The 55,529-nt window shown below is 42.4% G+C and carries 64 protein-coding genes and 4 tRNA genes (1 of these 68 running past the window's edge); 32 read left to right on the forward strand and 36 right to left on the reverse strand.

From position 1 onward, the window contains the following. The 6 genes from ACERC6_RS08565 to ACERC6_RS08590 form a co-directional block, all read right to left on the reverse strand. Positions 1-125 (reverse strand): GTP-binding protein (locus ACERC6_RS08565; protein ID WP_254596949.1); only part of this gene is annotated, 125 nt, incomplete at its 3' end. A gap of 735 nt (positions 126-860) precedes the next feature. Continuing rightward, a tRNA-Thr gene (locus ACERC6_RS08570) sits at positions 861-935 on the reverse strand. Between the two features lie 4 nt (positions 936-939). Beyond that, positions 940-1,013: transfer RNA gene (locus tag ACERC6_RS08575), tRNA-Gly, on the reverse strand. A 29-nt stretch (positions 1,014-1,042) separates the two neighbouring features. Then, positions 1,043-1,126: transfer RNA gene (locus tag ACERC6_RS08580), tRNA-Tyr, on the reverse strand. 83 nt (positions 1,127-1,209) lie between these two features. Continuing rightward, positions 1,210-1,285 (reverse strand) — tRNA-Thr (locus ACERC6_RS08585). A gap of 288 nt (positions 1,286-1,573) precedes the next feature. After that, complete coding sequence (locus tag ACERC6_RS08590) at positions 1,574-1,813, reverse strand: helix-turn-helix domain-containing protein (RefSeq protein WP_373628772.1); 240 nt, start codon at positions 1,811-1,813, stop codon at positions 1,574-1,576. 113 nt (positions 1,814-1,926) lie between these two features. On the opposite strand from ACERC6_RS08590, the gene ACERC6_RS08595 reads away from it, so the two are divergent. The 6 genes from ACERC6_RS08595 to ACERC6_RS08620 all read left to right on the forward strand — a co-directional run bounded on the left by ACERC6_RS08595 (position 1,927) and on the right by ACERC6_RS08620 (position 5,891). Next, positions 1,927-2,802, forward strand: coding sequence for a helix-turn-helix transcriptional regulator (locus tag ACERC6_RS08595; protein WP_373628713.1), 876 nt, complete (start codon positions 1,927-1,929; stop codon positions 2,800-2,802). A gap of 252 nt (positions 2,803-3,054) precedes the next feature. Then, entirely contained in the window at positions 3,055-3,924 is an 870-nt protein-coding gene (locus ACERC6_RS08600; RefSeq protein ID WP_373628714.1) for a chemotaxis protein, read from the forward strand. Positions 3,925-3,972: 48 nt separating this feature from the next. Beyond that, positions 3,973-4,545: a hypothetical protein gene (locus tag ACERC6_RS08605; protein WP_373628715.1), complete on the forward strand. Its 573-nt coding sequence runs from the start codon at positions 3,973-3,975 to the stop codon at positions 4,543-4,545. Between the two features lie 9 nt (positions 4,546-4,554). Continuing rightward, positions 4,555-4,875, forward strand: a complete 321-nt coding sequence (locus tag ACERC6_RS08610) for a hypothetical protein (protein ID WP_373628716.1) — start codon at positions 4,555-4,557, stop codon at positions 4,873-4,875. A gap of 18 nt (positions 4,876-4,893) precedes the next feature. Next, positions 4,894-5,478, forward strand: a complete 585-nt coding sequence (locus ACERC6_RS08615) for a hypothetical protein (protein ID WP_373628717.1) — start codon at positions 4,894-4,896, stop codon at positions 5,476-5,478. Between the two features lie 155 nt (positions 5,479-5,633). After that, complete coding sequence (locus ACERC6_RS08620) at positions 5,634-5,891, forward strand: YkgJ family cysteine cluster protein (protein WP_373628718.1); 258 nt, start codon at positions 5,634-5,636, stop codon at positions 5,889-5,891. Here ACERC6_RS08620 and ACERC6_RS08625 read toward each other — a convergent pair whose 3' ends face one another. The 3 genes from ACERC6_RS08625 to ACERC6_RS08635 form a co-directional block, all read right to left on the reverse strand. Further along, entirely contained in the window at positions 5,892-7,397 is a 1,506-nt protein-coding gene (locus tag ACERC6_RS08625) for an anthranilate synthase component I family protein (protein WP_373628719.1), read from the reverse strand. A gap of 190 nt (positions 7,398-7,587) precedes the next feature. Further along, positions 7,588-10,485 carry a DNA polymerase I gene (gene polA, locus ACERC6_RS08630; RefSeq protein WP_373628720.1) on the reverse strand — a complete coding sequence of 966 codons (2,898 nt, stop codon included), beginning with the start codon at positions 10,483-10,485 and terminating at the stop codon, positions 7,588-7,590. Positions 10,486-10,580: 95 nt separating this feature from the next. Then, positions 10,581-10,946 (reverse strand): diacylglycerol kinase, encoded by a 366-nt coding sequence (locus ACERC6_RS08635; protein ID WP_373628721.1) that lies wholly within the window; start codon positions 10,944-10,946, stop codon positions 10,581-10,583. A gap of 306 nt (positions 10,947-11,252) precedes the next feature. On the opposite strand from ACERC6_RS08635, the gene ACERC6_RS08640 reads away from it, so the two are divergent. The 9 genes from ACERC6_RS08640 (at position 11,253) to ACERC6_RS08680 (ending at position 21,539) form a co-directional block, all read left to right on the forward strand. Further along, the gene (locus ACERC6_RS08640) at positions 11,253-12,836 is read left to right on the forward strand and encodes a peptide chain release factor 3 (RefSeq protein WP_373628722.1); all 1,584 of its coding nucleotides are present in this window, start codon (positions 11,253-11,255) and stop codon (positions 12,834-12,836) included. A 78-nt stretch (positions 12,837-12,914) separates the two neighbouring features. After that, positions 12,915-13,925, forward strand: coding sequence for a type I restriction endonuclease (locus ACERC6_RS08645; RefSeq protein ID WP_373628724.1), 1,011 nt, complete (start codon positions 12,915-12,917; stop codon positions 13,923-13,925). Continuing rightward, positions 13,913-15,814 carry a DEAD/DEAH box helicase family protein gene (locus ACERC6_RS08650; RefSeq protein ID WP_373628725.1) on the forward strand — a complete coding sequence of 634 codons (1,902 nt, stop codon included), beginning with the start codon at positions 13,913-13,915 and terminating at the stop codon, positions 15,812-15,814. The genes ACERC6_RS08645 and ACERC6_RS08650 overlap by 13 nt, the downstream gene beginning before the upstream one ends. Then, on the forward strand, positions 15,814-17,043 hold the full coding sequence (locus ACERC6_RS08655; RefSeq protein WP_373628726.1) for a restriction endonuclease subunit S: 1,230 nt from the start codon (positions 15,814-15,816) through the stop codon (positions 17,041-17,043). The genes ACERC6_RS08650 and ACERC6_RS08655 overlap by 1 nt, the downstream gene beginning before the upstream one ends. An 80-nt stretch (positions 17,044-17,123) precedes the next feature. Beyond that, on the forward strand, positions 17,124-18,248 hold the full coding sequence (locus ACERC6_RS08660) for an ImmA/IrrE family metallo-endopeptidase (RefSeq protein WP_373628727.1): 1,125 nt from the start codon (positions 17,124-17,126) through the stop codon (positions 18,246-18,248). Next, positions 18,245-18,760 (forward strand): DUF4411 family protein, encoded by a 516-nt coding sequence (locus ACERC6_RS08665; protein ID WP_373628728.1) that lies wholly within the window; start codon positions 18,245-18,247, stop codon positions 18,758-18,760. The genes ACERC6_RS08660 and ACERC6_RS08665 overlap by 4 nt, the downstream gene beginning before the upstream one ends. Before the next feature lie 17 nt (positions 18,761-18,777). After that, complete coding sequence (locus tag ACERC6_RS08670; protein WP_373628729.1) at positions 18,778-20,421, forward strand: class I SAM-dependent DNA methyltransferase; 1,644 nt, start codon at positions 18,778-18,780, stop codon at positions 20,419-20,421. A 47-nt stretch (positions 20,422-20,468) separates the two neighbouring features. Further along, positions 20,469-20,603, forward strand: coding sequence for a hypothetical protein (locus ACERC6_RS08675; protein WP_284673883.1), 135 nt, complete (start codon positions 20,469-20,471; stop codon positions 20,601-20,603). Positions 20,604-20,723: 120 nt separating this feature from the next. After that, positions 20,724-21,539: a methyltransferase domain-containing protein gene (locus tag ACERC6_RS08680; protein ID WP_373628730.1), complete on the forward strand. Its 816-nt coding sequence runs from the start codon at positions 20,724-20,726 to the stop codon at positions 21,537-21,539. Positions 21,540-21,748: 209 nt separating this feature from the next. Here the strand turns inward: ACERC6_RS08680 and topA are convergent, their stop codons facing one another. The 3 genes from topA to ACERC6_RS08695 all read right to left on the reverse strand — a co-directional run bounded on the left by topA (position 21,749) and on the right by ACERC6_RS08695 (position 28,010). After that, positions 21,749-24,385 (reverse strand): type I DNA topoisomerase, encoded by a 2,637-nt coding sequence (gene topA / locus ACERC6_RS08685; protein WP_373628731.1) that lies wholly within the window; start codon positions 24,383-24,385, stop codon positions 21,749-21,751. 208 nt (positions 24,386-24,593) lie between these two features. After that, positions 24,594-25,139, reverse strand: a complete 546-nt coding sequence (locus ACERC6_RS08690; protein WP_373628732.1) for a hypothetical protein — start codon at positions 25,137-25,139, stop codon at positions 24,594-24,596. Positions 25,140-25,256: 117 nt separating this feature from the next. After that, positions 25,257-28,010: a DNA translocase FtsK gene (locus tag ACERC6_RS08695; RefSeq protein WP_373628733.1), complete on the reverse strand. Its 2,754-nt coding sequence runs from the start codon at positions 28,008-28,010 to the stop codon at positions 25,257-25,259. Positions 28,011-28,281: 271 nt separating this feature from the next. On the opposite strand from ACERC6_RS08695, the gene trxB reads away from it, so the two are divergent. Next, on the forward strand, positions 28,282-29,223 hold the full coding sequence (gene trxB, locus ACERC6_RS08700; RefSeq protein WP_373628773.1) for a thioredoxin-disulfide reductase: 942 nt from the start codon (positions 28,282-28,284) through the stop codon (positions 29,221-29,223). A gap of 143 nt (positions 29,224-29,366) precedes the next feature. Next, the gene (gene aat / locus ACERC6_RS08705; RefSeq protein WP_373628734.1) at positions 29,367-30,119 is read left to right on the forward strand and encodes a leucyl/phenylalanyl-tRNA--protein transferase; all 753 of its coding nucleotides are present in this window, start codon (positions 29,367-29,369) and stop codon (positions 30,117-30,119) included. Between the two features lie 63 nt (positions 30,120-30,182). On the opposite strand, the gene ACERC6_RS08710 is transcribed toward aat, so the two are convergent. Both ACERC6_RS08710 and ACERC6_RS08715 read right to left on the reverse strand, forming a co-directional pair. Further along, positions 30,183-31,418 carry an NAD(P)/FAD-dependent oxidoreductase gene (locus tag ACERC6_RS08710; protein ID WP_373628735.1) on the reverse strand — a complete coding sequence of 412 codons (1,236 nt, stop codon included), beginning with the start codon at positions 31,416-31,418 and terminating at the stop codon, positions 30,183-30,185. Next, on the reverse strand, positions 31,411-31,584 hold the full coding sequence (locus tag ACERC6_RS08715) for an oxidoreductase-like domain-containing protein (protein WP_284673878.1): 174 nt from the start codon (positions 31,582-31,584) through the stop codon (positions 31,411-31,413). Before ACERC6_RS08715 ends, ACERC6_RS08710 begins: the two co-directional genes overlap by 8 nt. Positions 31,585-31,733: 149 nt before the next feature. Here ACERC6_RS08715 and ACERC6_RS08720 point away from each other — a divergent pair, with 149 nt between their 5' ends. Next, positions 31,734-32,060: a BolA family protein gene (locus tag ACERC6_RS08720; RefSeq protein ID WP_373628736.1), complete on the forward strand. Its 327-nt coding sequence runs from the start codon at positions 31,734-31,736 to the stop codon at positions 32,058-32,060. Positions 32,061-32,361: 301 nt separating this feature from the next. Here ACERC6_RS08720 and ACERC6_RS08725 read toward each other — a convergent pair whose 3' ends face one another. The 12 genes from ACERC6_RS08725 to ACERC6_RS08780 all read right to left on the reverse strand — a co-directional run bounded on the left by ACERC6_RS08725 (position 32,362) and on the right by ACERC6_RS08780 (position 41,056). After that, positions 32,362-32,808: a hypothetical protein gene (locus ACERC6_RS08725; RefSeq protein ID WP_373628737.1), complete on the reverse strand. Its 447-nt coding sequence runs from the start codon at positions 32,806-32,808 to the stop codon at positions 32,362-32,364. A 90-nt stretch (positions 32,809-32,898) separates the two neighbouring features. Further along, on the reverse strand, positions 32,899-33,696 hold the full coding sequence (locus ACERC6_RS08730; protein WP_373628738.1) for a DNA adenine methylase: 798 nt from the start codon (positions 33,694-33,696) through the stop codon (positions 32,899-32,901). A 141-nt stretch (positions 33,697-33,837) separates the two neighbouring features. Then, positions 33,838-34,740 (reverse strand): DNA cytosine methyltransferase, encoded by a 903-nt coding sequence (locus ACERC6_RS08735; protein WP_373630518.1) that lies wholly within the window; start codon positions 34,738-34,740, stop codon positions 33,838-33,840. Continuing rightward, complete coding sequence (locus ACERC6_RS08740) at positions 34,697-34,891, reverse strand: Com family DNA-binding transcriptional regulator (protein WP_373628740.1); 195 nt, start codon at positions 34,889-34,891, stop codon at positions 34,697-34,699. Before ACERC6_RS08740 ends, ACERC6_RS08735 begins: the two co-directional genes overlap by 44 nt. A gap of 159 nt (positions 34,892-35,050) precedes the next feature. Further along, on the reverse strand, positions 35,051-35,572 hold the full coding sequence (locus ACERC6_RS08745) for a D-Ala-D-Ala carboxypeptidase family metallohydrolase (RefSeq protein WP_373628741.1): 522 nt from the start codon (positions 35,570-35,572) through the stop codon (positions 35,051-35,053). 25 nt (positions 35,573-35,597) lie between these two features. Continuing rightward, positions 35,598-36,053 (reverse strand): enoyl-CoA hydratase, encoded by a 456-nt coding sequence (locus ACERC6_RS08750; RefSeq protein ID WP_373628742.1) that lies wholly within the window; start codon positions 36,051-36,053, stop codon positions 35,598-35,600. Next, positions 36,046-36,636 (reverse strand): DUF4376 domain-containing protein, encoded by a 591-nt coding sequence (locus ACERC6_RS08755; protein WP_373628743.1) that lies wholly within the window; start codon positions 36,634-36,636, stop codon positions 36,046-36,048. Before ACERC6_RS08755 ends, ACERC6_RS08750 begins: the two co-directional genes overlap by 8 nt. 1 nt (position 36,637) lies before the next feature. Next, positions 36,638-38,662, reverse strand: coding sequence for a phage tail protein (locus ACERC6_RS08760; RefSeq protein ID WP_373630519.1), 2,025 nt, complete (start codon positions 38,660-38,662; stop codon positions 36,638-36,640). Then, positions 38,659-39,207: a phage tail protein I gene (locus ACERC6_RS08765; RefSeq protein ID WP_373628746.1), complete on the reverse strand. Its 549-nt coding sequence runs from the start codon at positions 39,205-39,207 to the stop codon at positions 38,659-38,661. The genes ACERC6_RS08760 and ACERC6_RS08765 overlap by 4 nt, the downstream gene beginning before the upstream one ends. Then, positions 39,204-40,097 carry a baseplate J/gp47 family protein gene (locus ACERC6_RS08770; protein WP_373628747.1) on the reverse strand — a complete coding sequence of 298 codons (894 nt, stop codon included), beginning with the start codon at positions 40,095-40,097 and terminating at the stop codon, positions 39,204-39,206. Before ACERC6_RS08770 ends, ACERC6_RS08765 begins: the two co-directional genes overlap by 4 nt. A gap of 12 nt (positions 40,098-40,109) precedes the next feature. Further along, positions 40,110-40,442: a GPW/gp25 family protein gene (locus ACERC6_RS08775; protein WP_284673091.1), complete on the reverse strand. Its 333-nt coding sequence runs from the start codon at positions 40,440-40,442 to the stop codon at positions 40,110-40,112. Continuing rightward, positions 40,439-41,056: a phage baseplate assembly protein V gene (locus tag ACERC6_RS08780; protein WP_373628749.1), complete on the reverse strand. Its 618-nt coding sequence runs from the start codon at positions 41,054-41,056 to the stop codon at positions 40,439-40,441. Before ACERC6_RS08780 ends, ACERC6_RS08775 begins: the two co-directional genes overlap by 4 nt. Before the next feature lie 163 nt (positions 41,057-41,219). Here ACERC6_RS08780 and ACERC6_RS08785 point away from each other — a divergent pair, with 163 nt between their 5' ends. The 8 genes from ACERC6_RS08785 (at position 41,220) to ACERC6_RS08820 (ending at position 49,028) form a co-directional block, all read left to right on the forward strand. Beyond that, on the forward strand, positions 41,220-42,386 hold the full coding sequence (locus ACERC6_RS08785) for a phage tail sheath protein (protein ID WP_373628750.1): 1,167 nt from the start codon (positions 41,220-41,222) through the stop codon (positions 42,384-42,386). Positions 42,387-42,401: 15 nt separating this feature from the next. Continuing rightward, positions 42,402-42,917, forward strand: coding sequence for a phage major tail tube protein (locus ACERC6_RS08790; RefSeq protein WP_284673088.1), 516 nt, complete (start codon positions 42,402-42,404; stop codon positions 42,915-42,917). A 37-nt stretch (positions 42,918-42,954) separates the two neighbouring features. Next, the gene (locus tag ACERC6_RS08795; RefSeq protein WP_284673087.1) at positions 42,955-43,239 is read left to right on the forward strand and encodes a phage tail assembly protein; all 285 of its coding nucleotides are present in this window, start codon (positions 42,955-42,957) and stop codon (positions 43,237-43,239) included. A 23-nt stretch (positions 43,240-43,262) separates the two neighbouring features. Beyond that, the gene (locus tag ACERC6_RS08800) at positions 43,263-43,361 is read left to right on the forward strand and encodes a GpE family phage tail protein (RefSeq protein ID WP_373628774.1); all 99 of its coding nucleotides are present in this window, start codon (positions 43,263-43,265) and stop codon (positions 43,359-43,361) included. A gap of 336 nt (positions 43,362-43,697) precedes the next feature. Further along, positions 43,698-46,931: a phage tail tape measure protein gene (locus tag ACERC6_RS08805; protein WP_373630520.1), complete on the forward strand. Its 3,234-nt coding sequence runs from the start codon at positions 43,698-43,700 to the stop codon at positions 46,929-46,931. Between the two features lie 21 nt (positions 46,932-46,952). Next, on the forward strand, positions 46,953-47,465 hold the full coding sequence (locus ACERC6_RS08810) for a phage tail protein (protein WP_284673083.1): 513 nt from the start codon (positions 46,953-46,955) through the stop codon (positions 47,463-47,465). 14 nt (positions 47,466-47,479) lie between these two features. Continuing rightward, entirely contained in the window at positions 47,480-48,703 is a 1,224-nt protein-coding gene (locus ACERC6_RS08815) for a DNA primase (RefSeq protein ID WP_373628752.1), read from the forward strand. 64 nt (positions 48,704-48,767) lie between these two features. Next, positions 48,768-49,028: an ogr/Delta-like zinc finger family protein gene (locus ACERC6_RS08820; protein ID WP_373628753.1), complete on the forward strand. Its 261-nt coding sequence runs from the start codon at positions 48,768-48,770 to the stop codon at positions 49,026-49,028. A gap of 15 nt (positions 49,029-49,043) precedes the next feature. On the opposite strand, the gene ACERC6_RS08825 is transcribed toward ACERC6_RS08820, so the two are convergent. Continuing rightward, positions 49,044-49,832: a KilA-N domain-containing protein gene (locus tag ACERC6_RS08825; protein WP_373628754.1), complete on the reverse strand. Its 789-nt coding sequence runs from the start codon at positions 49,830-49,832 to the stop codon at positions 49,044-49,046. 276 nt (positions 49,833-50,108) lie between these two features. Then, complete coding sequence (locus ACERC6_RS08830; protein WP_373628755.1) at positions 50,109-50,240, reverse strand: hypothetical protein; 132 nt, start codon at positions 50,238-50,240, stop codon at positions 50,109-50,111. Positions 50,241-50,278: 38 nt separating this feature from the next. Here ACERC6_RS08830 and ACERC6_RS08835 point away from each other — a divergent pair, with 38 nt between their 5' ends. Next, entirely contained in the window at positions 50,279-50,440 is a 162-nt protein-coding gene (locus tag ACERC6_RS08835; protein WP_373628756.1) for a hypothetical protein, read from the forward strand. A gap of 307 nt (positions 50,441-50,747) precedes the next feature. Beyond that, entirely contained in the window at positions 50,748-50,951 is a 204-nt protein-coding gene (locus ACERC6_RS08840) for a hypothetical protein (RefSeq protein ID WP_373628757.1), read from the forward strand. A gap of 128 nt (positions 50,952-51,079) precedes the next feature. Here the strand turns inward: ACERC6_RS08840 and ACERC6_RS08845 are convergent, their stop codons facing one another. Then, positions 51,080-51,343 (reverse strand): hypothetical protein, encoded by a 264-nt coding sequence (locus tag ACERC6_RS08845; RefSeq protein WP_373628758.1) that lies wholly within the window; start codon positions 51,341-51,343, stop codon positions 51,080-51,082. Beyond that, on the reverse strand, positions 51,324-51,578 hold the full coding sequence (locus tag ACERC6_RS08850) for a hypothetical protein (protein WP_284673077.1): 255 nt from the start codon (positions 51,576-51,578) through the stop codon (positions 51,324-51,326). Before ACERC6_RS08850 ends, ACERC6_RS08845 begins: the two co-directional genes overlap by 20 nt. A 196-nt stretch (positions 51,579-51,774) precedes the next feature. Between ACERC6_RS08850 and ACERC6_RS08855 the strand changes: the two genes are divergently transcribed. After that, positions 51,775-51,924 carry a hypothetical protein gene (locus ACERC6_RS08855; protein ID WP_373628759.1) on the forward strand — a complete coding sequence of 50 codons (150 nt, stop codon included), beginning with the start codon at positions 51,775-51,777 and terminating at the stop codon, positions 51,922-51,924. On the opposite strand, the gene ACERC6_RS08860 is transcribed toward ACERC6_RS08855, so the two are convergent. The 6 genes from ACERC6_RS08860 to ACERC6_RS08885 form a co-directional block, all read right to left on the reverse strand. Beyond that, positions 51,921-52,088: a hypothetical protein gene (locus ACERC6_RS08860; RefSeq protein WP_373628760.1), complete on the reverse strand. Its 168-nt coding sequence runs from the start codon at positions 52,086-52,088 to the stop codon at positions 51,921-51,923. The two genes, ACERC6_RS08855 and ACERC6_RS08860, sit on opposite strands and share 4 nt — an antisense overlap. A gap of 224 nt (positions 52,089-52,312) precedes the next feature. Continuing rightward, positions 52,313-52,897 (reverse strand): YdaU family protein, encoded by a 585-nt coding sequence (locus ACERC6_RS08865; protein ID WP_373628761.1) that lies wholly within the window; start codon positions 52,895-52,897, stop codon positions 52,313-52,315. A gap of 2 nt (positions 52,898-52,899) precedes the next feature. Continuing rightward, on the reverse strand, positions 52,900-53,316 hold the full coding sequence (locus ACERC6_RS08870; protein ID WP_373628762.1) for a hypothetical protein: 417 nt from the start codon (positions 53,314-53,316) through the stop codon (positions 52,900-52,902). Continuing rightward, positions 53,303-53,527 carry a helix-turn-helix domain-containing protein gene (locus ACERC6_RS08875; RefSeq protein WP_373628763.1) on the reverse strand — a complete coding sequence of 75 codons (225 nt, stop codon included), beginning with the start codon at positions 53,525-53,527 and terminating at the stop codon, positions 53,303-53,305. Before ACERC6_RS08875 ends, ACERC6_RS08870 begins: the two co-directional genes overlap by 14 nt. Further along, on the reverse strand, positions 53,524-53,772 hold the full coding sequence (locus tag ACERC6_RS08880) for a hypothetical protein (RefSeq protein ID WP_373628764.1): 249 nt from the start codon (positions 53,770-53,772) through the stop codon (positions 53,524-53,526). The genes ACERC6_RS08875 and ACERC6_RS08880 overlap by 4 nt, the downstream gene beginning before the upstream one ends. Then, on the reverse strand, positions 53,769-53,969 hold the full coding sequence (locus ACERC6_RS08885; protein ID WP_373628765.1) for a helix-turn-helix domain-containing protein: 201 nt from the start codon (positions 53,967-53,969) through the stop codon (positions 53,769-53,771). The genes ACERC6_RS08880 and ACERC6_RS08885 overlap by 4 nt, the downstream gene beginning before the upstream one ends. A gap of 108 nt (positions 53,970-54,077) precedes the next feature. Here ACERC6_RS08885 and ACERC6_RS08890 point away from each other — a divergent pair, with 108 nt between their 5' ends. The 3 genes in view from ACERC6_RS08890 to ACERC6_RS08900 are tightly spaced (each overlapping or abutting the next) and all read left to right on the forward strand, a layout consistent with a single transcriptional unit that may run on beyond the window. Then, positions 54,078-54,833: a S24 family peptidase gene (locus ACERC6_RS08890; protein WP_373628766.1), complete on the forward strand. Its 756-nt coding sequence runs from the start codon at positions 54,078-54,080 to the stop codon at positions 54,831-54,833. Further along, positions 54,833-55,270, forward strand: a complete 438-nt coding sequence (locus ACERC6_RS08895; RefSeq protein WP_155400190.1) for a hypothetical protein — start codon at positions 54,833-54,835, stop codon at positions 55,268-55,270. Before ACERC6_RS08890 ends, ACERC6_RS08895 begins: the two co-directional genes overlap by 1 nt. Further along, a protein-coding gene (locus ACERC6_RS08900) for a DUF1829 domain-containing protein (protein WP_373628767.1) crosses the window boundary here: on the forward strand, positions 55,261-55,529 show its 5' end (the start). Its footprint extends 502 nt past the window's final position; the window shows 269 of its 771 coding nt (coding positions 1-269); the start codon lies at positions 55,261-55,263; the stop codon falls past the right edge of the window. Before ACERC6_RS08895 ends, ACERC6_RS08900 begins: the two co-directional genes overlap by 10 nt.

The raw sequence follows: 55,529 nt of genomic DNA on the forward strand, positions 1-55,529 counted from the left end.
CCACCGTGGTGCTTAGCAGCAACAGTAGCGATAGCAGCAGTTAGTGTGGTTTTACCGTGGTCAACGTGACCGATGGTGCCTACGTTTACGTGTGGTTTGTTACGTTCGAACTTGGCTTTGGCCATAAGTATATCCTCATGTTGTTTAAAAAATAAAATAATGATTGCCCATTATTCTATCGAGCCATCTAGCAAATTATTTGCTATATCTCTTCTATTATAACACACAACCAAGTGTTTGCAACCATCAAACAGGTTTTACATGGCTTTTCTTCGCATGGCGTAGCTCACAAAAATCACCATCGCCCAATCTGTATATCAGTCAGCAACAGCAAAGATGCCCCATAAAACCCCCACATCATCATTTCTCACAAGCAATCAGCACACCTACTAAATAAAACATCATCACCAATAAACAGTCAAGCCAAATATCAATTTAACATCCTTTGTGCATTCAGAAGTTAGTCAATATTTGCTGTTTTTGGTTGTCATCATTGCGTGCTTTGATAGCCATTTTGTTGCACATATACACCCATTTGGTGCAAAACTACAGGAGAACTGTTCTAAAGTCATAGAATAAGATGGGCATACAGCCAACATACACTTAGTATAATCGCCATCAAAAGACAAACCCAACACCAATAAGCGGTATTGCTTTATTGTAGGCTTTCATCTGCATGAATGACGGTTCTTGTCTCACCAATAATTACCATCATTTGCCAAAATTTGCCTCTGGCATAAAGTTGGCAATATGGATCTTTTAAATACAAAAAAATCCATATTCTAGCTAAGAATACAGAAAATAAAAATCTAAATGACAAGTAAATCTAACGGACAAACTTATTAAAAAGCTAATAAAAATGGAGCTCTTATCGAGAATTGAACTCGAGACCTCTCCCTTACCAAGGGAGTGCTCTACCGCTGAGCTATAAGAGCAAAATGGAGCGGGTGGCGGGAATCGAACCCGCACCATCAGCTTGGAAGGCTGAGGTTCTACCACTAAACTACACCCGCAGGGCAGTAAATATAAGGTAGGATAAATATGGTGGTGGGGGAAGGATTCGAACCTTCGAAGCTTTCGCGACAGAGTTACAGTCTGTTGGGTTTGACCGCTCCCCAACCCCACCAATTTGGTACAGATATATCTTTTAATGGCCATTTAAAAGATTAAGCCCAACAACAGGGCTATATCTGAAAGATTTCTTAGGAGTGGTGCCGGCTGCCGGAATCGAACTGGCGACCTACTGATTACAAGTCAGTTGCTCTACCAACTGAGCTAAGCCGGCGGTGTTTCCTAAGTGGTGCGTATAATAACATAAATTTCATATTGTGCAAGTTATTTTTTTATTAATTTTAAAATAATTTTATAAACTATTGTTTTTTATTGATTTATTTTATCAAAGATTCTTAATATCCAAATCATGTTTCAATGTCAGGTATTTCACTGCCACCACCATATCTGTATTTTTTATGGGTAATCATCCCATTTTAATGATGATAAGGTTGTCATCAATTAATTTTTAATTTAAAGAACAAATCTTATTATTACGAACACAACCTGTCCATCATATGATTTATTCTATACAAAGAATCAGTTTAAGCCCTACCCTAGGGTCAACATTGAGAGCTTGGCAATATTGAACAAATTCAACCATATCCAGACGACGATCGCCATTCTCTACCCGTTGGACGAAGGAGTGAGGACGACCCAATCGTTGAGCAAGTGTACGCATGGATAGGTTTTGAGCTTTGCGTTCATGATACAACCATGTTCGCAGACTCATCATTTGAGCGGTGTGAATACTTTTAGTCATAGCCGACTTATTTACATCATATTGCATGATTTACTCAAAATGAGTACAATTTTTTCATGCAATTATTGGCGTTTTGCTATATATTAACAAGGCAACAAACGATTATAAAACACATGAGCAATAAACACGAACGATTGGCAGACAGATTTGCCGATATTTTTATCCGTCTAAACAGCAACGAGAAGCTAAGCACTAAAGCGATAGCGAAAAAATACGATGTTTGTGATAAGACCATTCGCCGTGATTTGAATCGCATGGAATGTTACCTACCTCTTGTGCGTGAGCGAGGAGTCGTTTATCTGGATAATACACGACGGTTTAATTTAACTCACAAAGAATTGAGCGAGCTTTTAAAACTCATCGGTGTTCACAACCTGCTACCAAATATGGATATTGGGTTTTTAAGAGAACTGATTCGGCAGAATTCAGACAGCCCATATCACATTCATCATCATTCCTATGAAAACAGTCAAACGCTCAATGAAATGATGAAACAGCTAGATCATGCCATTATCCATCGCCAAATCATCCACTGTCATTATGACAACAAAGAACGCAGTATCCATCCCTATAAACTGATTTTTAAAGAAGGGTATTGGTACTTAGTAGGCATGGAAAATGAAAAATTAAAAAACTATCGATTGGGCAAAATTCACAGTTTAAGTATCAGCACAGACCACTTTGTCAAACATGGCAACATTGAAGCAATTATTAGAAGCGATGCTAGTATTTGGCTTGGGCAACAAGAAATAACCGTTCTGATCAATGTTAGTCAAAAGGTCATATCCTATTTTCAGCAAAGGCAAATTTTACCCAAACAATCCATCATCTCTGAACAAGCCGGTGGCAACTGGCTCGTACAAAGCACCGTTTGGCATTATGACGAATTATCGCCCATTATACGATGTTGGATACCGCATTTGACCATTATCGAGCCAAAAGAATGGCAAGATAGGCTTGAGAGTGAATTAAGGTCATATTTAAATTAAATTTATTTTAAACCCGCTGATTATCAGCATTTTTTAAGGAGACGAACCATGCCATTACCACTTATTCTAGGCGGTCTTGCTGCGGCAAGTACTATTTATGGTGCTAAAAAAGCCTAAGACGGCTATCAAGACAAAAACACCGCCGATGAGATTCTTGAGCGTGCCAAAGATCAATATGAGTCTAAGAAAGCCCAACTAGAAAAAGCCGATAAGCGTGCTAAAAAAAGATTGGACGATCTAGGTGAGCTTTACTTGAAAATTGGGCAGGACATACATCAGTTTCAAGAAATTGCAGATGAGCTATTGGGTAAAATCAACAGCAATAAGAAGCAACCCTTGACTATTGATCTTCCAGAGTTAGAATTACAAAAAATTGAAGCCATCTCTATGAACACCATTGCTTATGCAGGCAAACTTGTTGGCGGTGTAGCAGGTGGTAGTGCAGCAGCTTACGCTGTTTATGGTGGCACCATGGCATTGGCAGCAGCTTCTACAGGCACACCGATAGCCGCTCTATCAGGTGTAGCAGCTTACAATGCAACCATGGCAGCCATTGGTGGTGGTTCATTGGCAGCAGGTGGCTTAGGTATAACTGGAGGCCCTATGATTCTAAGTGGCGTGGTTGCAGCACCTGTGATTGCCATAACAGGTTGGGCTTTTGCCTCCCATGCCGAAGACGCTTTAGAAAAAGCAAGGTCAATCAGACAGGAAGTAAGAGACTACACCGAACAAGTAAATAAATCATGTGCTTATTTAAAAAATTTAACTAGCTATGTCGAAGTTATCACCAAAAATGTTGATGACATTTATGGAGAGTTTATATATTACTTAGATGATTTAAAAGCCGTAGCAGAACTCGTGAAAACCGACAGGCTTGACATCATTGAACAAGACAAGGCTATTCATCGAGAAATTGAAAATGGTTATACCCTTGCTAGCATACTAGCAGATGTCATGACCATACCCATATTTAAAATCAAAACAAGCGATGGCGAGATCATCTATAATGAAAACGGCTCGCCTGTATTACAACAAGAAGATGGGTTCAATGTCCTAAATGATGAGCAAATGCAAGAGGTTATGGATGAAGCAGTCATAGCCAGTAAGCAATACGCATCATAAAAAATACTCAATCTCTATCATCCATCAGTCATTTTGGATACATTTAAAATGACTGATGGCACCTTAATTTGGCAGGTAGCAATGATAACAACAGAAAAGTTTGATTGGACAGGCGAGCTGAACAGGACTGTTACTCATAGCCTTGTAACCACTTTTGGCTTGGATTTTTTACTATTTGAAGATAAAAAAGGCGGTGATGTAGATACCATTCACAATGCCCGTCAAGGCATATGGGCAACTGATGAAGCTCGGTCTACCTATGAAAATCGGGGAGATTATGATGCTCATGCTTATCATTCACATAAAAATTATATCAACAAAGGCAGAGAAGATAAGCAAAAACATCAATCAGGTGAATTGCATGATGCCTATCGCAATACAACAATGAAACAAGGTGAGAAGCGTCATCTTGACCATATTATATCTGCCAAAGAAGTTCATGATGACGCAGGCAGAGTTTTGGCAGGTCTAGATGGTCCAGATCTTGCCAATCAAAATAGCAATTTTCAGTCCACATATGACAAAATTAATATTACCAAAAGCCAACATTCTATTGAAAAATATTTGAATGAAACTTTCCCTAAAACCATCAAGAATTGCGAGCAAAAAAATCCAAGATAACAAAAAAAATTGGCTAGCCTACCACCGGATGCTCATGGTCAGGAGGTCTTAGATTTAAAACAAGAAATACGCAAGAATGAAGAACATCTCAAAGCCCTAAAAAGTGTTGATAAAAACGCAATAATGGAGGCTGATAAACAAGCACGCCGTGTATATAATAAAGATATTAATAAGGCTTATTATACCAGTAGCAAATTTCTTAAAAATGCAGGGCAAACCGCCATTAGCCAAGGATTTCGCATGGGGGCAAGGCAGGCTATAGGACTAATACTGGCAGAAATTTGGTTTGAATTACGAAAAGCTATACCAGATATTTTAAAGAAATGCTAAACAGATTTCAGCCTTGAGATGCTTTGGGGTAAATTAAAGAGTGCCTTGAAGAGTATTTTCAACAGAGTCAAATTAAGATTTCAAGATGTATTGAATGCCTTTAAAGATAATTTTATTGCTGGCATCCTAAATAGCATCACCAAAACTGTTTTAAATATTTTTTCAACCAGTACAAAACTGGCGGGAAAGCTCATTCGTGAATCTTTTAGCAACTTAGTACAGATCGTCAAACTTTTGGTGTTGAACCCTCAACGGTTAACATTTGGCGATTTGGAGAGAGAGATTACCCAACTTATCCTTGCAAGCATTGCTACCATACTAGGCGTTATGCTTCATCAGAAATTGGCAACAATCTTAACCTTCCCTTTTGGCACAGAGGTTGCCGCTTTTATTAGTGCGTTATTCACAGGTCTTTTAATGATGGGTATTCGTTACTTGATTTATCACAGCCCCATCATGCAGAAAGTGTGGCAATATTTAAATGGTTTCAAAAATAAATACGATGCCTTTTTGGATCATATGAAAGAAATCAATGCCAAACTAAACATCTATGTTGCCAATCTTGCTAAAATAGAGTTCAATCTCAACCCTCAGGAACTATAAAGATCTATCCAATGCTCTTAGCTACGCTAGCAATGAAACTGAAAAAGGGCAAATCTTGCAAGCCGAAGTAGATAGGCGTGGCATAGACCTATCCTATAAAATGGGAGATAGTGCCAGTACCATGTCATGGCTACACAACAAAGCTAAAAAATTACATGGATAATCTTACGCCTTTTCCATGCACTTCCTGTGGCAAATGCTGTCGCCATGTCAATTTAAGTGAGCATACCGCTTATTTGGATCGTGGCGATGGTGCTTGTCGGCATTTTGATGATGGCACCAATTTATGTTTAATTTACGACGATCGCCCGCTTATTTGTCAGGTAGAAAATTATTATAAAGAACATTTAGACAAACACATCGCTTGGGACGACTTTGTTCAGCCAAATTTACAAATCTGTGAAAAATTATAATTAAACCGCAAGCCCACCACACGCCATCTCAACCGCTTTGACGATGGCCAAGGCTTTTTTGTTGGTTTCGTCCCACTCAGCCGCAGGGTTGGATTCAGCGACCACCCCTGCCCCTGCTTGAATATGGACTTGACCGTCTTTTAGTACAGCAGTACGAATGGCAATGGCAGTATCCATGTTGCCAGACCAACCCAAATAACCGACCGAACCACCAAATACACTACGGCGAACAGGCTCAACCTCATCTATGATTTGCATGGCACGAATCTTGGGAGCCCCTGAGAGCGTACCGGCAGGAAAGGTAGCACAGAACACATCTAACGCATCTTTATCCGCCGATACCACGCCCTCAACATTGCTGGCGATGTGCATGACTTGCGAATAGCGTTCGATGAACATTTTATCTGTAACTTTTACCGTACCGATGTCGCACACTCGCCCAATGTCATTACGCCCCAAGTCAATGAGCATCAAGTGTTCAGCAATCTCTTTTTGGTCAGCTAAAAGCTCTGCTTCCAACGCCAAATCTTCCGCCAAATCCACGCCACGCCGACGAGTACCCGCAAGCGGTCTTACTGTTACTTTGCGTTCATCACCCACTGTCTCAATGCGAGACAAAATCTCAGGCGATGCACCCACAATGGCAAATGACTCATCACCAGAAGTCTGAGCCTCAATTAAAAATAAATAAGGCGATGGATTTAGATAACGCAAAGCTCGATACACCGCCAATGGGTCGCCATCAAACTCACCTGACAAACGCTGAGCGGGTACAACCTGCATGACATCGCCTGCCTTGATGTATTCTTTGATGCGATCCACATCGGTACAGAATTTATTTTGCCCAGTTTGTGAAATAAAGTGTGGCAACGGTTGTTTTTTTACCGACAAATCAGGTTTATGCGAAAGCAAGTTTTCAATGACATCTAGGTGTCTTAGTGCTTTTTTGTAGCCATCTTTGGCTTTGGCGTCGGCGTAAACAACGATGGATAAAGTATGCTCTAGATTATCAAAAACCACCACCGATGATGATAAAGTCAACCACATATCAGGCAACTGCAAGGGATTTGGGGCGTGAGACGCTCCTACAGACGGCTCAATCACTCGTATCATATCATAACCAAAATAGCCCACAAGCCCTCCGCTGAATGCAGGTAATTCGGGCAGTTCGTTTTGGCTTGGTGTTTGGTAATTTGCCATAAATTGACGAATAAAATCAAAAGGATTTTCATCGTAGGTACTAACAGTATCAGCACGAGTGTCTTTTAATACCACCTTATCATCAAGGTATTCAATGATAATATCTGAGCCCAATCCAATCATCGAATATCTTGCCCAGCGTTCACCACCCACCACCGACTCAAACAAATACGCTGATGTAAAAAATTTACGCAAATTAGCGAAGACTGACACAGGGGTTGCATCATCCATCAGGCGTTTTTTGACAAGGGGAATGTGCGTATAGCCCTGCTCTGCTAAGCAATCAAACTCGTGTTGGCTAATCATGATAAGTCCTTGAATGAATTTTTGTTGTTAATCGTGCATCATGGCGGTGTTTGATGGCTATTTTATCATAAATCTACTAAGGTTGCGATTTGAAAATAAAAAAGCCCTATTGGCAAATAAGGCTTTTTATGGCTATTTCATCAAATCTTTCTCAATGGTCTTGCATTCCACCAACCATCAATCTAGCCCATCAATGAGCCTCGTCCCAATTTTGCCCCACACCAATCTCCACCACAAGTGGTACGGCAAAATCCACCACCCAACCCAACTTTTGGGCGGTGTCGGTTAGCACATTTTGCATGGCAGTTTTAATCAGCTCTCCAATCTCATCTACCTTATCACTATCCACCTCAAAGACAAGCTCATCGTGGACTTGGAGTAGCAGTTTGGCATGGTCTTTGGGTAGAGTCTGATTGACCGCAATCATCGCAAGTTTGATGATTTCGGCAGCGCTGCCTTGCAAGGGGGCGTTAATACTGGCTCTCTGTGCCCCTTGTCTTATCATTGCATTAGATGAGTTGATATCAGGGGTGTAGAGTTTACGACCCAAGATTGTGGTAACATAGCCCATCTCTTTGGCATGATTTTTTGTGTTGTCCATGTAGTCATTAATCGCAGGATATCTGGCAAAGTAGCGTTGGATATAATCTTTAGCCACATCATTGGTTACGCCAAGCTGTTTGGCAAGCCCAAACACACCCATGCCATACAGTAGCCCAAAATTCACCGCCTTAGCCGAACGCCTCTCAATGGATGTAACCTTATCTAGATTTTTACCCATAATCTCAGCAGCGGTGGCAGTGTGAATGTCTAAATTATTATTAAAAGCACTAATCAGACTCTCATCGCCACTAAAATGAGCCATAAGCCTAAGCTCAATTTGTGAATAATCCGCCGCCAGTATCACACGCCCCTTTGGTGCAACAAAGGCCTTACGAATCTGCCGACCTGTCTCCGTACGAATGGGGATATTTTGTAAATTAGGATCTGATGATGACAACCGCCCTGTACTCGTCAAAGCCTGATGATAACTGGTATGCACTCGCCCACTCTCATCGCAAGCCTTGATGAGTGCATCTGTATAGGTGCTTTTGAGTTTGGACAAGCTTCTATGTTCTAGCACAATCTCTACAAGTGGATGATCTATCTTGGCAAGGGTCGCCTCTGAAGTAGAATATTGCCCTGTTTTGGTTTTTTTACCACCTGATATGCCCAATTTACCAAACAAAATTTCTCCAAGCTGTTTTGGACTGGCAAGGTTAAAAGCCTCCCCTGCCAACTCATGGGCTTTTTGCTCCAAGCCATAAATTTGATTATCAAATGTCAATGACAACTGATTTAAAAATTCAGGCTTAATTAAAATGCCGTCATATTCCATTTGGGCAAGTATTTGGGCGGTGGGAATTTCTAATTTTTCAAGCAAATCTTTGGCATTTTTATCTTGCTGTAGATATTCATCAAACACACTAAATAAACGATAAGTAATGTCCGCATCTTCACAAGCATAGTCGCTTGCTTTGTCCAGTGCTACCTTATCAAAACTAATCTGTTTTGCCCCCTTGCCTGCCACCTCCTCAAAAGTGGTGGTATTTACACCCAGATAATGACTTGCCAAATCATCCATGTTGTGCCGAGTGGCGACACTGTTAATCACATAGCTGGCCAACATGGTATCCATCTGCCAGTTAATAATCTCAATGCCGTATTTTTTTAAGATGTGGCTGTCGTACTTGATGTGCTGACCGATTTTACCAATCTTAGGGTCTTGTAAAATAGGCTTTAGCTCATTTAGCACAAATGTTATGTCTAATTGACTGTTTATTAAAATATCAAAATCACCCGTATGCCCCACAGGGATATAATAACCTTCATAATTGGCGGTGGCAATGCTAATGCCAACCAACTTCGCCTTTTGCCAGTTAATGTCGGTGGTTTCGGTATCAATGGCAAAATAAGGACTGGATTTTAATTGACCAATCAAGACATTAAAATCATCAAGAGTAGTAATGGTGCGATACCCACCATCTTTGATGGGCAAAGGCTTAACGCCCAGTCCATCTGACAAATCACGGATTAATGCGTCATCATTTGATTGATGATTGCCAAAATCATTATCAGTGCTGACCAGTACATCTTTCTTGACAGATTCATCAGCCAATCTTAATAACGCCGCTTGCTCTGCCATTTCTTTTTTAAATTCTAGCTCATTGAATAATTGGTACAGTGCTTTGGCTCGTTCTAAGCTGGCACTTTGGCTATCGTCCAACTTTAATTCATCAAACGACATAGGCAACTTTAAATTAGTAACAATCGTAGCAAGCGTACGATTTAGGGGAATGTCGTCTTGATGTTCGGCAATGTTCTTGCCAACCACGCCTTTAATGTTTGCCAAATTCGCCAAAATACCATCAATATCACCATAATCGGTAAGTAGCTTACTGGCGGTTTTTGCCCCAACTTTAGGAATGCCTGCAATACCATCTGAGGCATCGCCCATGAGTGTTAGATAGTCGGCGATTTGGGTGTTGTGTACACCGAACTTATCAAGCACGCCTGCCACATCGGTGATTTTATCCTTAAAACTATCCTCCAAAATCACGCAATCGTTCACAAGCTGTGCCATGTCCTTATCACCTGTGGAGATAATCACAGGATAGCCGTTCTGACAAGCGGTGTGGGCAAGCGTACCGATGATGTCATCTGCCTCAAAACCATCAATTTTGATGAGCGGTATGCCCAATTTTTCAATCATCTGATGAACATAAGGAATCTGCACTCGCAAGTCGTCATCCATCGGCGGACGGTGAGCTTTATAGGCTTGCGACAACTCATGACGAAAGGTAGGTGCTTTGGTGTCAAAGGCGACCGCCATGTGAGTAGGATGATATCTTTTGATGAGTTTGCCTAAAGCATTTAGGACGCCACGAATGGCATTGGTGGGCAAGCCGTTTTTGTTGGCAAGCGGTGGCAAACCATGAAAGCAACGAAACAGGTAATACGAGCCATCCACCAACACCACAGGGGGACGGTTTTTGTCAATGTTTGTGGTGTCAAAGGTGGCAAGATTTGGAATGGTGGTGTAGGTCATGGGTATTAAACATAGGAAAAATTTATTCTATTATACCCAAAATTTCTACCGTGATGGTAACTTTTGATAAGCCAACAGTAAACACAATGACTTTTTTAAGTACCAAAAACCGCCATACCCCACAGCACCGCCACCAGTATGAGTGCCAAAGACTGAGCTGACGAACCAACATCTTTGGCGATTTTGGCAAGGGGGTGGATTTCCATGGAAGTATGGTCAACGGCAGCTTCCACAGCGGTGTTAATAAACTCCACAATGAGCGACAAAAACGAACCAACGATTAACACCATCTTAACCGCCAAAGTAAAATCAAGCAACAGTGCCAAGCCTGCTAGGGGCAAATGTAACAACAAGAGCTGAAAAATAGCAGGTTCTTTTAAAGCAACTTTAAAACCATCTTTAGAATAAGATAAGGTTTTCATGATGCGTTTTATACCTTTGGTTTTGTTGAGTTCGGACATGAACTTTTCCTATGAGATAATGGCTGATAGCACCGATCAATTCTATCACAAAGCCAACATCTGAAGTATAAGATGATTTTTTCGTGTTCATCTGGAGCGGTTTTTTAGCTTTGATAAAAAAGGCAAAGGGAGCCACCCATCACTTAGCATCACCCAAAATCATTGGGTGATGCTAAGTGATTAGCCACAGTTATGATATTTAGCCAGAACCATCTTATTTCATCTAAAACCTGCATCACAAATGCAGGTTTTTCTTAGCTGTGCTATAATTGCCCAAATCAATCGCATTATTTTTTGGTAATTTTTATGAAAAAAACACTAGAACAGATCCAACAACGACGCACTTTTGCTATTATTAGTCACCCTGACGCAGGTAAGACCACAATGACCGAAAAACTGCTATTGTGGGGACAGGTCATTCAAAGTGCAGGCGAGGTCAAATCTCGCAAAACCGACAAACACGCTACCTCAGACTGGATGAGCATGGAACAAGAGCGTGGTATCTCTATCACCACATCGGTCATGCAGTTTCCTTATGCTGATTGCATGGTAAATTTGCTAGATACACCCGGACACGCTGATTTTAGTGAAGACACCTATCGCACGCTGACGGCTGTAGACTCTGCCTTGATGGTCATTGATGGGGCAAAAGGCGTGGAAGAACGCACCATCAAGCTAATGGAAGTCTGTCGCATGCGAGACACGCCGATCATCAGCTTTGTTAATAAGCTGGACCGTGAAATCCAAAATCCACTTGCCTTGCTTGATGAGATTGAAAGCGTACTAAAAATCAAATGCGTGCCATTTTGCTATCCTATTGGCATGGGGCAGGATTTTGTCGGTGTGTACAGCTTTTTGGACGGCAAAACTTATCTTTATAAAAAAGGCTTTGGCACACAAATCACCGCCATTGAAAGTTTGGACGGTTATAACCACGACAGTATCAAAAACCGTCTGGGTGAGCTTTTGTGGAACGAGTTTGTTGAGGGAGTAGAGCTTGCTGAAATGGCATTCGGTGATTGGGACGAAGCGGAGTTTTTGGCAGGACGACAAACGCCAGTGCTATTTGGTACAGCACTGGGTAACTTTGGCGTCAATATGGTGCTAGATACCCTAACCAAATATGCTCCAGCCCCAAAAGACCATACCGCTGTAGAGAGAATTGTTCGTGCCGATGAGCCAAGTTTTACAGGCTTTGTCTTTAAAATTCAAGCCAACATGGACCCCAAACACCGAGACCGTATCGCCTTTATGCGAATTTGCTCTGGCAAATACGAAAGAGGCATGAAAATGAATCATGTACGCATTGGCAAAGAGGTGCGTGTCTCGGACGCATTGATGTTCCTAGCAGGCGACCGTGAAAGCCTAGAAGAAGCATATGCAGGCGATATTATTGGTCTGCACAATCACGGCACAATCCAGATTGGCGATAGTTTCACCAGTGGCGAGACCTTAAATTTTGCAGGCATTCCACACTTCGCTCCTGAACTATTCCGCCGTGTGGTGCTAAAAGACCCCCTAAAATCCAAGCAATTACAAAAAGGCTTGCAACAGCTCTCCGAAGAAGGAGCAACACAAGTATTTATGCCCCAAATCAACAACGACCTTATTTTGGGTGCGGTAGGCGTGCTACAATTTGAAGTAGTAGCTCATCGCTTGGCTGAAGAATACAAAGTACAATGTGCGTTTGAGCCGATTTCTATCGCAACGGTGCGTTGGGTACATTGTGATGATAAAGTGGCGTTTGAGAAATTCAAGAAAAAGGCTCACGACCAGCTGTCGGTGGACGGTGGTGGTTATTTGACTTACCTTGCTCCCAGTCGTGTCAATTTACAGCTCATGCAAGAGCGGTATCCTGAAGTGGAATTTAGGGCGACTAGAGAGCATTGATTTGATGTTTGGTACAAACAAATGTGATATTAAATAAAAGTGTTCCAAAGTAACACCGATGATTAAGCGAGCCACACAATGTCCCAAATTTTTAATGAAAACACCCGTGTTAAAATCCCTGCCATTTTGCATTTAATGCGACTCGGCTATCAATATCTGTCTTTAAAAGATGCCGTTTGGGATAAAAAGAGCAATATTTTTACGGATATTTTCAAGCAATCCATTGACAAAATAAACCCAACACTCAATCTACAAGATAGCGATATAGATAGAGTATTGATGGATATTTATTTGGAGTTAAATTATGATGATTTGGGCAAAGTGTTTTATGAACGCTTAATTGACCAATCATCTAGCATTGACCGCCCAAAACTCATAGATTTTAATAATTTTCATAATAATCAATTTAATGTAGTAACCGAATTAACTTATCAAAATGGCGATGATAAATTTCGCCCTGATATTACCCTACTGATTAACGGCTTGCCGCTAATATTTATTGAGGTCAAAAAACCAAATAATCAACAAGGCATTTTGGCAGAACAACACAGAATGAATGAGCGTATCAAAAACCAACGCTTTAAATCATTTATGAATATTACCCAACTAATTTTATGTTCCAATAATATGCCAGAAAGCCAATTAACAGGAGCATTTTATAGCACACCCAATACCCAAATCACCCTTCATTTTTTTAAAGAAGACAAACCGTTTGCTCAAAATACCGCTTCAATTTTATCTGATCTGACCACTGATGGCAAAATCACGATCTTAAAAGATGTAAATGAACCTGCTTTATTGCATAATAAAGAGTTTATTGCCAACCAATCAGCCGATACGCCCACCAATCAATTATGTACGCAGTTATTAAGCCGTGAGAGATTGGCATTCATGCTTCGCTATAGCATTGCTTATGTGCAAAATCATAGTGGTAATACCCCTTATCAAAAACACATTATGCGTTATCCGCAAGTATTTGCCTCTTTTGCCATTAAACACGCCTTAGAACAAGGTAAAAAAGCGGTATTATTTGGCATACACAAGGCAGTGGAAAAACTGCACTTAGTTTTTATAATGTGCGTCATTTGACCGATTATTATGCCAAACAACATATTGTGCCAAAATTTTATTTTATTGTGGATAGATTGGATTTATTAGAACAAGCCAAAAAAGAATTTACCGCTCGTGGGCTACTTGTGCATACAGTAGATTCAAAAGATGAATTTACTCGTTCTATTGCATCGGATATTAGCCATAATCATCAAGGCAAAAATGAAATTACCGTGGTGAATATCCAAAAATTTGCCGATGATGCCAAAGCAACCAGTCAAAATGATTATAATCTAAACATACAACGCATTTATTTTTTGGACGAAGTGCATAGAAGTTATAATCCCACAGGGTCTTTTTTGGCAAATTTGACCCAGTCAGATAAAAATGCCATAAAAATTGGCTTAACAGGCACGCCATTGTTGGGTAATTCATCGTCCAAAAAACTGTTTGGCGATTATATTCATAAATATTATTATAATGATTCTATTGCAGATGGTTATACACTGAGGCTCATTCGTGAAAATATTGAAAGCCAATTTAAAGAGCAAATGCAAGAAGCTATAAAACAGTGGCAAATAGAACAAGGTAGTTTTGATAAAAAACAAGTCTATGCTCACAGACGATTTGTAGAGCCAATGTTGGATTATATTATTAAGGATTTTGTGCGTTTTCGTCAACTCAATAATGATGACACACTTGGAGCAATGGTTATTTGCGATAGTAGCGAACAAGCCAAAATGATGTTTGAGTTATTTAATCAAAAATATGCAAGCAAACATACTTGTGCGTTAATCTTGCATGATATTGGCGATAAAGCCACTCGCAAAGATCGGGTTGATGACTATAAAGCAGGTAAGATAGACATTTTGTTTGTCTATAATATGCTTTTAACAGGATTTGACGCACCACGCCTAAAAAAACTGTATTTTGGGCGGATTATCAAAGAGCATAATTTATTACAAGCCATTACACGGGTTAATCGCACTTATAAAGACTATAAATACGGCTATATTGTAGATTTTGCTGATATTAGTAAAGAATTTGACAAAACCAATAAAGCCTATTTTGATGAATTGCAAAGTGAGCTTGGCGATGACTTTACCCATTATTCACAAATGTTTAAAAATGACGATGAGATTATCGCCGACATTCATTTTATCAAAAATACATTGGCGGATTATGATACGGACAATGCCGAGATTTTTAGTCAGCAAATCAATCAAATAGACAATAAAGACACATTACACACACTCAAAAAAGCCCTTGAATTATCCAGACAGCTTTATAATATCATTCGTTTTCAAGGCGATAATGCCAATTTATTAAATTTGGCATTGGAAGATGTGTATTTTAGCTTTGTGAAAGTGGGCGAAAATGAACTGCGTCTTGCCGAAGATTTAAAAGACAGTTTTGTTCGCACACAAGGCGTTTTTAATGATAATTTTGACCAAGATGACCCAAAATTTATCGCCTTAAAACAAGAATTGGAACGCATTTTTGCCAAGAAAAACCTATCCGAAGTTGGGCAAGAGCAAATGAGCGAAAACATTTCGTTGCTTGATGATTTATACAAACAAATGAAAGAATTAAATCGCCAAAATGAGCTAATCCGCACTAAATACAATGGCGACAAAAAATATGTGCGGATAGAAAAACGCCTAAACGAACAAAATATATTGCCAACGCTAAATACCGATAAACTCACCCTGCGTGAAGTGTTATTAAATACCAAAGAGGGGCTTGACGAAAAAGTATTAAATTTGGAACAAATGCTGGATAATGAGGCTTATTTTAGCAAACAATCAGGGGCGATTTTGATTGGGGAATTTAAAGAAAAATCACTGAACATTACCGCACCACTTATTAACCAAATCAATGGATTATTGGTCAAAGAATATATGGCGAATAGATTGGAGGAACTGTAATGAAAACGGTAAGATTAGGTGATATTGGTAATATCGTTACTGGGAAAACACCATCATCAAAAGAACCGCAAAGTTATGGTAATGAATATCTATTTATTACACCATCTGATAATTTTGATGAAAAATACATTAAAAAAACTATTCGGTATCTATCAGAATATGGAAAAAACTCTCTTAGTGGAAAGTTATTAAAAGAAAATAGCATACTGGTAACTTGCATTGGTAGTGCAATGGGAAAAGTTGCAATAAATAAATTTCCCGCCATTACCAATCAACAAATAAATTCCATTGAAGTTAAATTGGATTTTGATACTGACTATATTTACTATTGTTTAAAAAATAATTATGCACTATTAAGAAATGCATCAAGTGGAAGTACCGCTTTACCTATTTTAAACAAAACGGATTTTGAGAATTTATCTTTAAAAATCCATAAAGACCTAAAAACCCAACAATCCATTGCCAAAATTCTATCCCAATTAGACCAAAAAATCGCCCTAAACAATCAAATTAATGCCCAATTAGAACAGATGGCAAAAACGATTTATGATTATTGGTTTGTGCAGTTTGATTTCCCTGATGAAAATGGCAAGCCCTATAAATCGTCTGGCGGAGAGATGGTTTATAATGAAGTGTTAAAAAGGGAAATTCCTGTGGGATGGAGTGAAAATAACCTATGGAGTATTGCGACTTATTTTAATGGATTGGCATTACAAAATTATAGACCCATAAATAGTAATGATTATTTACCAGTTATTAAAATTAAGGAAATGAATAATGGAATTTCTAATAGCACAGAAAAAGCAGATATAAATATTCCAAAAGACGCAATTATTGATGATGGAGATATTCTTTTTTCTTGGTCTGCTACATTAGATGTTAAGATTTGGTCACAAGGCAAAGGTGCTTTAAATCAGCATATTTTTAAGGTAACTTCAAAAGAGTATCCAAAAATTTTTATATATTTTGAATTATTAAGATATTTAAAACACTTTAAAATGATGGCTGAATTAAGAAAAACTACAATGGGGCATATTACCCAAGACCATTTAAAGCAGGCATATATTTGTATTCCAACAACTGATTTATTGGAAAAAATAGAAAATTTAATTAAACCAATAGTCAATAAGCAATTATTGGCTCAAAAACAAAACCAACAACTTACCCAATTACGAGATTTTTTATTGCCAATGCTGATGAATGGGCAGGTGGGGATAGCAGATGATTGAAAAATCAATTAAGCTGTGCGTGTATCCACGCTCAAAGTATGATAAAATATACCAAAATTCGTTTATATCCGTGAGAATCAATGGCAAAAAATTTGATTAAGCATTCACCGCTTGCCCTACGCCATTACAGAGAGCAATTATCGCTTTCTGTGGAGTTGCTCGCCAAAAAAACAAAAATTCCCTTAGACAAACTTGTCAAAGCCGAACAAGAAACACCTGTTTTTACTTTTAAACAAGTTAAAGATATTGCCAAAGTATTATTGATAGATGATTTTTTGCTATTAACTGACACACTATCTTATCCCAATATCCCAAATAAAATAGAATATCGCAATTATATAGAAAGCGATGATGAAAAAACACATTATTTGCAACAAAAAGCGGTATATGAACTGTTAAATAATCGTGAAAATTTATTATATACTTATGAAAGTATGGATACTACACCAGAGCCTTTTTTATTGAAATTATCAGGCAATAATGCAAAAGATGATGCAACAATCATTCGTGAATGGTTGGGTGTTGATAATGCCAAGTTAAAAACAGAAAATAGCGATGATTATTACCGTTCTTGGCGATTATTGATAGAAAAAAAAGATGTTTTGGTCATAGAATTATCAGCGATAAAAATAGGCTCGGAAGGAATGGCATTGTATTATGAAACTTTGCCAATCATTGCCATATTATCATTAGGGCAAAATCCTTCTCGCCGACTATTTACAATGATTCACGAATTGGTGCATTTGGGCTTAAATCAAAGCACCATTGACGGTGATATTTTAAATTCTAATGAAAAAATAGAACGCTATTGTAATCAAGTGGCAGGCTATGTTTTATTGCCAGAAGATATTGCAAAAGAATTATATGACAATACATTAAATCTTGAGCAAAATATTTTGACCATTCGCAAAAAAATTAAAGTCAGTAAACAAGCCATTGCCATTCAATTAAAATTATTGGGCTACATTACTCAAAATGAATTGAATGATTATTTTGATGACTTACTAAAAGAAACAGAAAATAAATCTAAAATTGTTTTTATAAAATCAGAAACTAAAGCTAATAATCAATTTGGTAAAATTTATATTCAACAGGTGATTTCTGCGGTATGGCAAAATAGCATAACGGTAAATACAGCATTAAATATGTTACATTTAAAAAATGTAGAACAATTAACCGCATTGGAACAAAAGGTGTTTGTATGAAATCTTATTGTGTAGATACCAATGCGATATTGGATTTGTGTTATCGTTATTATCCCAAACCAATTTTTACTAATGTTTGGCAAGCATTAGAGCAGGCAATTACTGCTCGCCAAATCAAGCTATACATTAGTCAGCATATTTACGATGAAGTTCAAGCCAAAATTATCCAGTTTGGTTATGATAAAAATACTTTTGATGTATTTTTAGGTGAATTTAATATTACTGTTATTTCCTTAAAGGAATATGAACAACAATTAGCTCAACTAAAGGCTGATATTGTGAGTGCCAATCCAAAGTTAATCAAGGGACTATCCAATAAAGACCAAGATTTATCCAATATTTGTGCGATAATGAAAAAAGGTGGTGTTATCACTTCCGAACAAGGGCTTAATGTTAAATTAAATGATCCAAACTTTCCAACCAATTTTAAAATTCCAGATGTTGCCAATTATTTTAAAGTAGAATGTCAAAATTGGTTGCCTGTTTTGGAATATATTGGATTTTGTGAATAATTTAAATGAGTTTTAAAATGACCGATTTAAAAGCCCAAACCCATCAAATGATTGACAGTCTAAAAACCATTTGTGCTAATTTTGGATTGGGCAATGATGGTAATGAATTTAAAATCATTACCCAAGTATTTTTGTACAAATATCTTAATGATAAATTTGCTTATGATGTTAAAGCCATTGATAAAACATTGGCAAACTATGGTAACGACTGGCAGGCTTATTATACCCAAATGAGCGATGATGAACAGGAGCTATTGTATCTACAATTACCCAATACAGCAATTTTAAAGCCGCACCATCTCATTTCTTATTTATCCGTTCGCCAAAATGAAGCGGGCTTTGCCAATTTATTTGATGATACGCTATTTGATATTGCGACTAAGAATGCCGAATTATACGCTGTAAAAACCGATGGCGGTGCAAAAGTGGTGTTATTTGAACGCCTAAGTCAATATATTTCCGACCCAAGCAAACGAGATGAATTTTGCCGTGCGATTATAGGTAAAATTAGTGGATTTAGTTTTGAACATATTTTTAATCAAAAATATGATTTTTATGCCGATATTTTTGAATATCTTATCAAAGATTATAACAGTAATTCAGGCGGAAAATATGCCGAATATTATACGCCAAATGCAATGGCAAGAATTATGGCACAAATCCTTGTGCCAGACGACCAAAGAGGGCAATTAAAAAGTCAAAGTGTCTATGACCCGTCCGCAGGTTCTGGTTCTCTTTTGATGAGTGTGGCACATATCATTGGCGAGGATAAATGTGCAATTTATACCCAAGATATTTCCCAAAAATCGTCCAATTTATTGCGTTTAAATTTGATTCTAAATAATCTACCCCATTCTATTGGCAATGTCATTCAAGGTAATACTGTATTAAATCCACAGCATAAAGAAAATGGCGGGCTTAAAAAGTTTGATTTCATTGTGTCTAATCCACCCTTTAAATTGGATTTTAGTGATTTTAGAGAGCAACTAGACAGCAAAGAAAATAAAGAACGGTTTTTTGCAGGGATTCCGAAAACTAAGACAAAAAACAAGAATAAAATGGAGATTTATCAGCTATTTATTCAGCATATTATCGCTAGCCTAAAAGACACAGGAAAAGCGGCGATTGTATTGCCAACTGGCTTTATTACCGCCCAAAGTGGTATTGATAAAAAAATCCGTGAATATTTGGTAAAAAATAGAATGCTAGCTGGCGTAGTGTCTATGCCGTCTAATATTTTTGCGACCACTGGCACCAATGTGTCTATTTTATTTTTGGATAAAAGCAATAAAGATAAAGTGATTTTGATTGATGCGTCCAATTTGGGCGAAAAAATCAAAGATGGCAAAAATCAAAAAACGGTACTTAGCATTGATGAAGAAAATAAAATTTGTGAAACTTTTGCCAATAAACAAACAGTAGAAGATTTTAGTGTGGTGGTGAGTTATGATGAAATTGTCAGTAAAAATTGCAGTCTAAGTGCGGGGCAATATTTTGATATTAAAATTGACTATGTGGATATTAGCGAGAGTGAATTCAATGCCAAAATGCAAGATTTTGAACAAACTCTGGGTGATTTGTTTGAGCAAAGTAAAATATTAGAAAAGCAAATTAAAGATTCTTTGAAAACGGTAATTTTTCAAGACTCAAGTATAAGTTAAAGTATCAATGCTTTACGCACTGATTAGCAAAAAACACCAGGAGCAAAATGAACCTTGCCATCATCGGCTCACAAGGCCTTGATGATTATAAGAGTCTTTGCCAAGCCATCAATAGTTTGCCTGCCAAACCTACCACGATTATCAGCGGTGGAGCAAAAGGAGCGGACGCACTTGCCGAGTAATATGCTAGCGAATACCACATTGATTTGGCGTTTTGGCGGCACACTCAAAGACGCTATACACGCTTGACTACGCCCACAAAAAGGGTAAAATCGTTCTTGTTTGCCAGTATGAGCCACCTTATGCTAAATTGCCCCATTTGCCGTACCGATCTTATTTTAAAAACCAACAGTTATATTTGCCATCAGGGTCATTGCTATGACATCAGCAAGGACGGCTATGTTAACTTACATGTGGTTCAGCACAAAAACAGTCATACTGCAGGCGATACGCCAGAGTCTATGCAGGCACGCAGACGCTTTTTATCAGGTGGATTTTATGAACCATTAAGAGATAAAGTGGGAAAAATCATCAATGAACTTGCACCCAATCGTGTGCTAGACATCGGCTGTGGCGAGGGCTACTACACTAGCGTTTTTGCCAATCATGAGCGTCAAGTCATCGGACTTGACATCGCCAAAACAGCCATCATCACCGCTTCAAAAACTTATAAAAACCAAGCAGTAGGTAAGTATATCAACTGGGTGGTGGGTACAGGTACAGTGTTGCCTGTAGCAGATGAAAGCATGGATATTTGCACAAGTCTGTTTAGCCCTTTACCAAAAAGTCAGATGGCAAGAGTGCTAAAACCAAACGGTTATTTACTCATCGCTACGCCTGCCCCACACCATCTGTACGCCATGCGTCAGCAGTTGTTTGAGCGTGTCAATCTACATGAGCCCACCAAATTTATCGCAGAATTATCGCCAGAGTTTACGCTGATTGATGAGTGGCAGATTGACGCACCGCTATGCTTGGACAGCCAAAGTCTATCTGATTTGATAGACATGACTCCCTACACCTACAAGGCCAAATTAGACAAAAAAACCACCCTAAAAACCCAAAATAATTTTAAGGTTACCGCCTCATTTTGTTTATATCTTTTTCAAAAATCCTAAAAAATAGCATCACAATAAGACAATTATTAGGTTGTCTTATTTTTTATCTCCATTACCTAAAAGATATGAGATTTTGGTATAAAGGCAGTAAGCCGATAGCCCAATAAAACAAAAAGCCAATCAGAACAGATTGGCTTTTTGTTGGTTTTTTATTATGCTTGACCGTCTTGGACAAAACATCTTTGGTAGGTTATCTTGATAGATGATGATTAATCTTGTACCCACTTGCCATCACGCCACACCAAAGCAAAGCGAGTTGCCTTGCCATCTTTTTCTGAACCGATATACTGTTCAGCATTTTTGCGAGACCAGCGAAGAATGGTTGGGTTGCCTGCATCATCAACATCAGGAGCGTCAAACAGATAAGCAAATTTTGGCTCAAGCTCATCTTTGATGGGGCGAAGCTCACTTAATTTTGGCGGACGGGTTTCACGGATTTTTGGGAATTTACTTGCTGCCAAAAACAGTCCCGCCGCTCCTTCACGCAACACATAGTGATCATCAAATTTTTGAGAACGCAGGTTTGGCATACTAATCGCCGTCATGCGTGGCGGAGCTGCTTCACCATTTTTTAACACCTTTCTGGTATTATCGCATTGATTGCACGCAAAATATGCCCCAAAACGCCCTGTCTTTAGCGTCATCTGCCCATCACATTTATCGCAGTCAATGGTCGGTGCCGCTTGATTATTATCCGCACCAGCCACTTCAAAAACACCATGTTCAAGTACATAGCCATCACAGTCAGGATTATTGCCACAAATATGTAACTTACGACCGCCATCAACGACATAGCTCTCCATCGCCGCATTACATTTAGGACAGCGTTTTTTCTCCATCAGAGCATTGACCTCTGCTGATTCATCATCAGCATCAAAAATAAGTGCCGATGTTGGCATGAGATTTTTTGTGCCTTTACAGCGTTCTTTAGGGGGTAGATTATAGCCTGTACAGCCCAAAAACACCCCTGTTGACCCCGTGCGAATCTGCATAGGACGACTACACAAATCACAATGTACATCTGGAATATTAGTTGGATTGTTCGGACGCATGCCGTCTTTGCCTTTGGCAGTATCTAGTTTGCCCTTAAAATCACCATAGAACGCATCAAGCACCACCTTCCAGTCTTGATGACCCTGAGCCACTTCATCAAGTTTATCTTCTAATCCTGCAGTGAACGCATAGTCCATCAAATCAGGAAAGCTCTCAATCAATCTTTCAGTAACAATATCACCCATCTTTTCGGCATATAGGCGTTTATTTTCAAGGCGGACATAGCCACGCTCTTGAATGGTAGAAATGATGGACGCATAAGTTGATGGTCGCCCAATACCACGACTTTCAAGCTCTTTAACCAAACTGGCTTCAGAATATCTAGCAGGTGGCTTGGTGAAATGCTGACTAGGTTCAATGTTGATGAGTGGCAGTTTTTCACCTACTTGCACATTTGGCAACAACACATCATCACTTTTGGCAGGTGGCTGAACTTTGGTGTAGCCATCAAAAACAAGCGTTCGCCCTTTTGCTTTTAGTTCCACACCGCCGGCGTCCGCCAGTAGATTTACCGAACGATAGCGAGCAGGCGTCATCTGACACGCCACGAATTGTCGCCAAATCAGCTCATATAGACGCTGAGCGTCTCTTTCCATCGCCGTCAGTTGGCTTGCTTTGATGGCGACATTAGAAGGACGAATCGCTTCGTGTGCCTCTTGAGCATTTTGCTTATTGCTATAAAAATTAGGCTTGTCTGGCAGATATGCCGACCCAAAATTCTCTTGGATATAGCCACGCACTGCCATCAACGCATCTTGGCTCAAAAAAGTTGAGTCAGTACGCATATAGGTAATAAAACCTGCTTCATACAAACGCTGAGCCAAAATCATCGTTTTTTTGACGCTAAAGCCTAAACGAGTACTTGCTGCCTGCTGCAAAGTTGATGTGATGAACGGTGCAGATGCCTTTGATTGCGTAGGTTTTTCTTCAATGGCAGAGACGGTAAAATCGGCACAAGATAGCAGATTAACGATGGCGGTCGCCTCATCTTCATTGGCAAGTTTTAAGGTCTTACCTTGATGCTTGACTGCCTCTAATCGCAAAGTCTCGCCACCTGCCTGATTATTGGTATGAATCTCCCAATATTCCACAGGAACAAAGGCACGAATTTCTCGCTCTCGCTCAACCACCAGACGAGTTGCCACGCTTTGGACACGCCCTGCTGACAATCCACGAGCCACCTTCGCCCACAGCAACGGCGATACCATAAAGCCGACCACACGATCCAAAAATCGTCTTGCCTGCTGAGCGTTAACACGGTCAATATTCAGCTTGTCTGGGCGTTCAAAGGCGTTTTGTACAGCAGCTTTAGTAATTTCGTTGAACACCACACGACTGTATTTGTCATCACTACCGCCGATGACTTCTTTTAAATGCCACGCAATCGCTTCTCCTTCTCGGTCCAAGTCGGTTGCTAGGTAGATGGCATCTGCATCTTTAGCCAGTGCTTTTAGCTCTTTGATTACTTTGGTTTTGTTGGGCAAAATCTCATAGACCGCCGCCCAATCATGCTCTGGATCCACCCCCATGCGTCTAACCAAGGCTCGCTGTGCCTTTTCTTCACGCGACAATCCTGTCTCATCGCTTTTGGTTTTTTTGGTCTTATCTGTACCACTTACAGGCAAATCTCGCACATGACCCACGCTAGAACGCACAATAAAATCATTGCCCAGATACTTATTGATTGTTTTGGCTTTGGCGGGCGACTCCACAATAACCAGTGATTTACCTTTGGAAGAGACTTTTGGGGCGGTCTGACTGGATTTTGTGGTTTTTTTGGTGGATGATGCCATGAGTTACCTTTTAAACTTTTTTATAAAATAAACCAAACTGTCTTGGCTTGATGATGTGTTTAAAATTAAGCGTTTATCTGTGGGCACGATGCCCAAGTATCGTTTTTTATAAAATAACACACAATTCCCCATCATGACAAGATGGCAGCGTAATTTGTATCGCTTATCCTAATTGCTGTTGGTCTTTTAGGTTTTGATATCTTATCTATCATGCACGCTGATTGAGTTTATTGCCAAAATCTAGCAGGGCTTGCTTGAATGTTTGTAAGTCAGCTTGGGCTAGCTTTTTATCTAGTTTTTGTACCCCTCCTGATGATTGATAATGAACATCTTGCCAATACAGCACAACACTGTTCGCTTTAACCTGTAGTCCTAAAGCGTGGCTCATTATCTCTACTGGAAGTGTCACGCCATCGGCTTTATCATAAAAAATCCCCTTGTCAGCATCCACCACGCACCACTTACCATCTTTGACAATCAGTCGCACAAAAGACAATCGCCACTCATCACAAACAACACCATAACTGACCACCAAATCATTTTTTGGAGCGTGATGACTGTGTTGTTGTACTCTGGTGGGTAGCCAATCTGGTCTAGGAATCAATTTAGGGTTAAAGCCATATGTTCTTGCTAGCAGACGAAAATCCGCCACTCGCACCTCTCCTGCCTTCGGCTTTAAGGCAAATATATTGCCAAGTAAAAACCCAGCCACACCAAGCACCACAATGAGCGGTAAATAACCTTGCAAATCCATCCTTACTCCAAACCAACCTTTTATTTATCAAGACCGCCCAAAAAATTTTTAATCACAAAGGTCAGCCAACCACAACACTTATTTACGATGGGACTGCATTTGTGCATACAGATAGCACTACATGAGAATTTGGCGTTTGCCGGTATTATCAGCAGCACTTACCACACCTCGCTCCTCCATCATATCCACGATGCGAGCAGCACGGTTATAGCCGATGCTAAATTTACGCTGTAATGCAGAGATAGAAACCTTGCGAGTATCCAAAATGTGTGCCACCGCCAAATCAAAATACTCATCATCAATGCCGCTGCCACTATCGCCAGACCCTTCACCTTCAAAAGTATAACTTTGGCTAAGGTCAATATAATCTGGCACACCGCGCTCACGCCAAGCATCAGTAACACGATTGACCTCATCGTCTTTAACATACGCTCCGTGTACACGCTCTGTCTCAATCGCACCAGGTGCTAAAAACATCATATCACCATGTCCAAGCATATTCTCAGCACCAGACTCCTCGATGATGATGCGACTGTCTGTTGCCGAGTTGACACGCAAAGCAACACGCACAGGAATGTTGGACTTGATAAGACCGGTAACAACCGTCGCCACAGGTCGCTGTGTCGCCAAAATCAGATGAATACCTGCAGCTCGAGATTTTTGGGCAAGGCGAACAATTGGCTCTTCAGCAGTTTTGCCTAACTGCATGATCATATCAGCAAATTCATCTGCCACAACGACAATTTTTGGTAGCAGCTTTTGGCGTGGCACAGTACCACTTATATGCTCGGACGCACTCCATAATGGATCTAAGATAGGCTCGCCCAGTCTTTCAGCTTCGATGATTTTTTGGTTAAAAGCAGCAATATTACGCACACGCAACTTACTCATCAGTCGATAGCGATGCTCCATCTCAGTAACACACCAGTTCAATGCAACGGTTGCCTCTGTCATATCGGTAATCACAGGCGTAAGCAGATGCGGAATGTCAGCATAGTTGGCAAGCTCAAGCTGTTTTGGGTCGATCAGCACCAGTTTTAACTCATCTGGCGTATATTTTAATAACATGGACATCAAAAATGAGTTCACCAGTACCGATTTACCAGAGCCTGTCGTACCAGCAACCAGCATATGCGGTGCTTTGGCAAGATCCGCAATAATCGGTTTTCCGCTAATGCTTGCACCAATGGCGATACTAATGCCTGCTTCTGGATCTTGATACTCTTTGGTATCTAACAACTCAATCAAACCAACGATTTGGCGTTTGCGATTTGGCACTTCAATGCCGATGTATGATTTGCCTGCAATCACAGGAATCACACGCAAAGAAGTCATTCGCATGGAGCGTGCCAAATCCTGCGAAATTTTAATCACACGACTTGCCTTAACCCCTGGTGCCAAATCCACCTCAAAGCGAGTTACTACAGGACCAACCATCGCCGAGACAACGCTGGCTTTAATATTAAATTCCTGCATTTTAATCTCTAGCAACTCAGAAAGCTGTTGCAACTCTTCTTGCGTATAGGTGATGATTTTTTGAGATCTTGGATCCAAGATATCAAGAGATGGCACAGGACTTAGGCTCATGCGATATTCAAGCTCGCTCATGGCGTGCGACTTCGGTCGTACCGTACCTGACGCCACGCCTGCCATTTTATTCACCAACGGTTTGGCAGGTTCTGATTCATCTTTGTTATCAGGGGTGTCATGTAAACTGGTCAAAGAAGCCATGTCCACTCCGCCAAAAGCGGTGGGTTCATCTGACCGCTCTATGACACCAATAGCATTGTAATCCATATGCTCAATTGTTGCCACAGCATCAGCATTATTTCTATAAATGTCTTGCCGGTCAAGCTGATCATCGGCTTGATGGATTGTATCATTATAAGGCTGATACTCTAATGGGTCAGATGGAGAATCCATCACATCACCAGCTTGAGAATCTATCTGCACATCCTGAACAAAAACATCATCTTGTTCATCTTGAGTTTGCTCAATACCATCGATACTACCATAGTCTTGTACAGCAAACTCGGCTTGTTTTTGAGCCTCTACCTGCTTTTGAATCTCTTCTTGTTTTTTAGCTTCTTCTTGTTTTTTCGCTTCCTCTTCGGCTTGTTTTTTTGCCAGTAGCTCATCACGCAGCCCAGAATTCACCAAGAAGCTCTCAAGTGCCCCCTCATGATTATGTGGTTGATAGGCTGGTACTTTTGGTTTTACTTGACTAATAATCAGTTCATCATCACCCCAGCCCTCGTCTGTCTGTGGCGATGATTCATCTGTCATGTCATCATTACTTGGGGTATTGCGAAATTGTCGCCACAAAGACAACCAATGAATATCAAAGGTTAAAGTTGCCACAAGTAATGCCATCAACACCAAAAAGCCCACCGATACTGGCACGCCTAGCACACTTGACAGCGATGCCATGAACTCATACCCTAAAACACCACCAAAGTCTGCCGCCTTGTCTTGCCACCATGCACCTAGCTGTGCGGCAATACCACTGATACACGCCAACAAAAACGCATAAGCCAATACACGCAAAACCCATACAACAGAATTACGACCCCACCACAGCTTGGCAAGTTCATAAGCTGGCACAAGCAATAAAAACCACGCCCCAAAACCAAAAAATGACAATAAAATATCAGAAAGCCAGGCCCCCAAACGACCGCCCACATTGCTAACCTCTTGGCTACTACCCATATGCGACCATGCAGGATCGGTTGGGTTGTAAGACAACAAAGAGATGAACAAAAATGCCAAAATTGCCATACCAACCACACTAAACAGCAGACGCTGTACCAAAGGCAACCTACCTAAGAGTTGATTGATGGACTCATTTTGTAACAGCTGATTTATTTTCATGGCAAAAAATGATGATAGATGAATAAACCAGATATTATATAGGATAACTGCTTGATATCGCAAAATATTTCACACCATTTTACAAAAGCACTCACAACACCCCCAACAACGCAGGTTCTAATGTATCATTTACTCATTTTTGCCAATAAATCAGCAAATTTCATGATTCCATCTTGTTTTTTTGTCCCACCTCCCCTATACTTTGGCAAACTGCTTTAAAGCGCTTTTTAAGGTTTATTGGATTTATTCAGATATTGGCTCATTTGGAATTATCATGGCACACCATCAACTCATCATCCTAGGCTCAGGTCCTGCTGGCTATTCAGCAGCCGTCTATGCCGCTCGTGCAAATCTCAATCCCGTCATCATTACTGGCTTGACTGTCGGCGGGCAACTGACCACCACCACCGAGATTGATAATTGGCCAGGTGGTCGCCATGGTCTGACCGGTACAGCACTGGTCGAAGAAATGAAAGAACATGCCGAACGCTTTGGCACACAGCTCATCTACGACCACATTTCTAGCGTGGATTTAACCAATCGTCCCTTCACTTTAAATGGTGGCAGTGGCAGTTATACTTGTGATGCACTCATCATCGCTACAGGGGCAACTGCTCAGTATCTAGGATTAGAAAGCGAAGCCAAATTCATGGGGAAAGGGGTATCAGCCTGTGCTACTTGTGATGGATTTTTTTATAAAAATCAAAAAGTGGTCGTCATTGGCGGTGGCAACACTGCTGTTGAAGAAGCATTGTATCTATCTAACATTGCAAGCCATGTAACACTCGTGCATCGCCGTGATAGCCTGCGTGCCGAAAAAATCATGCAAGACCAACTGTTTGAGAAAGTCAAAAACGGCAACATCTCTATTGAGTGGAATAGCTCCGTCAAAGAAGTCGTAGGCGACGAGATGGGCGTAACAGGCGTTATCATTGAAAACACTGATGGCACTACCAAGCAACTAGACGCAATGGGCATGTTCGTTGCCATCGGACATAAGCCAAATACCGCCATCTTTGATGGTCAACTCACCATGAAAGATGGCTATATCGTGGTAAACAGTGGACTAAATGGTAATGCCACTGCCACCAGCGTATCAGGGGTGTTTGCTGCAGGTGATGTTGCTGACCACATCTACCGCCAAGCCATCACATCGGCAGGTACAGGCTGTATGGCAGCCCTTGATGCCGAAAAATACCTAGATGGCTTGTGATTACCGACATCTTAATCACTAACAAATAACCAAAAAAGGCGTGTTTTTTAACTCGCCTTTTTAGTGATTCTAAGCACACCAATTTTGTGTTATTATTTTAAAGTCTTAATATCGCCAGTCAAACCAACCCAACGATGACCTCCATGCACCTCCCAAGCCTTGCTGACTTACACGCCATTGCTGATCGCTCTGCCTTTGATTTTAATAGCGTGGTAGATATGGCTGATGAAAATGGTTTTGTGGGTACAGGGGCAGACTTATCCACCGCCACCCTGCTCAATGCCTACCGCACAGGGGTATTTCCTTGGTATTCAGATGGCGACCCTATTTGTTGGTGGTGTCCGCCCACTCGCTGTGTGCTATACCCAGATGAATTCTACCCAACAAAATCACTCATTCGCACCGCCAAAAAGAATGCTTGGCAAATCAGCACCAACCTTGCTTTTAGGCAAGTTATGCGTGCCTGTGCAGCTCCAAGAAGCTATACTAACGACACTTGGATAAACGATGAGATGCTAGATGCCTATGCACGCTTACATGAACTTGGTGTGGCAATCAGCGTAGAGATTTGGGAAGGTGTACCAAAAGACAGTGAGCTGATTGGCGGACTGTATGGCTTGCAGTTTGGGGCAATATTCTGTAGCGAGAGTATATTTCATACTCGCACCGATGCCTCCAAGATTGCTTTTTGGGCAATGACGATATTGGCAAAACAAGCAGATGTTAAACTGATTGATTGCCAACTTGAAAACCCCCATCTAATCAGCCTTGGGGCATATTTGATTAAAAAATCTGATTTTCTTGATAGGCTTACCACCTTAAACCACACCGACACACCCCATATGACAGGAAGTATGGCGGTCAACGACTTAGTAACACTCATAACAACGCAATAAAAAAACGCACTTCTTAGGCAATAAAATCTGCAGTGGTTATTTACTTTTTGGTCTTAGTAACCATCACCAATCCACTCCTATCGCCTCACTACACACATAAGCACTCGCCCAAGCCCATGCGAAGTTAAAACCACCCAAATGCCCTGTTACATCAAGTACTTCACCAATAAAATACAGCCTATTGCATAATTTGCTCTCCATTGTCTTGCCCTTAACCTCATCAGTACTCACACCACCACGAGTAACCTCCGCCACACGATAGCCTTCTGTGCCTGAAGGCTTAATCTGCCATGCGTTGATGCGTTTAGCAATATCAATTAAGTCCTTATCTTTAATATTAGCCAGCTCAATATCGCAAAATTTCTCCCAAAAGATGGCTTGTAGTACCATTAACAGCTTTTTTGGAAAATGTAGTGCAAGCACGGTACGAATGTGCTGTTTTGGACACATCTTTTTGGCGGCAATCAACAACTCCGATACATCACAAGATGGCAACAAATCAATGCCAATCATCTCGCCCAACTGCCAATAATTTGATAACTGTAGCATGGCAGGCCCTGACAACCCACGATGAGTAAAGAGCATGGGTAGCTGAAAGCTCGCCTTATCATTAAAAGCAGTAACCTCAAGGCTAAGTCCTGCTAACGCCTTCATCAACTCACCCAACTGGTCAGTAAAGGTAAATGGCACAAGTGAAGCCTGAGTAGGCATAATCGTATGTCCAAACTGCGTGGCGACTTGATAACCAAAGCCACTTGCCCCTAGAGTTGGAATCGACAACCCTCCTGTGGCAATCACCAACGAACGGCAACCAATTTCATAAGATTTACCAGCTTTTGTCGATACGCTCAGATGAAAGTCATCACAATCAGTGTCTTTTTTAATGTTTTGTATTGCTGTGTTTAAGCGAATCTCCACGCCTGCCGTGCTACATTCATTAAGCAGTAGATTTAAAATATCTTTAGACGAATTATCACAAAACAGCTCACCCCGTGCCTTTTCGTGGTAGGTGATGCCATGTTTTTCCACCAATTTAATAAAATCATCACTCGTATAACGACTAAGGGCAGATTTGACAAAGTGGCGATTTTGACCGATAAATTCATTAGCAGACACATGACGATTGATGAAGTTGCATCGCCCACCGCCCGACATGAGAATCTTTTTACCTGCTTTATTGGCATGGTCTAGTACCAGCACTCGCTTACCATAAAGTGCAGTCTGAAATGCACAAAACAATCCTGATGCCCCCGCTCCGATGACGACAACATCTATATATTCATCAGCCAACTTAGTCATGGCGATTGTCATTTGTGGTGCGTGTTAGCATATCGTATTTGGCATCGTACTCCAACTTTTCACGACGATAAATCTCAAACACACACATCTCCTCACAACCACTGTTGCAACATTCATCATCTTCTGGTGGCTCTGGTGGTGGCGGAATATCAATCATATCTGTCATGGGATTACCTTTAAAAATCATGAGAAGTTTTGTGCTTTTTTGTAGCTGGTACTTGTATTTTGATTGGCTTTTATTATAATTGAATTGACATAAAAACGCACCTACTGTCTTTTATCCACCGTCTTTTGTTGCGATCAGTAAGAGTTATAATGAACACACCCACCCAAGATGCCATCATCCAAGCCATGCAAACCCTCCTACCCACCCATCTGTCGCTTGAGAACGAAAGCCACAAACACGCAGGTTATTTTGAGGGCAAAGAAAGCCATTTTAAGCTAGTGGTAGTCAGTCAAGGTTTTATTGACAAACGCTTGATGGCAAGACATCAGATGGTGTATTTGGCAGTTCAACCACTTTTGATGGCAAATGGCGGTAGCATTCACGCACTCGCCATTCACGCCTATACACCAGATGAATGGGCAGCATTAGGTCGAGCCCCCAATAGCCCCAACTGTGCAGGACAACATCTACATTAACTTGAATGGATATTAACCTGTAAATAACCAACCATCTAAACCAAATAGATGTCACTACCGCCAACTCAGCAAATAACACTTATCGCCTTTTGAGTAATCAAAACCAACCACAAATATAAAATACCAACCATGAGAAAAATAAGCATTACTTGATGCCCGCCGCGAAAAATTTCGCCTATTTATGCAATAAATATCTTTTTGGTTTTGTTGCACTATGTGCAAGATAATTTCATTTTGACAAATTTCCTTATAAAAAATGCCCCAGTCTTACTTAGGGCATTTGCTTTTTTATCTTACTTAGTTATTGCAAAAATTTGATAATCTCCACCAGCTTATCCTCAATGTGGCGAATGACCAGCTTTTCGGCTTGGCTTTGTTTTTCAAAATCAAGGTTGATTTGGTGTTCTGCCAATTTTTCTTTGATGAGCTTAAAGTAGATGTCAATCATCGTGGTGTCGGTTGGTTCTTGGATGGTTTCATCTTGCTTGGTGCTTGCCTGAGCAATCAAGGCGTATTTCTTTAAACAAACATTCAATTCATCAAGATTTTGGATTTCAAAGTTTTCAATCACTTCATTGCACTCATCATCTTCCCAAACCGTCAAAAACATCTGCTTGTCAGTAACTTTACCAATCATCAAATAACAATTGACACCCCGAAACCAAAGCACACCATCGTCCATCTCGCAGTCAAAATCTACCACACCATACTCTTGGATAAAATTTGAAACCGTTTTAATGTCTAACATCACATTTACCTTTAACTTGTTGATTTATAAGGCACATACTGCCGTACTCATAGGGCGTAGTCCAGTCTTTTTGCAATGAATTTCCACTTTTTAAAACTTAACCAAAATATTATCCTCATAGCCAATTTGTGCGTTAATGCGAGCATTGATAACAATCCGCTCAAAGCCTCCAACCCTTTGCCAAGTGGGTGGCTCGTACTGCTCTACATAAGCCATATAATCCATCAACTCGCTTTTGGTAGAGCTAAAAAAGATAAAAGGTGGACGCACAAACTGCATAAGCCTTAAAAACTTCGTCATACCAAAATAGCCATGCTTGGCATAAGCCCCTTGTGCGGTACATAGATAAGGTGGGTCAAGCAACAGTAAACAATTTGGGGTGTCTTGGTATTTTTGTAACAGCTTTTCAAAATCTAGGCATTCAAGGATAAGCCCGTCAAGATAGCCATCTGCATTTGGATAATCAGTTTTGACAATGCGGTTGTAAAAGGTACTTTCGGCTAAAAATTCGTCCAAATTAGCAACTTGACGACCGCTAAACAACAGCCAACCTGCCAAGGTTTGCACATCAACAAAAGCCCCGTTGTCGGCACTTTTACGGATATGGTCTAGGACTTTGGCTTTGGCGGTGTTTGATAATTTCACGCTTCTTGGCTCGTCTTTTAAGATTTCAAACAGCTCTTGGCGTAAGCGATTGGTGGTGGGAATATGAGCCAAACGCTCGGCATAACCATCAAAGTCGTTATAAATGACGGTAGCTTTGGGCAAGATACGCTTGGCATTGTGAGCAAGTAGTCCAGAACCGCCGAAGACATCAAGCACTGCAAAGCCTTCGCCGTCATTTGGGACATTATCTTTTAAGATTTTTTCAAAGTGCCTTAAAAACATTCGCTTTTGCCCTGTGGAATGGCAAGGGAGCGGTTTTTTGGTGTTTGGTAGAAAGTGAATTGAGTGTCATAAACTTATCCTTTTAAAGTTAAAGGCGTTCAGGACACTCAAAGCGTTTGGATTGTTGGGATTTGGGTTAGGTTAGGAATAAAAAGCTGTCATCAAGTGGCTTGCGATAAATTGTGCGACTTGCGGACAGACGGCGTTTCCCGCAGCCCTAGCCTTACAAGCGTTGGTCTCATCCAATCCTTTGCAAAGCCCATCATCGACAGTCGTTCGCTCCCTGATAGCCATCTGACCCCATCCGTGGGCGACAGCGATGATATCGGCACAATTGATGTTGATGGCTGATGAGCCGACCCCTGCCAGTAGCGTATGGTGTGCATCCGCCCAGCTCGATTGCGATTCAGTCTTGCCAGAAATGCGTTCCACTGACCCCAAGTCAGCCATAAGGCTAAATGGTGGGTATTCTCCAAGACCTGCGACCAAGAATACTCTAAGGCGTTTTTGGGGGACTCCGAAATAACGGCTGTCCAGCACTCGCCAAAATCCCACATACCCGCATTGGGCAAGCGTTTCAATGACTGTTTGTAGGTCTTTGCCATCGTTGGAATTGATGAGACCTGTGACATTTTCAAGCACAACAAATCTTGGCTTAATTGCTTGGATAATACCGACAGCATCAAAGAACAAGCCTGTCCGCTGTCCGTGAAGTCCTGCTCTTTTGCCTGCCATTGACACATCTTGACAGGGGAAACCGCCGATGATGACATCGACACTTCCGCCATTTGGCAAGACTTGGAGTTTTGGCAAGCAGTCTCTAACATCGTCAAATTGCTTGGCGTGGGGGAAACGGTCTGACAAAACCGCTCGACAAATGGGGTCAATCTCCACTTGCCAACCGGTGTGAAAACCTGCGTTTTCAAATCCCAAGTCAAATCCGCCAATGCCAGCAAAGAGACTGCCGACACTGGGTTTGGATTTTGAGGATTGTTTTGGGTTAGGGGCGGATTGGGTTGGCTGGGGGTTGTTTTGAGCATTCATAGGCTTCCTTATTTAAAGGGTTATGATGCTCGTGGCATTCTTTGGTTTGTGTGTTAATTTGATTTAAAGTTTTGCAACGAGGGCATTTGATGGCAAAATTGCCTGTGCCAATGGCTAAAAGTTTTTTGCAATTTGTGCAATGCTGTTTCATTTTTTGCGTAATCCTATGGATTTTGTGGTAAAATAACACCGCTTAGCTAAGCAGGCGGTTCTTTGGGCTTACGCACTCACACTGCGTGGCTGGTATGGCGGTGGTCGCACACCGTCATACCGACCGTCTTTTCTTTTTTATCGTTTAATCTAAATCATCTTAACCTCCTTGCAAGCCTTGCAAATACACAGTTTTGCCGTTTCGTTTGGTGGCGGTTAAGATTTGATTTCTTTGACCTTTGCCGTCTTTTTTAAAGCCCAAATGCACCCATGCTCCATCACCTCTTTCTGGAAATTCCAAAATCAGCTGGTCAAAGGCAATCAAGCCCTTGTCTCGCATTTGGATGATTTCTTTGGCAAAAGCCACAGATGTAAAGCCTGTGGCATCACAATCCGCCGCCAGTCCAAAGCGATGAGCGGAAGTTTTTAAACCACCAACCAGTTTATTGACCTTTTCGCTACGAAAGCAAGAAGTTACGATGATGAATATGGGCTTTTGGTATTTGTCATTGAGATAAGCACGCACCTTTTCAAGCTGATGAGCGGTATAAGTGATATTGGCAAGATCGCTTTGGCTTGGGGTATTGGCGACCCCGTGCCGTCTGGCGGTTTCGCTTCTTGTCAGCTCACGGTAGCTAAAATGTGGCGTGATTTGGGTTAGGTGGTTACTTGGATTTGGCATTGATTTCTCCTAAATAAGACCAAAATTAGTTATCCAAAATGGATAAATGGCGAACAATCTCAGCAAGTTGGTTAGGGCTAAACCGAAAGCCTTGGTTTGAACCAAAGATGGCGTTATAGCACCACTCAGAACAAAAGAATTTATCTGCGTTTTGTGGTAGTCCTGCCACACAGCCCAACGCTCCCAAAAGGTCATAATCCGAGCCGTGATTTTGTCGGTAATAACGGGTAATTTGTTCGGGCGAAATGCCATCAAGGGCGATTAAGTCCCATTTATCAGGATTTAAGGGCATTATTTTGGTGCGGACACCACCTTCACGCACACTTGATGAATAGCATTCATAACGACCGTCAGGCAAGGCAATGGCAATCTCACAATGGCTGTATTTGCCACGAGTAAAAAAGCGAGTGATGCCATCGCATAGTCGGTGAGCGAGCTTATCGCCACGCCCACGGTAACAGGCAAGATAGACTTTATTCATTGGTTGCTCCTTGTTCATAAATAGCTGTCCAGCCCTTTGAATAATCGTATTCCAAGGGATTTTGTGCCTGCAACATTGCCAAACGGTGCTTTTCAGCATTGGCAAAGTCGGCTTGTTCGGCTTGCAGAATCGTCATCGCAAGCTCGGTCAAAAGTGCTTTGGTCATCGGCACAAAGCTGTTATCCATCGTTTTCCATGTCAAATCAGGCGGCAGCTCGGGCAAAATCTGCAAAGCCAAGTACTGCGTGCGAGAGCTGTCGTCCGTATGAAACCACTTTTTGACCGATTTGACATAAACCCCGCCACGAGTGATGGTGTGGCGTTTTTGTTTGATGGCTTCCCATGCATCTTGCTGTGCTTGGTTTTTATCAATAGATAACACCCACTTACCATTGATATATTGATGATAAATAGATGGTCGTTTAATGGCAGATAAATCCGCTAAGATGTGATAACCATCATTGATTTGTTCTAATAGCTTGGTGTGTTCATCTTTTGAGATTTCTACTAAATCATCAGGTAAGTCATGATATTCAAAACTGGTATCATAAAATGTTTGCTTACTTGGGCTAAACTTTATCATGTTAGTATCCTATTGCTAAAATAAAGAGAGTGTAATCATCTGTGGTCGTACTCGTGTTTATTACTTTTTTAAATATGCATTTGAGTATCCAATTGTGTTGTGTCCAAACAATATCTGCGATATAGCTACTGGCAGAGATATTGGGTTTGGCTACAAAGGCGTTTGTGCTTACCACTTTATTGGGAAACTGCACTGGCATTGTATAGGTATGCTCCAAAGAATCTAAGTTGTGGAGTCTGACATTTTTTGACACCCATTGGATAATCGTGCCATCTGGAAATTTCAAATAACCATTATCAGAGCGTAGTGATTGCACATTAAAATTAAAAGGAATGGTAATGTCTCTTGTGCCGTCAAATGCCACACCGTTGATGGTGCGTGGGGTTCTTAGTTTGGTTGCGGTAGCGGCGTTTTCTGTTTTACCCAGCTTGGTATCGTTTAGCACTTTACCTTGTGCGGCTGATAGTGATTGATCTGTCGCAGTCGATGATAAGGTGTTGTTGATTGTGCCATCGGTACGCATCCAGTCGGACCAGGTATTGTTTCTACTGTTGCGATAGCGTTCATAGGTCTCATTACTGTAATGCTTCTTAAAAATCTGTCTGCACCAGTTAGCGTTGCTATTGCCCCCTGCAATGACAATCAGATGACCGCTTGCGGACGGGACTGGTGCATTAGACATACTGCCTGATGAATTAAAGCTATAAATACCGTCATCTGTATAAGTGTCAAGGTCTCCTGTTGCTGTCTGCACCCGAAAATCTGTGATGCCATAGCCTACAAGCGTTGTTGGTTTGCTATCAATCTCTCTCCAATTGTGGCGGTGGTCAGCAGCTGCTTTGGTGTCATCAAAAATGGTAATATTGGCTGTACCATCAAACGCCACACCGTTAATGGTGCGTGCGGTTCTTAGTTTGGTTGCGGTAGCGGCGTTTTCTGTTTTACCCAGCTTGGTATCGTTTAGCACTTTACCTTGTGCGGCTGATAGTGATTGATCTGTCGCAGTCGATGATAAGGTGTTGTTGATTGTGCCATCGGTACGCATCCAGTCGGACCAGGTATTGTTTCTACTGTTGCGATAGCGTTCATAGGTCTCATTACTGTAATGCTTCTTAAAAATCTGTCTGCACCAGTTAGCGTTGCTATTGCCCCCTGCAATGACAATCAGATGACCGCTTGCGGACGGGACTGGTGCATTAGACATACTGCCTGATGAATTAAAGCTATAAATACCGTCATCTGTATAAGTGTCAAGGTCTCCTGTTGCTGTCTGCACCCGAAAATCTGTGATGCCATAGCCTACAAGCGTTGTTGGTTTGCTATCAATCTCTCTCCAATTGTGGCGGTGGTCAGCAGCTGCTTTGGTGTCATCAAAAATGGTAATATTGGCTGTACCATCAAACGCCACACCGTTAATGGTGCGTGCGGTTCTTAGTTTGGTTGCGGTAGCGGCGTTTTCTGTTTTACCCAGCTTGGTATCGTTTAGCACTTTACCTTGTGCGGCTGATAGCGGTTTGACCGTATCGGTGCTTGTTAGCGTATTGATGACTTCGTTGTGATTGATAAAATTATCCTGAGTCCATTTTTTGGTTGCATACACCAATGAATCATCTAGTGTAACGGTGACAACAGAAGCATTCTCTGCTGCGATGATGATGCGAATTGACATTTCACGAGTCACGCCATCATCTTGAGCAGGTTTGTAGGTTGCCGGAAATGAGCCGACAGCGATGAGCGTGCTGTCTGCATACAGCCCAATTTCTCGCACCGTATAGCCACCTGAGTCTGATGGAATAATGGCATTGATCTCAATCCAGTTGGCATTGGTTGGGTGGCGTTCGACACTATTGACGGCGATGCGATGGCGTTCATGCACCAGCTTAGTCTGCGTGGCGGTGGGTGTGATGTTTACATTGTTGCTATCGCCAACTGCCAAATGTGTGATATTGATACTTTCGTTTGAAGCGGCAGCGATGGCAAAGAGTGCTTTGCCATTGTTTGTCATGATTGTGTGATGGTTACTCATGTGCTCTCCTTTGGATAAACAATAATTTCATCGGCTGCCTGCATCACGACTGCCAGATACACATCGATGCGTGGGTTGAGTGTGATGGCAAGATTGGCAAGATGGCGACTGACTGGCTTGGCATCATTGACAAGTCTGTTAATCTCAACATAGACCGCTTCAGACAGCTCTCGTCCATAAGTGGATAGTTCTAGTGTGAATGAGCCAGCTGGTAGTGGTGGTTCTGTTTGCCACCACTCAACAAACTTTGCTTCATAACCAAAATCCGCCAAAATCCGCCGCACAGCGGCTCGTGTGCCTTTGAGCTGATGGTTGTAAAAAGATTTTTTAATCAGCTCTCGTTTTAGAGACGATTGCCAATCACTATCCCAGCTATCCACCGAGTATTGCCATGCGAGCAGTCCCAAAAATTCATCATCAACTTCATCAATGCGGTTTAGCGTATCGATATTGACATCAAGAAGGGTATTGTCTGCAAGTGTGTCAGTAATCTTATGCTCAAATTGCGTGGCGTTTGGTGGCAACAGATGATTTGGGCGTATCATTCAATACCTCCGATGGTAATGTTGATGGATTCACAATACGCCGCTTGCAATGCGTTGATGCTAATATCAGCTTTTGGTTCAATCAGCTCAATGCGTGCCACGCCATCAATGTGTAGGCAGTGATGAATGGCGGTGAGTCGTACTGAGCGGCCGATGCGGTTTTTGGCGTGCGTGTATGCTTGGGTTTTTGCGGTAGCGGTAGCAAGCACGGTGGTAGCTTCTGGGTCTTTGTCGATGTATAGTTTCGCCTCGATACGGTATCTGTGTATTTGTGCTGATTGTACGCTCACACGGTCAGCAATGGGGCGTACATTTTCGGCATTGACTGCATTGGCAACGATATTGACAAGCTCATCAGAAGCTTCACCTGTTTCGCTGTCGGTCTGTAAAATGGCAATATTAACCACAGCAGGGCTTGGGCTGGTTACTGCCACATCAGCAACACGACCATCGGCGGATAGTGCATGGTATTGATACGCAGCTTCTGGACCTGCGACAGACAGACGATCAAAGGCACGCTGAACACGAGAGCGGAACACTTCATCTGATTCATAGACGGCGGGACTGTCTTCAGTCGCTGGTGAGATCAGCAGGCGAATAACATTGAAATTAGCAGCGATGTGGTCAAGATCCGACCCTGTTGCATAAGCCAAAAGACAGGAGCGAGCGACAGTATTGATGCGATTGCGCAAGATAAGCTCACGATACGCATTTTCTTCCACAAACTTGGTTAATGGTTCGGACTCACGAGATAAAATCGCACGGATATTATCCTGCTCTTGCCCATAAAAACGAGCGATGAGAGCCTGTTTGCGACTCTCCAGAATCGTTTCATAGTTAAGCACTTCAATCATGTCTGGTTTGGCAAGCGTACTAAAATCCACACTCATATCTTATTTTCCTTAGAATCTTAGGCTGACATCTAGCACACCATCGCCACCAAGCTCGTTGAAGTGTGCGTATAGTTGTACTTCTAGTACGCCTTGGTCGATTTGACCGATACTGATGGACTCAATGATGACACGGTTTTCCCACCTTAAAATCGCACTATAAATCGCCGAATAGCACTGCAAAATCAACACATCATCAATCGGACGATCAATGAGTTCTGGCAACAGTGAGCCATATTCACGACGCATGACACGGCTACCAATGGGCGTGGTCAATATATCGCCGATGGATTGGCGAATTTGATTGATGTAGCTGATGACTTTACCGTTATCTTTGCTGATCATGGCATCGCTCCTGATGTCATCGCACCATCTCCTTGTTCACGGTGTTTGTGGTTTTGTAGGCTGATATTGCCAGCAATGACATCGCCTGTCGCTGTTACTGCACCGTTGATGGTTGCACCGCCACCGCCTGCTGTGCCACCAGCCAGACTACCAGAGATGGTCAGGTTGCCATTGATTTTTGTGTTGCCATTGATGGTTGCACCACCATTGGCGTTGATGGTTACGCCACCATTGGCGGTAATGACGGCTGTGCCACCATTGGGCAAAATCACATCTAGTGCGTGCGTTTTGGTGTCATAAGTGATGGTACAACCGTCTTCAAAATGCCGTGTTTTAATGTTTGGTTGGTTGCTTGGGGCAGGGTGCTTATCATGATAAATGCCTGTCAGTACAACCGCTTGCATCATCTCACCACTAGGGGCGAAGATAAGCACCTGCTCACCCACTGTGGGAGCATCCCAAGTTCTATCTGTGCCAGCTCGGGCGGTGATCCATGGTAGTGGGGCGGTAATGATGCCTGCACAATCGACAGTACAGCGTGCATCGGTGTGGTCCACACTGGCGACAGTGCCAAGTCGGATCAGATTCTCAAGTCGTCTTATGATATCGTGCATGGATTGAATTCCCCATTAAAGTTGGTTTTATATTACCAATCGTCATGAAGAGATTGGCATTTTTGGTGTTGTAGATTGCGGTTTTACAACACAAGCAGAGCGATTTTTGCTGTGCTTGTGGGTATGCTAGAGATGTTTTGATTTTGACCACCAAGGAGTCTATATGACCGATTACCACCATGGCGTCAAAGTGCTTGAGATTAACGAAGGCACACGCCCAATCAGAACCGTATCCACCGCGGTTATCGGACTGATTGGCACAGCATCAGATGCAGACGCCCAATTTTTCCCAGAAAATACTCCGGTGTTGATTACCAATATCCAGTCCGCCATTGGCAAGGCTGGAAAAGAAGGGACGCTTGCTAAGTCTCTACAAGCCATCGCCGACCAAACCAATGCGATGACAGTCGTGGTGCGTGTGCCCTATCATGAAGACGAGTCCGCTCAGACATCTGCGATTGTCGGCACGACCGAAAACGGCGTTTACACAGGCATGAAAGCGTTGTTGACCGCTGAAGCAAAATTGGGCATCAAGCCACGCATTTTAGGTGTTCCTGATTTAGATACGCCAGCGGTAGCAACGGCACTAGGTGCGATTGCCCAGCAGCTTAGAGCATTTGCTTATGTATCGGCACATGGTGCCAACACCAAAGAAGAGGCCAAAGCCTACCGAGACACGCACGGTAGTCGTGAGATGATGGTGATTTGGCCAAGCTTTCTGGCGTGGGACACCACCAAGAATACCAATGTGCCTGCTCCTGCGGTGGCTTATGCGTTGGGACTAAGAGCCAAACTTGATCAAGAGGTTGGTTGGCATAAGACCCTATCTAATGTGCCTGTCAATGGCGTAACTGGCATTTCAAAAGATGTCTATTTTCAGTTGCAATCATCAGCGACAGATGCAGGATATCTCAACGAAAACGAGGTAACCACACTGATTCAGCGAGACGGTTTTAGATTTTGGGGTTCTCGCACTTGTTCGGGCGATCCGCTATTTGCCTTTGAAAATTACACTCGCACGGCCCAAGTGCTTGCCGACACCATTACCGAAGCTCATATGTGGGCAGTGGATAAGCCACTACACCCAAGTCTTATCCGAGATATTATCGAAGGCATTAACGCCAAATTCCGTGACTTAAAAGCACAAGGCTACATCATTGACGGCTCATGCTGGTATGACCCAGAACTAAACGGCAAAGATACGCTCAAAGACGGTCATCTGCGTATTGATTATGACTATACGCCAGTGCCACCGCTGGAGAATTTGACTTTGCGTCAGCGTATCACTGACAGCTATCTGGCTGAGTTGGTCGCTCGTGTGAATGCGTAAAAAAGGAGATAAAAAATGGCATTACCCAAAAAATTAAAACTGATGAATCTTTTTAATGATGGCAACAGCTATCTTGGTCAGACGGGCGAAGTAACCTTGCCAAAACTTGGGAGAAAACTTGAAGACTGGCGTGGCGGTGGTATGAACGGCTCGGTCAAGGTGGATTTGGGTCTATCCGATGACATGACAGAATTTGAATGGAAGCTAGGCGGTATTGATAAGATTGTATTGGAACAATTCGGCTCGCCGACTGTATCTGGCGTGCCATTGCGTTTTGCAGGGTCTTATCAGCAAGACGACACAGGCGAAACCACCGCTGTGGAGATTGTGGTGCGTGGTCGCCATGAGGAGATTAACCTAGGCTCAGCCCAATCAGGCGAAGACACCGAGGTTGCCATTAAGACTATCTGGAGCTACTACAAGCTCACCATTGATGGCAAGGTCGTTATTGAGATTGATATCCCAAATATGATCGAGAAAGTCAATGGTAAAGATATGCTAGCAGCGCACCGCAAAAATATCGGTGCTTAAATTGAATTCACTTTTCACCAAAAAATAAGGATTAATCATGAATACCAAACAAATCACCCTAGCCCATGGCGTTAAACTTGGTGACAACACCATCACTGATATCACCATTACCAAGCCATTCGTCAGCCATCTAAAAGGCATCAGCCTTACCAAGCTGTTTAATTTTGAGGCTGAAGAGCTATTAAAACTTATCCCCCGTGTTACCACGCCAAGCATTCCACAGCCTGCCCTTGAACGCATGGAAATCAGCGATTTTATGGAGTTGGTCGGTGAGGTTTTGGGTTTTTTGGCGGACGAGAACACGGCTACCCCAAGCGAGTAGAAGAGGTGATTGCCAATCTGGCGGTGGTCTTTGGCTGGACGCTGTCAGATTGTGCAGACTTTACGCTTGATGAGCTGATGAGCTGGAATATTCTGGCGGTAGAGCGTCATCAGGTATCTTAAAAAACCCCCGCCAATCGGCGGGGTTTTGTGGTAAGGGGTTAAAAAAACAGGGTGTAAACAATGGCAGAAATACCCAAAACTTTAAGCAGGCTAAATGTTGAGCGTTTTTTGGCACGCTTAGCACTTTGTTCAGCCCACAATTGGCGTTTTTTTCCCCATCTTGTAAGCATTTGTCCGCTTTGGCAATCAGCTTTAGCGTGTCTTCCATTTGTTTTTGGCGGGCGATTTCTTCTGGGTGTAGTTGTTTTTTGAGAAGTTTGTCAAGTCTATCGGTCATCGTAAGCCCCCTAAGTTTGTTTTATCTTACCATTGTTTGAGTGAAAGTCAAGGATTGTAATGAGTGTATTATTTTTAAATATCAATTTTAAAGGCAATGACCAGCTTTCATCTGCTGTGAAGAAAATCAATACATCTGCCAAAAAGCTGACAAGTCAACTCAACGATACTCAAAAGAAGCTGACACAGCTTAGTAAGTTTCAGCTTGAGAATGACACATTCATCAAGCTTAAGGCGGATTTTGAACAAAACAGCCAAGCCTTAGACAACCACCGAAAAAAAGTAGCCGCCTTGCAACAACAGCTGTCCAAAGGCGGTGGCAAGCAGTTGGCACAAGAGCTAAAAAAAGCCGAATCAGAAACCAAAAAATTAGAAAATGCTGTCAGTCAAGGTAAAAGTAAACTTTTAGCCTATCGTCAAGAGTTAAATCAAGCAGGGTATCAAGGAAAAAGTTTTGCTGATGTGCAAAAAATCATAAAACGCAATGTTAATCGGGTATCTTTAGCACTTGAAAACCAAATATCTAAACAAAAAAGGCTAGAAAAAGCCGAACAGCGGTATGACAAAGCCAAAAATCTTTCTAATGGACTAAAAAACGCATCGGCAACCACCTTTGGTTGGGCTGCTAAAACAGGTATTGCATTGGCGATACCCACCAAACTTGCCATTGATGTTGAACAATCTATGGCAGATGTCGCCAAAGTGGTTGATGGGCTGAAGATTAATGGCAAGGTTACCCAAGAATATCATCAGTTTGAAGCACAGATGACTCAGATGTCAAACCGTCTGGGTAAGCGTTTTTTTGATGTTGCTGCCATTGTTGCAGGTGGTGCTCAAGGTGGTATTGCCAAAAATGAGCTGATGCAGTTTGCTGAATCTGCCTCCAAAATTTCGGTGGCGTGGGATATGGCAGCAGGGGACGTGGGGCAATCTCTTGCAGAGCTGCGTTCTACGCTTACGCTGTCGCAGAATGATGTGGAGCATCTAGCCGACCAAATCAACTATCTGGGCAACAACTCAACCAACAACGCCACCCATATCCTAGAAGTGGTACAAAGAGTTAGTTCGGTCGGTGCTGCTGCTGGTGTCTCTGGCGAGCTGATCGCAGCAATGGGAGCGTCATTGTCCGGCATCGACCCATCATCTGCCAGTACAGGTCTAAAAAACATCATCAAATCACTCACCAAAGGAGATTCTGCAACCAAATCTCAAAAAAAGGCTTGGTTGGCTTTGGGGACGACTGCCGAAAAAATGGCGGTAGATATGCTCAAAGATCCAGAAAAAGCCATCAAAAAATATCTTGAGATGCTTGGCAGACTGCCTAAAGAGCAGCGTTTGGCATATGCCGGTATGATCAGTGGCGATGAAGCCTTGCCTGTGCTAGCACAGATGATGAACAATCCTACCAAATTTCAAAGTTATGCATCCGACCTAAAAGATAACAATAAAGTCGGTGGCTCGGTTGATACCGAATATGATTCTGCTGTCTCAACGACGGCTTTTAGGATTGAACAGGCTAAGGTGAAGATGCAAAACTTCGGCAAGGATTTTGGCAAGCATTTGTTGCCAATCTTGGCGGACCTTGCAGATCGTGTCTCAACCGTGATGGATAAGATAAGCGAATTGGCAAGCACTCACCCAAATATCTTTGAAGGTTTAGCAAAGGCGGCAGCGGCAGCGGTAGCACTTTTGGGGGCATTGGCACTGTTAGCAGGGACGGCAAGTTTGGTTCTTATGCCATTTTTTTCGCTGAATCTATTTTTGGCGAATTTATCTGGGGGCGCGGTAACACTAGGGACAATTTTTGCTAAATTTGCCATTATTTTAAAGCCTTTGTCAGGGGTGTTTGGCTTTGTCAAAACCGCCATTTTTGGGGTGGGCAAGGCGTTTTTGACACTAGGCAGACTCATGCTGACCAACCCCATCATCGCCATCATGGCAGCGATTGCGGTGGCGGCTTATCTCATCTATGCCAATTGGGATAAGGTTGTAGGAGCGGTCGCTGGTGCGGTCAATGTATTTAAGAGTATTGTTAGTACGATTGACGATATCTTTACCCAAAATCCTATTTTAAATTTTATCATCCCCATCATTGGCATACCACGCATGATTATTGCCAACTGGGATAGCATCAGCACCTTTTTTAGTACGCTTTGGGGCGATATTCAGACGACCGCCAAGAGTGCTTGGAATGGCTTGGTTGATATTTTCCGTAACAATGCGATTTTAGACGCCTTCAAGTCGGCATTTCATACCGCCATGGATTTTCTATCAGGCTTGGTCGAGTCAATGCGTAACATTGGGTCGAACATCTATGCCAATTGGGATAAGGTTGTAGGAGCGGTCGCTGGTGCGGTCAATGTATTTAAGAGTATTGTTAGTACGATTGACGATATCTTTACCCAAAATCCTATTTTAAATTTTATCATCCCCATCATTGGCATACCACGCATGATTATTGCCAACTGGGATAGCATCAGCACCTTTTTTAGTACGCTTTGGGGCGATATTCAGACGACCGCCAAGAGTGCTTGGAATGGCTTGGTTGATATTTTCCGTAACAATGCGATTTTAGACGCCTTCAAGTCGGCATTTCATACCGCCATGGATTTTCTATCAGGCTTGGTCGAGTCAATGCGTAACATTGGGTCGAACATCATTGATGGTCTGATTGCTGGTATTAAGGCAGGATTTGAGCGACTAAAAGGCTTATGGCAGAAAGTCAATTCATACATGCCAAACTTTTCACGAAAAAGCATGGACATTCACAGTCCAAGTCGTGTCATGCGTACAATCGGTGGTCATATCATGGACGGCATGACAGTGGGGATTGAACGCCGATTTGCGACACTCAAAAAGACCTATGGGACGGTAATGGATTATCTTGGTAGTCCAAACACCGCCCATCCTGCCATCAAAATGGTGCAAACCGTGGGTAAGTCGCTCGGCTCGGACAATGCCACTGGCGATTTGGTGCGTATGGTTGCACCAAAATTGAGCACAAATCCTCTGGTTGGTATGGCATTAGACCATCTGCCTAAGCTCATGAGTCGCAATAACGCTCAGATGCCAAAGCCTGCTCATGTGACACCCATCAAATCTGCCAATGCAGTTACCATGGGGGCTGGCACATCATCAGCGGGCGTATCGCATACCAGCACAAGCAACATTACAATCAATATCCAAGCAACATCTGGCATGGATACTCACGCCTTAGCCAGACAGGTGCGAGATGAGCTAGAGCGGTACGAGCAAGCCAAAGCCGCCAAGCACCGTGCCAGATTAACCGATTAACCGCAATTAGGAGATGAAATTATGATGATGATTATTGGCATGTTCGTATTTTGTATCAGCACCGCTGCTTATCAACAGCTTGTCCAAAAGACCGAATGGCGACACGCATCGAACAGCCGTATCGGTACATTGCCAGCGTATCAGTTTTTGGGGCGTGGCGAAAACAATATGACGCTATCAGGCTCTATCGTCCCTGAATTTGGCAATCAAAAATCACTGATTCAATTATCCGAAATGGCAGACAAGGGCAAAGCCTACCCACTCATTTGTGGCAATGGGCGGGTGTGGGGTCAATATGTGATTGAATCCATCAGTGAGACGCACAGCATATTCTTCAAAAATGGCACGGCAAGAAAAGTGGAGTTTACCATCGAGTTAAAACAAATCAGCACACCAAAAACCTTTAAGGATAACACCCTGCGTGCGGTCGGTGGTGCAGCATTGCAGACGGCTGCCACTTATGGCGTGGATACCAGCAAGGTGATTGGTATGGCAGATGATTATGGGCTTGATATTGGTCAAAGTCAAATCTAGATAAGGAAAACAGCATGAATCCGATAGCGAACTTACGCATTGATGCACTCAAACAGCAGGGAAAAACCGTTCTACAAGCGGGGGCAGACTTTGCCACACTAGCAAGCGATCGTATGTCTGATATGCTAGAGCGTAGTTATCCACAACCGCTTTGGTCTGTATTAGTGAATGGACAAAGTATGACAGATGGCATTCATTCACGGCTCATCAGCTTGACGCTGACAGACAACAGGGGGCTTTTGGCAGATACGCTAGAAATTAGCCTATCTGATCACGACGGCACACTTGCCATTCCGCCAAAAGGGGCGTTGATTGAGCTTTATTTGGGCTGGCATACAACAGCCATGGTCTATAAAGGCTCTTTTATTGTCAATGAAATCACCCATCAAGGCACACCAGACACCCTAAGCATCCGAGCCATGTCAGCTGACCTAAAAGAGACAATCAGACAAAAAAAAGAACGCAGTTTTGCAAAAACCACGCTGGATAAAATCGTCCAAAAAATCGCACATGAACATAACTTGACCGCCAAAATCCACCCAGACCTTGCCAAAAAAGACATTTATCATCTTGACCAAAACGAATCAGACATTAGTCTTTTAACACGGCTTGCCACAGAGTTTGATGCCACCGCAATGGTCAAAGATGACATTTTACTGATGATGCCACTTGGCGTGCATGAGAGCGTATCAGGCGAGCCACTGCCTACGATGGTCATCACACGCACACTAGGCGACCGCCACAGATATACTGAGAATGCAGACAGCATATCAGGCGTACGAGCTCATTTTTATGATATCGCCAAAAAAGACAAAGTACCGGTGCTGGTCGGCACAGAAGATGACAGCGTGCATGAGATACGCTATGTGCATCGAGACAAAAAGAGTGCCACCAATGCAGCGTTGGCGGTTTATAAGCGAGCACGCCGAGACACCGCACGACTCAGCTACAAGCTGGCACACGGAGAACCCTTACTCATGCCACAGATGCCGGCGATGGTGATTGGCATTAAAGATAGTATTGATGCGATGGATTGGACGCTGACGAATGTCGTGCATCATCTAGATGATGGGGGTTATACCTGTAGCATTGAATGCGAGCGTCTGCTGGCTGAGCATGATGAAGCCAATCCACCGATTACTATCGGTCGAAAAACCAAGCCCAAAAACCCAAAATCTAAACAGGGGCGAAAAGCGCGAGAGCAGAAAAAACAAGCTCGCGCCAAAGCCAAAAAATAGCCATTTTTCCCCTTAGTTCTTAATCATCGGTGGTATAATTAACAAAAAAATAAGGAGCTAAATCATGTCTTGGATCTGTCCACATTGCAAACAAAAAACCATCCGCATTCGCACCAGTCGCAACGAACACATTTTGCTGCGCCGCCTCTGGGTGCAGTGCCAAAACCTATCCTGTGGCTGGGCAGGCACATACAACTGCGAATGCGATGGCGAGCTGTCGCCATCTGCCACCCCAGACCCTGCCATCAAATTACCGCAGGGCAGACGACCACCCAGTAATGACAGCACACCAGATATGTTCGATGAGTTGGCAGAGTGGGCTTAGGTCTGCCATTCTTTCTTATCGTTGATATGCTCGCCCAATGAAAGCATAGGCTTCATCGGTGATGACTTGGCGGTCGTATTTGCCATGATGAGCCATTCGCTGTTCAGCCAAGGCATCATAAACCAGTGCCCTTGAACGCTTGAGATTGGCTAGCGTTTGCCCTGCTCGGGTGATGACAGATGAGATGGCATCTAGGTCTTCACACAGACGCTCGTATTCTATCATGCCCACAGTACGCCAAAAGGCATTATTCCTAGCGTGTGTGTCGTCATGGCTACCACTTAGCGTCAGACGATGCACATACTCTACCGCCTTTGGTAAGTCATCAAGGGCAATCTCATCAATACCACCAACGCCCATATACTGATGCACCATACGATAGGCTTCATCATACCCCAAGCCTTTTTTACCGACAAGGGCAGAAATGGCTTGGCGTAGGGCGGTGCGGTCGTCGGTGGTGGTTTTGGCTAGGCAAGGAATCGCTCCTGTATTAAGAGCCTTAAACGCTCGGATTACCATTAGATTAAATTTGGCACTAATCCACATCGCATAGGCACAGACCAGTTCTTCACAAGCATAAGTACCACTTTTTGCACCGTCTGAACGGTTGCCCTTAATGGTATGGTAAGCCACTTTGTTTTCAAGCTCAATTTCTGAAATCAAGTCTTGCGTTTGCTGATTGCGTAAAAAGCGACTCGGCTCGTGTTTTGGTTCGTTACCACTTGCTTTATGTAGGTCAGTTAGAGAGAAAAAGCCGTTTTTGTCTTGGCTGATGGTGTGATTTGAGATGACTAGATTTGTCATAGTGATACCTTTGAGTTTAGTTAGTGAATATTACCCAATAGGGTAACGGGTCTCAACTACCGCTCAAAGACGGCTGGGGCTATTTCCTTTGCAGGTATTGTATTTACCCCTATCAACCCGTCATAAGACGAATTTTGTTTTGATTTTGAGTAAACCCCAAATTTGGGTATTACTTTTTTATCAAATTTTAGGTACAAAAAAATCACAATGACGGAGTGATGTTTGACCGCTTTGAGTTTAGTAGTGGGCATATCATAGCCCACTGATTGCCCTTTGTCAAGCCTTAATCGCTAGGATAATTTCTGGTAGTTTCCATACAAAAATCATCATCGCAAGCACCAGCATCAGCCCTATTAAAGCAAGGCAAGTTTTGATTAAGCCGTGTTCTTTTAGAGATTTGGTTGTCATTTCAATAACCTTTGCAATAAAATCAATCATTTGTTATAATGCCTACTGTAAACCGTTTGATTAAAAACGCCCAGAGCCTGCCAGCTTTGGGCGTTTTGCTTGTTGGCTATTATGTCGATGAATGGCGTGGGGGTAAATGGTGGGGTGTTGTAGATGGGGGATTTACAACAAAAGGCTTTGGCAATAAAAAAGCCAAATAATTCACGCAGTTACGGCATAAATTACTTGACTTTATATACTATCTAGGATATAATACAAACAACAAGGCAAGGGGTAGGAGCCTTGCCTTGTAGGTTAATTCGCTGACCTGTTAAGCAAAACCAGCGACAACCTGTAAGGAGAAACGAGATGAAAGTTCTGGTAAAACTTCTGATCGTTGTGGTCTTGGTAATGATTAGTACTCCAGCGTACTAATACCAAGTGCCTAAGGGTTTAACCTACGGCAGGGCGGCTGGAAACACCGCCCACCCCTTACATTACTGATTATACTACCATAAGGAGTTTGTCATGTCAAACTATGCCAACACCGAATACACCAAGCGAGCCAAAGCCAATTACAACGCCAAGGCTCTGCGTTCCACCACCGTGCAGTTCATGCCAAAAGACCAAGAGGCTCTAGATGCATTGGATAGACTGGTTGAGCATTATGGCTCTGTCGCCAAAGCCGTCAAAGTCGCTCTACTTGCCCACGACCAAGCCTTAAACCAATAATCATATCTTAAAACACATCAAACCGCCTATTGTTGGCGGTTTTTTTATTATGCACCCATCGTATATAAGCACCATTTGCGTTATATTGCACGATATACCTGTCTGCACCCTAGGTATATCCTAATTATTTAAAGCTCAATATGAGCTATTACACGGCAGTACAGACGCATTTCCTCCATGATGCCGTGCAATTGCCCTCGTCGCTGCGGTTTTTTAATCTCTCGCTTTGATTGCAGGGCAAGATGGGTGCGGTGGTGGTATGGGTCGGACGGTGCAAAACTTAGCGAAATAAGGGGCTTGGCGTGGCATATACGACCTGTTTTGTAGGGGATTTCGCCATTGCGAATGATTGCGATGGCGGAAATCGGCAAATTAGGCAAAAAATGGTTCATTGTAGATGGTGTTTGGTAGTGGAATATGCCTATGATGACGGTGAAATGTGTAGTATTTTAAAAATGTCGATTTGTCCATCGTGAAGGTGAATTCTGGGCTGTCCACATATTGCAGATACACACGATCTGGGGCGGTGTCTGCAATGATGACATCGTGGTGGGCGGCATCTTTTGGCGACCAGATTTGCCCACGCTTGGGGGTTTGGGGTGGGCGGTGGTTGTGATGATTTTTCATAGTTTTTCCTTGATGATGTGAATTCGGTTTGTTTGCTTGTTTTCTAGCAGGTGTTTGAGATGGATATATATGGCCACAATGTCATTGAGTACTTTGTAGTATCTGTAAGTTAGTATCGCTAGCCAGAAAAATAACCCCCAAACGAAAAATTCTAAGGTGGTAGAAGTCATGGTTTTAGCTCTCCGATGGTTGTGAATTGGCTGATAAATTCGTCATAGCTCATTTTGACTGGTGGGGTATGGTTGATTTCCACCCAGATTTTGCCGTCTTTGTCTGCCTTGTCGCTGTTGATGACGGCGGTCTGGTCTGTGCGGGGTTTAGATACACTCGCATGATTAGCTCCTAGTTGACCATGCCATGCTTGATGGCAAAGGCTCGGTTTTCTGCTTGGATTTTAGCAAGATAATCCGTGTAGCTTTCGCCTGTAGGGGTGACTGACCCTGTATCTGCCGTAGTTTTGGCATTGGGTTCAGACGGTAGGCGTTCTTTGGCAAGCCAATTATCAAACATGGCAATCCAAGTTTTCTCGGTGCAGTTGAAATTGCGAGAGGTGTAAAACAAGCGAAATTTGGCAAAAGTCTCATCAATGTTCAGACCTTTGGTGGTGCAAAGGTCTCTTTGGGCTTGACTGAACGCAAATGTCGGATCTGGCGTTGTCGGTGTTTTGACCTTAGGCGTTGGTTTTTGATTTTTTGCATTGTTTTTTTCAAAATTTTTCTCCTGCTCATAGCTAGCTAATATATATATATTTCTTGGTTATTGGTTATAGCGTTATTTTTGCCGTTACTTTTTGCGTTACGCTCCGTTACGGCAGGGGCATTCGTTACACGATTATAGGCGTTCAAAATATCGTCAAAAGTCGCCCCCTTTGCCATCTTTACGCCTTTATTCTTAAGGGTTTCAAGCATTTTGGCTTTTTGGCGGTGGCGGGCTTGTCGCTGGGCGTTGGATAGTCGTGTGCCGTTACTTTTTGCGTTATTTTCGCCGTTACTTTTTGCGTTACGCTCCGTTACTTTTTCGTTACGGTCGTTACGCTCGGTGTGGCGGTGCTGATAATGCTTGATTTCTCGGTCGATGCGAGCGTGGCGGTATTTGCCATTTTTGAGCGTGAAAAATTCGTCCAGCACATTTTGCAATGCTTGACGCTCGTCATCGGTGCGAACGGCAAGACGGCGACACAACGCTACCAAATCGCCCGTAATGGGCTTTTCGGTGTCGTAGTACATGTCTATCAGATCACGATAGAACGACCGTTCTAGGTGCGACAGGTGGCGAGTGGCAGCGTTAAAATCATTGATGTGGAAATTATAAAAGTTCATCGTTACCCCGCATAACAGAAGTAGACGGCTTTGCGTCTTTTGCCTGTGACCGCTACTTTTTTGGTGCGGATGATGAGCCTGTCATGTTCGCTGTTGATCTTACTGACGGCTTTTTCGGGCTTGGCGTAGCCAAATTTTTCTGTGATTTGCTCCGGCGTCATGATGCCGACACGCTCCAAGCATTTGAGCAGGCGATTTCTGCGTTCTTTGTTGGTGTGGCTTTCTCCGGGCTTGGTGGCGGTGGGTGGTTTTTTGGGCTTGGGTAGGTCCATCACCTTCCATGATTTGACGCTGTGGGCTGGGCGTGGCTTTGGCGTATAATCTGGCAGAATGGTTATAGGCACGCCGCTGGCGATGGCATCTGATATGAGCTGTTCTTGGGCTTGTAGATTGCAAGTTGGGCGATTAAATGCGAGCATCTGATGATTCTCCTTCTAAATAATACACTTTATATCTTGCCCCTGTGGGTGATGTCTCATAGCGGTCTTTGATGTCGTAGCCCATCTGTCTTAGCTCGCTGATACGAGCCAAAAAACCCATGATGAAATACTTCTGCACCGCTTCTTTGTGCGTGATTGATGCCATGCGTAGGTGAGTAAGCAGGGTATCGCATTGGCTTTGGGTGGTCATAGTGGATAGTCCTTATCGGTGTTGTATCGGCTCTCACCGCTCGCAACAATCTCATCGTTCTCTAGCAATGACAGCACTTGCATGGCATGATAAGCACGATGGTAGCGGTCGCGTAGGTCGTCTTCAATGAGACGGCAAAGCCATTCCGACTTTGACAAATTACATTCGTCCGCCAGTCTGCCGATGACGGCGTGGCATTCTTCGGAGAGATGGACGGTGATTTGGTGGGTTTTTTTGGGTTTCATGGTGTAGGTGTGTATGGTAGTTTTGTTTTATCGGCTTTTAGGCGATTTCCCGATGCTTCTTGGATGCTTATTTGCCAATCTACAGGCACGCCATTTCTTCGCCATTTGCTGACAGTACCTTTTGTGATTTTTAATTTGTCAGCAAGGTGGCAATCTCGGAAAACACCGTAAAGTATTTTTAATTCGTCAACAGTCATAATGTTTCCTATAATAAACAAATAAGTATCATATAGTAAACCATAAGTTTACCAAAAAATCAAGTATTTAGTTTATTATAAGAAACAATTTCAAAAGGCATTATAAAAATGAATACAATCTCTGATCGTATTATTGCTAGAATGACCCAATTAGGTCTTAAGCAAACAGATTTGATTAAAGCAACCAATAAAACCAAAGGGGCGGTGTCTAAATGGGTGGCTGGCTCGGCAGTCCCATCAGGAGATAGTCTTGTTCGCTTGGCGAAAGTCCTCGAATGCGATGTTGGTTGGCTGATGGATGGTGATAAAGATAATCAGCCATCGAATGAAAAAAGCGATTCTAAAAATATTCCTGATATCATCAAAGAATTACAAGATAAAATCAATGCTATTGAGAACCGTAATAGAATCAATCTGGATTCAACCGCCGAACTTGAACCCAGCAATGCACTGTCCATCAATAATCCCGTGCCTGTGATTGAATGGGTGGCAGCGGGGTCGTGGTCTCATGCCAATGCGGTGATGGCGTATGATGCGTTTGATTATCTGCCACGCCCGTTTAATTTTCCTGAAAATGGCTTTGCCCTTAAAGTGCGTGGGGTGTCGATGATGCCTAAGTTTGAGCCGGGGGATTTTATTTATGTTGATCCTAATTATGCCTTTTGGGAGCTTAAAAACGGCGATTTGGTGGTGGTGCGTGAGGGTGAAAATAGCGAGGCGACATTTAAGCAGCTTGTGGTTGGCGAAACTTCATCTGATATGTACTTAAAACCACTCAACCCCGACTGGTCAGAGCAGAGAATGACACCAAAGAGCGAGTGGGAGCTGGTGGGCAAGGTTGTTGGGAAGTGGGTGGCGTTTTGATGATGACGGACGAACAAGCACAAGCATTTATTGATGTATTAAAGACTATTGTGGGCAAACCTATCAATTTTGATTTTACAAAAAAGGTTATTGAGTTAAGGGATGGTGGCGGTAGAGAGGAATACCTGTTAGATATCATCCCTAATCGTATTATGCCAAACAAAATCAGCACTACCTTACGAGTACGCAAGAATGTGCTGTTGGTACGACTGGATGTGAATGGTCCTCCGCACAGAAACCCTGACGATACCGAAGTGCCATGTCCGCATTTACATGTTTACAAACAGGGCTATGGCTTAAAATGGGCTTATCCTGTACCACCCATCTTTGGCGACTGCATTAATCTTGCCAATTATTTAGATAGTTTTTGCGAATATTGTAATATTCATGGTAGAATATTTACCCAGATCCCTATTGAGTTTTGTCCATGTTCATAAATGACATTCAGCGGTACCATGACAGCTACCTTGCGTGGCTTAAGGACAAGACTTGTCTAAAAAACATGGGTAATGATGTCGTAGAGATCACCACGCCACATTTAGACCGTCATAATGATTATTTGCAATTTTATGTGAAAAAGACCGAAAATGGCTTATTATTTACTGATGGCGGTTATGTTTTAGATGATTTGGAGGCTTCCGGTGTTGTCTTTAACACGCCTAAACGCACTGCTTTATTGCAGCAAACTCTAAATGG

The sequence above is a fragment of the Moraxella sp. E33BD genome (assembly GCF_041807865.1).
Classification (GTDB): Bacteria; Pseudomonadota; Gammaproteobacteria; order Pseudomonadales; family Moraxellaceae; genus Moraxella; species Moraxella haemolytica.

What these genes read in the sequence shown, in the direction of transcription:
- ACERC6_RS08590 (WP_373628772.1), bottom strand. Translation starts at nt 1,813, where the DNA reads ATGACTAAAAGTATTCACACCGCTCAAATGATGAGTCTGCGAACATGG.
- ACERC6_RS08595 (WP_373628713.1), top strand. Translation starts at nt 1,927, where the DNA reads ATGAGCAATAAACACGAACGATTGGCAGACAGATTTGCCGATATTTTT.
- ACERC6_RS08605 (WP_373628715.1), top strand. Translation starts at nt 3,973, where the DNA reads ATGACTGATGGCACCTTAATTTGGCAGGTAGCAATGATAACAACAGAA.
- ACERC6_RS08615 (WP_373628717.1), top strand. Translation starts at nt 4,894, where the DNA reads ATGCTTTGGGGTAAATTAAAGAGTGCCTTGAAGAGTATTTTCAACAGA.
- ACERC6_RS08620 (WP_373628718.1), top strand. Translation starts at nt 5,634, where the DNA reads ATGGATAATCTTACGCCTTTTCCATGCACTTCCTGTGGCAAATGCTGT.
- ACERC6_RS08625 (WP_373628719.1), bottom strand. Translation starts at nt 7,397, where the DNA reads ATGATTAGCCAACACGAGTTTGATTGCTTAGCAGAGCAGGGCTATACG.
- polA (WP_373628720.1), bottom strand. Translation starts at nt 10,485, where the DNA reads ATGACCTACACCACCATTCCAAATCTTGCCACCTTTGACACCACAAAC.
- ACERC6_RS08635 (WP_373628721.1), bottom strand. Translation starts at nt 10,946, where the DNA reads ATGTCCGAACTCAACAAAACCAAAGGTATAAAACGCATCATGAAAACC.
- ACERC6_RS08640 (WP_373628722.1), top strand. Translation starts at nt 11,253, where the DNA reads ATGAAAAAAACACTAGAACAGATCCAACAACGACGCACTTTTGCTATT.
- ACERC6_RS08645 (WP_373628724.1), top strand. Translation starts at nt 12,915, where the DNA reads ATGTCCCAAATTTTTAATGAAAACACCCGTGTTAAAATCCCTGCCATT.
- ACERC6_RS08655 (WP_373628726.1), top strand. Translation starts at nt 15,814, where the DNA reads ATGAAAACGGTAAGATTAGGTGATATTGGTAATATCGTTACTGGGAAA.
- ACERC6_RS08660 (WP_373628727.1), top strand. Translation starts at nt 17,124, where the DNA reads ATGGCAAAAAATTTGATTAAGCATTCACCGCTTGCCCTACGCCATTAC.
- ACERC6_RS08665 (WP_373628728.1), top strand. Translation starts at nt 18,245, where the DNA reads ATGAAATCTTATTGTGTAGATACCAATGCGATATTGGATTTGTGTTAT.
- ACERC6_RS08670 (WP_373628729.1), top strand. Translation starts at nt 18,778, where the DNA reads ATGACCGATTTAAAAGCCCAAACCCATCAAATGATTGACAGTCTAAAA.
- ACERC6_RS08675 (WP_284673883.1), top strand. Translation starts at nt 20,469, where the DNA reads ATGAACCTTGCCATCATCGGCTCACAAGGCCTTGATGATTATAAGAGT.
- ACERC6_RS08680 (WP_373628730.1), top strand. Translation starts at nt 20,724, where the DNA reads ATGCTAAATTGCCCCATTTGCCGTACCGATCTTATTTTAAAAACCAAC.
- topA (WP_373628731.1), bottom strand. Translation starts at nt 24,385, where the DNA reads ATGGCATCATCCACCAAAAAAACCACAAAATCCAGTCAGACCGCCCCA.
- ACERC6_RS08690 (WP_373628732.1), bottom strand. Translation starts at nt 25,139, where the DNA reads ATGGATTTGCAAGGTTATTTACCGCTCATTGTGGTGCTTGGTGTGGCT.
- ACERC6_RS08695 (WP_373628733.1), bottom strand. Translation starts at nt 28,010, where the DNA reads ATGAAAATAAATCAGCTGTTACAAAATGAGTCCATCAATCAACTCTTA.
- aat (WP_373628734.1), top strand. Translation starts at nt 29,367, where the DNA reads ATGCACCTCCCAAGCCTTGCTGACTTACACGCCATTGCTGATCGCTCT.
- ACERC6_RS08710 (WP_373628735.1), bottom strand. Translation starts at nt 31,418, where the DNA reads ATGACTAAGTTGGCTGATGAATATATAGATGTTGTCGTCATCGGAGCG.
- ACERC6_RS08715 (WP_284673878.1), bottom strand. Translation starts at nt 31,584, where the DNA reads ATGACAGATATGATTGATATTCCGCCACCACCAGAGCCACCAGAAGAT.
- ACERC6_RS08720 (WP_373628736.1), top strand. Translation starts at nt 31,734, where the DNA reads ATGAACACACCCACCCAAGATGCCATCATCCAAGCCATGCAAACCCTC.
- ACERC6_RS08725 (WP_373628737.1), bottom strand. Translation starts at nt 32,808, where the DNA reads ATGTTAGACATTAAAACGGTTTCAAATTTTATCCAAGAGTATGGTGTG.
- ACERC6_RS08730 (WP_373628738.1), bottom strand. Translation starts at nt 33,696, where the DNA reads ATGTTTTTAAGGCACTTTGAAAAAATCTTAAAAGATAATGTCCCAAAT.
- ACERC6_RS08735 (WP_373630518.1), bottom strand. Translation starts at nt 34,740, where the DNA reads ATGAATGCTCAAAACAACCCCCAGCCAACCCAATCCGCCCCTAACCCA.
- ACERC6_RS08740 (WP_373628740.1), bottom strand. Translation starts at nt 34,891, where the DNA reads ATGAAACAGCATTGCACAAATTGCAAAAAACTTTTAGCCATTGGCACA.
- ACERC6_RS08745 (WP_373628741.1), bottom strand. Translation starts at nt 35,572, where the DNA reads ATGCCAAATCCAAGTAACCACCTAACCCAAATCACGCCACATTTTAGC.
- ACERC6_RS08750 (WP_373628742.1), bottom strand. Translation starts at nt 36,053, where the DNA reads ATGAATAAAGTCTATCTTGCCTGTTACCGTGGGCGTGGCGATAAGCTC.
- ACERC6_RS08755 (WP_373628743.1), bottom strand. Translation starts at nt 36,636, where the DNA reads ATGATAAAGTTTAGCCCAAGTAAGCAAACATTTTATGATACCAGTTTT.
- ACERC6_RS08760 (WP_373630519.1), bottom strand. Translation starts at nt 38,662, where the DNA reads ATGAGTAACCATCACACAATCATGACAAACAATGGCAAAGCACTCTTT.
- ACERC6_RS08765 (WP_373628746.1), bottom strand. Translation starts at nt 39,207, where the DNA reads ATGATACGCCCAAATCATCTGTTGCCACCAAACGCCACGCAATTTGAG.
- ACERC6_RS08770 (WP_373628747.1), bottom strand. Translation starts at nt 40,097, where the DNA reads ATGAGTGTGGATTTTAGTACGCTTGCCAAACCAGACATGATTGAAGTG.
- ACERC6_RS08775 (WP_284673091.1), bottom strand. Translation starts at nt 40,442, where the DNA reads ATGATCAGCAAAGATAACGGTAAAGTCATCAGCTACATCAATCAAATT.
- ACERC6_RS08780 (WP_373628749.1), bottom strand. Translation starts at nt 41,056, where the DNA reads ATGCACGATATCATAAGACGACTTGAGAATCTGATCCGACTTGGCACT.
- ACERC6_RS08785 (WP_373628750.1), top strand. Translation starts at nt 41,220, where the DNA reads ATGACCGATTACCACCATGGCGTCAAAGTGCTTGAGATTAACGAAGGC.
- ACERC6_RS08790 (WP_284673088.1), top strand. Translation starts at nt 42,402, where the DNA reads ATGGCATTACCCAAAAAATTAAAACTGATGAATCTTTTTAATGATGGC.
- ACERC6_RS08795 (WP_284673087.1), top strand. Translation starts at nt 42,955, where the DNA reads ATGAATACCAAACAAATCACCCTAGCCCATGGCGTTAAACTTGGTGAC.
- ACERC6_RS08805 (WP_373630520.1), top strand. Translation starts at nt 43,698, where the DNA reads ATGAGTGTATTATTTTTAAATATCAATTTTAAAGGCAATGACCAGCTT.
- ACERC6_RS08810 (WP_284673083.1), top strand. Translation starts at nt 46,953, where the DNA reads ATGATGATGATTATTGGCATGTTCGTATTTTGTATCAGCACCGCTGCT.
- ACERC6_RS08815 (WP_373628752.1), top strand. Translation starts at nt 47,480, where the DNA reads ATGAATCCGATAGCGAACTTACGCATTGATGCACTCAAACAGCAGGGA.
- ACERC6_RS08820 (WP_373628753.1), top strand. Translation starts at nt 48,768, where the DNA reads ATGTCTTGGATCTGTCCACATTGCAAACAAAAAACCATCCGCATTCGC.
- ACERC6_RS08825 (WP_373628754.1), bottom strand. Translation starts at nt 49,832, where the DNA reads ATGACAAATCTAGTCATCTCAAATCACACCATCAGCCAAGACAAAAAC.
- ACERC6_RS08830 (WP_373628755.1), bottom strand. Translation starts at nt 50,240, where the DNA reads ATGACAACCAAATCTCTAAAAGAACACGGCTTAATCAAAACTTGCCTT.
- ACERC6_RS08835 (WP_373628756.1), top strand. Translation starts at nt 50,279, where the DNA reads ATGCCTACTGTAAACCGTTTGATTAAAAACGCCCAGAGCCTGCCAGCT.
- ACERC6_RS08840 (WP_373628757.1), top strand. Translation starts at nt 50,748, where the DNA reads ATGTCAAACTATGCCAACACCGAATACACCAAGCGAGCCAAAGCCAAT.
- ACERC6_RS08845 (WP_373628758.1), bottom strand. Translation starts at nt 51,343, where the DNA reads ATGAACCATTTTTTGCCTAATTTGCCGATTTCCGCCATCGCAATCATT.
- ACERC6_RS08850 (WP_284673077.1), bottom strand. Translation starts at nt 51,578, where the DNA reads ATGAAAAATCATCACAACCACCGCCCACCCCAAACCCCCAAGCGTGGG.
- ACERC6_RS08860 (WP_373628760.1), bottom strand. Translation starts at nt 52,088, where the DNA reads ATGTTTGATAATTGGCTTGCCAAAGAACGCCTACCGTCTGAACCCAAT.
- ACERC6_RS08865 (WP_373628761.1), bottom strand. Translation starts at nt 52,897, where the DNA reads ATGAACTTTTATAATTTCCACATCAATGATTTTAACGCTGCCACTCGC.
- ACERC6_RS08870 (WP_373628762.1), bottom strand. Translation starts at nt 53,316, where the DNA reads ATGCTCGCATTTAATCGCCCAACTTGCAATCTACAAGCCCAAGAACAG.
- ACERC6_RS08875 (WP_373628763.1), bottom strand. Translation starts at nt 53,527, where the DNA reads ATGACCACCCAAAGCCAATGCGATACCCTGCTTACTCACCTACGCATG.
- ACERC6_RS08880 (WP_373628764.1), bottom strand. Translation starts at nt 53,772, where the DNA reads ATGAAACCCAAAAAAACCCACCAAATCACCGTCCATCTCTCCGAAGAA.
- ACERC6_RS08885 (WP_373628765.1), bottom strand. Translation starts at nt 53,969, where the DNA reads ATGACTGTTGACGAATTAAAAATACTTTACGGTGTTTTCCGAGATTGC.
- ACERC6_RS08890 (WP_373628766.1), top strand. Translation starts at nt 54,078, where the DNA reads ATGAATACAATCTCTGATCGTATTATTGCTAGAATGACCCAATTAGGT.
- ACERC6_RS08895 (WP_155400190.1), top strand. Translation starts at nt 54,833, where the DNA reads ATGATGACGGACGAACAAGCACAAGCATTTATTGATGTATTAAAGACT.